Here is a 57671-nt window from a genome sequence, read left to right on the forward strand (position 1 = left end):
AGCATGGGCTGCTGCGCGATGATGTACCTAGCCTACTACGTGAGGCTTTACGCAACGGTGCAACGATGCTTGGTGGGTTAGACCCTGGCGGCATTGACCGTGATATTGAAAAATCGCTCCAAACAACAATGGATATTGCACAGGAATTTAACGTTGATGTCGATTTCCATTTACATGACAATGGGCATTTAGGCTATTATACGATTGATAAATGGCTTGATTTGGTGGAGGAAAACGGTTTTACAAGAAAAACAGATTTCAGCCATTCGTTCTCCTTAGGTGATGTCACAGTACCAGAGCAAATTGCTATGGCAAAGCGCTTAAAGGAGCATAATGTTGCGATTATGTCGACAGTACCATTCAATTTAGGTCGCAATATCCCACCAATTGATTTATTAACAGAGCATGGTGTTAACGTTCACTTTGGCTGTGATGGCTTCTACGATTCATGGAGCCCATACGGCTCAGGCGATATTTTACAAAAAGCCTGTACATTTGCGGATGTAACACGTAAAATTACAGAGCGTGAACTGCGTCAAAGCTTATGCTATATTACAAATGGTGTGACACCACTGAACAATGAAGGTCAAATGCAATGGCCGAAAGCAGGCGATGAGGCAAGCTTTGTTTTTGTCACATCGAGCTGTAGTGCAGAGGCTGTTGCACGTCCACCGAAAAAACGTACACTGATGAACAAAGGAAAGTTTTTTAACTAATTATTTATGAAATTAAAAGTTTATGTCATTCTTATTTTTTGTGTTAGCCTGTGGGCTTCCAATTTTATTATTGGCGCACTGCTCGTCAATTATTGGTCAGCCTTGCACGTAACCGTTTATCGCTTACTGTGCATTTGCTTATTTTTAGGCATACTTGGCTTTCCAACAATCCGCAAAGCACGCATTCGACCAAAGCAATGGCTGCTGCTTTGCATAGCAGCAATACTCGGTGTTAGCATCAATCACTTTAGCTTCTTTAAAAGCTTAGAAACGACTAGCCCTATTACTGCTGCCTATATTTTAGCTTTGACACCAATTATGACCGGAATCATTAATCGCGTTGTACGAGGAGAAAAGAAAGGCTGGCTATTTTGGCTTGGCTCTATTATTTCTTTTACAGGTGTAGGCTTAATTATTTCTGCAAAGCAAGGTGCTAGCGCTTCGTTTGGTGTTGGGGAAATTTTTAGCTTCTGTACAATGCTTAGCTTCGCCATTTTCCTTGTATTACTGGATGTATTAAGAAAAGAATTAGACAGCTTCAGCGTTACTTTTTTCACAAGTTTTATCGGTTGCCTTGCCTTACTCCCTTTTTTGAGCTTTGCACCAATTGTACCAAGACAAAGCGCTGACCTACCGATCATTCTTTTATTAATCATTTCAGCTATACTCGTGCATGGCGTCAGCAATCTCGTATGGAATGCCAACCAGCATAAAGTTGGCTCAACCAATGCGGCAATTTTATTAAACTTAGAGCCTATCATTACGATGGTGCTAAGTGCGGTAATTTTGCATGCCTTGATTCACTCTAGCCAAATTATTGGCGGGACGCTCGTATTAATAGGAATACTGATTTCTGTTGTGCTGAGTGACAAAATAAAACACTCGGACTCTTTATGAGTTCGAGTGTTTATCCTTCTATCAAGGCTATATAAGGAATTTGTTTGCCATCTACCTCCGCAATCATATACTGCGTATTTGTTGAAAAAAGCTCTGTTCCCACTGCTAATTGTGTTGCATAAAGATTTTTAAAACCTAGCCAACGAGTGGTCGTTTTCTTAATTTCCCCTAGTTTCTCGCCTTTAGTAAAGGTTATATCCAAGTCAGACGCCTGCTGATAAATTAAACCTTCATACTGTAAAATATCCGCTTGTGCATCATCTTTTAAAACCGATTTAGCTGTTGGATTTGTAGGACTTCCCGTTGAACAGCCTGCTAGTGCTAGACAAAATAATAAACTAAGCAGCAGCGTTTTTTTCATTAACTACAAATGTAAGCTCATAATTAAGAGCTCGCCCTTCTTCCCCATTGTTCTAACGCCTTCATCTACAAACCCACATTTTTTATATAAATGCTGTGCTGCACCATTTGTAGCATTAACAGCCAACACAATCTCATTAACATTTGGAAAATGTGCTTTTACAAATGTCGGCAATAGGTTTAAAGATTTTTGTGCATATCCTTGACCAACATGTCGAAAATCTGTCGAAAAAGCTCTTAACAAAATAGCAGCCGAATTTTTCGAATAAGGTTTGACCCCATCCTTCTCATGTAAAGTAAAAAAGGTAACTAACTGATTGTTCTCCATAGCTAAAATAGAATGTCGAGTTGAATCCATTTTTTGCTTTTCCACACATGCTTGCGGCGTGTCTGTATAATTTAATTGTTCCTCTGTTAACACATAATCTGCTACTAACTCTAAAAATTTTTCCTCATAAAATACTAATTCCATCGTTCCCACCTCACAAAAAATATACTAGCAATCATAGTACAAAGTAAAACATAGTTTGTACTAAAAGTGCTAGTATATTTTTAATGTAATAAATAAACATTATCATCAAATAAGCTTTCAAATTCATAAGAATAAATATTTATATTAGCGTTAATCGCAGCAGCAAAATTGCACACCTTTGGCTCTAATATCAGGCTTAACATACGCCCTTCATCAACCCCCATGACAATAGCCATTTCCGCAGTCAAAGAATATTTGCGAATTAATTGTCTAATTTGATTAATCTTCGGCTCAAGCACCTCAACTAATGGCAACAACAATTGATTCGTGTCATACGTCTCATAGTATTCCTTCCCATATTGCCAAGTGGTAAAATTACAAAACGTCGAGTTAGACAAAGGTTCTTCTTGATGTTCATTAACAAATGTCGGAAATAAACCCAAAACCTCTGTCACTTCTTCAACTGGAAAGCTCTCCTGCTTATTCAGCAAGTGAAAATAAGCCTGTATCCTCATTTTGTAACCACCTTTTAGAAATTAGTTATTAATAAAATATGTATCCCATTTACAAGTAAGCTACAATGACTATTTTATTTCCCCTTTTAGCTTAAATAAAATAGTCATTGTATTTTATAAATAAATATTGCTTTAGTTTCATCGTAATTTAAAATTAATTAACCTCCTCCAACAATAATCCAAACATCTTGAAATAATTGAACTACCCCTATTACTTGAACTACTACCATATTTATCCCCCCTTTATTTATTATCATAAAGGAGAATAGATACATCCTGACGAAATATTCCATATGAAATATTTTAGAGGTGATTGTATGGTTAATAGAGGAACAACTTTAAAAGGGATTCGGAAAAATAAGAATTATACACAAATAGAGGTTTCAAAAGGAATTACTTCACAAGGAACTTATTCAAAATATGAGGCTAATATTAGAGATGTTGATACTGAGGTTTATATTCAATTACTTGATAAATTAAGTATTTCTCTAGAGGAATTCGAATACATTCACAATAATTATTCCTATGGAAGGAAAAAAGAGATTATCCAGCTATTTTTTAAACTGAATTATAATAATCCTGACAAGTTACGAAATTTAGAAAAACAAGCTTCAAATTATTTATTATTAGACAACGATATAGATATTAAAGAGATCAAACTAATATGCCAAGCTTTTTTAAAATTATCTGAAGGGAATATAAATCAAGCAAAGGAAATTATAAAGCCCATTTGGGAGCGTTTATCTAAATTTGATCAATTATACATCCATGATATTGGTTTAATTAATACTATTTTATTCTTATTTCCAGTAAATATTGCTATAGATTTCACTAACAATGTTTTAAAACGTTTAGACACTTATACTGGATATAGAGAAGTAGAATTATTAAAAAGTGCTTTTAATATCAACCTTACATTATTGTTGATAAAAAATAGAGATTTTGCTACAGCCCTATCTATTTTAGAAAAATCATTACAAAAATATAGACAAATTATGAATTACTCCATACTAGCACTACATTTTTCAAGAAAAGCTATCTGTCTTTTCCATCTAGAAAATAAAGATTCGCAATTTTTATTGAAGCAAGCAGAACAACTACTGTCTTTATATGAAGACGAACAATATTATAAACAAATAAAATCAGAATACGAGTATTACACATCTAGCCAATTTCTCTAAAATACTAATTAACAAATGATATTAGCTTTCTTCACCTATTAATCCAAATTATCATACTACGCTTATAACAAAATAATAGAAAATAAGCGTATAAGCTTATTAGGAGGAATTTGTATGATTGGCTCAACAATAAAAAAAATACGAACTAGTAAAAATTATTCCCAAGCACAAATTACCCAAGATATTCTTCATCAAACTAGCTATTCAAAATTTGAATTAGGTAAAATTCATTTAACAACAGAACATTTCCATAAAATTTTACAAAGGTTAGATATTAGTTATGAAGAATTCGAGTACATTAACAATAATTATCAATTCTCAGAACGAGACTGTATTATTCAATCATTTTTAAAGCTTCGATTCATAGATATTAATGTATTAGAAGAAATAACTAATAAAGCAGAAATATTATTACAAAAAGGCGAAGATTTATATATTCAAGATATTTATTTTATCAGTAAAGGCTTTATTTCACTAAAACAGGATGGCAATTTTGATATTGCTAGTACCTATGCTTATCAAATATGGGAACGTCTACAGAAGTTTGATACATGGTATTTATCTGATATTTATTTAATAAATAATATTTTGTTTTTATTCCCTATAGAAACAGCTATTTCAATTAGTGAATTAGCAATAACTCAACTAGAACGATATCATAATTTAGATATGAAATATCACCTTTTGACTGCTACATTTCAATATAACTTAGTTCATTTATTAATACGTGAAGGGTATTATCAAAAAGCTTTTGAATTAAATGAACAAGTAATAGCAAATTTTAAGAAGAGAAAAAATTATTTCCAAACAGCTTTATCTATGTTACGTAAACAATTATTAATAGCAAAAATAAACAAAGATATACACATTGAAGAGAATATTAAGGGTGTATTCGATTTAGCCGCGCTGATTGATGATACAGAATTAATAAGAAAACTAGAAGAAGAACAGGCTTATTTAATTCAAATTCTCCAGTTATAAATAAAAGCCCTTTGGTAGTTCCTACTACTCGTATATTATTCTTTTCTTTTTATTTTAAATGATATGTTTAATGAAGAAACAAAATATTCAAATTTAGATATATTAGAAAGGGTATGTATCATGACATATGGAGAAACTTTAAAAATCATTCGTCAAAATAAAGGATATAGTCAACAATACTTAGCAAAAGATATTTTGTCTCAAAGCTCTTTTTCAAAATTTGAACATAATCAATCTGATATTAATTTTATTGCCTTTCATCAATTATTAGAAAGATTAAATATGACATACAATGAATTTTCTTTTATTCACGAAAATTTCCAAAGGCAACCCAAAGTACAATTAATAAAAGATTTCTTTTCACTACCATATAATTCAAAGTCCGACTTACAAAAAACACTAACTACAATTGAAGATTATTTACAGCATAATGAAGACTTATTAATAGAGGATTTGCATATAATCTGCAAGGCATTATTGGCACTTTGGAAAGAACAAGGGATGGAAGAGGCTAGAAAACTTGTCACTCCTATTTGGGAGCGTATGTCAGTATTACATAACTGGTATGCCATAGATTTTCTCATATTAAATTCTATTTTATATGTTTTCCCTATAGAAACAGCGATTGAAATATCAAAAAACATGATTCAACGTTTAGAAAGATATAAACAATTTGAAGAGGTGTATTATTTAAAATCAAGTGTACAAATTAACATCTCATTATTATTAATTAAAAATAAGCATTATAATGAAGCACTAGAAGTTTTAAATCAATTATTAAATCAACAGCAGAAATCCTTATCTTATGTATTGCTCGCTATTTGTCTATATAGAAAAGAAATATGCCTACAAAAATTAAACCCAACTACTGATAAACCTTATTTAACTAAAGCTTTGGAATTAGCTAAAATATACGAAGATGATTCTTTACTAAATGCAATCACTTTAGAATTCGAGAAATATACAAATATATAGTTTGACCCTAACTATCCTTAAAGACCATTAAAAAATTGATGGTCTTTTTTATTTCATCAGTTCATCCCCAGTTCAGATTCACCTTTTATAGTAAAGCTATCAACAAATGGAGGTGCTTCAGATGAATTTAGCTTTAAAGGAAATGAAGCGGAATAAAGGGCGATTTATCATTATCGGCTCGATTGTTTTTTTGATTAGTTTTTTAACATTGATTATTTCTGGGTTGGCAAATGGTTTGTCGCAGGATAATGCAGCATTGATTAAAAATTTGCCGAATGGGCAGTTTTATATGACAGAAAAGGCAGATGGGACATTTACTATGTCTCAAATTCCTCAACATTTACAGGATGAAGTGCTTGAGCAGCAAAAGGATGCTGTCGCCCTATCTATCCAAATGGGCTTTGTCAATGATACAGAGGAACTGCAGCATGGTGTTGCCTTTGTTACATCGACAGCTTCAAATCTATTTCCATCTATCCAACAGGGCGAGGTGATGCTCGACGAATCACTTCAAGAAAAAGGAATCAAAATTGGGGATCGCTTAGTGAACAATCAGTTAAATGGCGAGCTAATTGTCAAAGGCTTTGTACAGGAGCAAAAGTATAGCCATGCGCCCGTTGCCTTTATTAGCCAACAGGATTATCAAGAAATGTATCGGAGTAATGCGATGCAATTAATTTTCATAGCAAATCCAGAGGTGCAAGCTATTGATGAATTGCAAGCATTTTCAGCAAAGGCGTTGCTTGAAAGTATCCCAAGCTATAAAGCCGAACAACTGTCATTAAATTTAATCGTTGGCTTTTTAATTGTTATTAGTGGCATGTTATTCGCTATTTTCTTCTATATGATGAATGTGCAAAAGATTGGTTTGTATGGTATTTTGAAGGCAATCGGCTTAAAAACGATGAAGCTATTTCAGCTTATTTGGATACAAATGCTTGTCATTACAGCAATCGCACTGATACTAGCTGCTGGATTAAGCCAAGTGTTTGCGCTATTGGCCCCTGGCGGCATGCCATTTCATTTATCCCTTATGACAACACTACAGTTTGCAGGCATTTTCCTAGTCATTGGTTTTATTGGAGCAACGCTTTCAGGCTTACAAATTAAACAAATTGAACCTTTACAAGCAATTCAACGAGGAGATGGGTAAAATGGCGTTATTTACAATAGAAGATGTATATAAAACCTTTCAAAATGGGGATGTGCAGGAGGAAATATTAAAAGGAGTCAGCCTCACTTTACATGCAGGTGAAATGACCGCTTTAGTCGGTGCTTCTGGCTCTGGTAAAAGTACATTGCTAACAATTGCAGCAGGGCTTCAGTCGGCTTCATCAGGAAACATCATCTTTGAGGAAAAAAATTTAACAGCAATGAATGCTGAACAAATTCGTCAAATCCGTGCTAGTCAATTTGGCTTCGTTTTTCAATTTGCGCATCTCGTGCCATTTTTAACGGTGGCGGAACAGCTTACTCTAATGTTAAATGTAGCAGCAAAGCATGAGCAAAAGCAGCAAATTGACCGTATTTTATCATTAATTGGTATGGAGCATCGCAAAAATATGTATCCTGCCTCATTATCAGGCGGAGAAAAGCAGCGAGTTGCCATTGCCCGGGCAATTATTCACCAGCCAAAAATTTTATTTGCAGATGAACCAACAGCTAGCTTAGATTCTACACGCTCTAAAGAGGTGATGGAACTATTACAAAGCATCACAAAAGAATTAAATATCGCTACATTGATTGTTACACATGATGAGGAGATGCTAACATATGTTGATCGCACTGTGAAGATGGTTGATGGGGTTATACAATAGTATTGGCTTCTTATTTTAGCAAGAGTAGCCACTATACATTTTTAGTTTTTTATCATAGGAATTTCTTATTACTACTTCTGCAAATAGTTAGAAAATAGAAACCGTAACGACAATTCATCTAAATGGTTGATTCTATCATAAAAGAGCAGAACCCCCGCAAGTGCATTTGCGGAGGGTTCGTTTGTGTACTAGTTTGTACTATACTCTTTTTTGCTGATGCCAGCGTATCATTGGTTATCAGCTTTTTAAAGTATGCTTCACTACAATACAATATAATACATGTAGCCTTAATTAATAATTTTGTAATTTTTTAAAGCTTAATCCAGTCATAATCCCAACTATCAAATACATCAACATAAGCATAATTGTTAGTAGGTAGCCCATTTGCATATACTCTCTGTGTCACTCTGTAAGTATAGTATTTAGCTTTAAATATAATTTGTTTCCTTTCGTTAGCAGCAAGGGTAATTGTATAGCTAGTTCCATGAGTTTGTGCAACACCAATTGTTATCCCTAATGAAGCTGCAATGTTTCCCTGACCTATTGGATATTCTCCCGATATTGTATTTGTAAATTCACGATTAAGTGTTGTTGATTCATTAATACTTAACGTTCCTGGTCCTCTGCCTGAAGGACCACTTCTCTCAGGATAAGAATAACCTACACCCCAAATTTCTTTATTAGTAATTTTATAAGTAAAATGTATAGGACCATACGCTGGTTTAATCTCTACAGCTTTCGATTCGATTTCCTCATTAGTAGCCTCGTACATTGTATTATCTTCAGATAAATCTACTGTAGGCGCATCTCCAGCCCCATAATCTACATTAGGTTGATATATTTCGGAAGATTCCGCTAAAATAGGTAATGAAATCAAAAATGTTAGCAACATTCTAAAATAAAGTAATCTAATTCTTTTCATTCTAATAACCACTATTATTTAATTTTTATTACAAAAATATAATAACATAGATTTTATAGCGAGGAGACATTTTTATGAAATTAAGTAATTTTAATCATTTTTCATTGTTAATTTGTAGTATTATATCTTTTTTTGTATTCTGCTTTTTAGTTATACTAAATAGAATTGTTTTTATATTGGAAAACCCAAATTTTGTTTTTAGGCAAGAAGAACCTATTCGCAAATGGTTTCAACTAAGCAATGAGTTAATTAACTTTGTGACATTTGCTCCATTATTTCTTTCTATAATCTTTCTAATAATTTTTATCTATTTAAAACTAGGTAGTAGAAAAACTAGGTAACAGCGTGTGCTGTTACCTTTAGAGATGCCAAAAATAAAATTTTTTAATATTATATAAGTATACTATTATTGTAAATTACTCAACTGTACCCGCTTATCCCATTCTGTTATTTCATGCCAAATATCCAAGTCCACTATCCCTAACAATTGTCGGCAGTGTAATACAATAATATTGAACTAATTTCCTTTATAATAAAACAACTACTCATCCATATATTTGTATAGCTAGCCCTCTTATCAAAAGGACTAGACTAGCTTTATTTCACTCCAAACAAACGCATCGCCACCGTTGCAAATTGCTGAAGCATCTCTTCTGGTAAATTATCAATATAAATTAATCGTAAACCAAATAAGAAGCTTACATAAGAAATTGCAATAGTTGAAGGATTGCCATCTAACAGTTGATTTTCCTTTTGTCCATTCGTAATTAGCTGTATCAGTGATTGATTCAATACTTCTGTTTCTTCATTCAATTGTTTAAAGATATCTGGAAATTTTTCATATTGTGCATTTGCTTGCACAATCAAATGCATGTAAATTTTTTGCTCATTGACAAGCTTAACATGCCTCTTCGTCATCTCCTCGATTTCTTGTCTATAAGATTGAGGGTTCTTATCAAATGCTAGCAGCTCATCCACTAAAGGCTTCCATGGCTGTATCACACATGTATAAAATAGCTCCTCTTTACTGCCGAAGTGCGTTGCTACAGTACCAAAGCCCACCTCTGCTTTTTTCGCAATATCTCCCATCGTCGTGCTATCATAGCCTTTTTCAGCAAAAAGAGCTGTTGCTGCCTCTAAAATTCGCGCTTTTTTTAGCTCCATATTTCTTATTACTTTATCGCTTGCCATTTCCATACCCCCTAAAGATTGATTAATCAATCTTATATTAAAATAAATAAAACGTTGCCTAAAAGATATAATCTTTCAGGCAACATTCATTTTAAACACGATGTTTCTTAGACGTCCTCTGCGATTTTACTTCACTGGCGCCACAATCACCGTTTTACCACCCATATAAGGAACAAGCACCTCTGGAATTTTCACGCTGCCATCTGCTTGCTGGTAATTTTCTAAAATTGCAGCTACTGTACGCCCAATCGCTAAGCCTGAGCCGTTTAATGTGTGCACATATTCTGGTTTTGCACCTGACTCACGACGGAAGCGAATGTTGGCACGACGCGCTTGGAAATCTTCAAAGTTTGAAATAGAAGAAATTTCACGGTACATATCTTGCGTTGGGAACCATACTTCTAAATCGTATTTTTTCGCTGCTGTAAAGCCTAAATCAGATGTGTTCATTAATAGCTTGCGGTATGGTAACTCTAATAATTGCAATACTTTTTCCGCATGCCCTACTAATAATTCTAATTGCTCGTAAGATTCCTCTGGCTTCACAAAACGCACAAGCTCCACTTTATTAAATTGGTGCTGGCGAATTAAGCCACGTGTATCGCGACCTGCTGAACCTGCCTCAGAACGGAAGCAAGTGCTATAAGCAGCAAAGCCTTTTGGCAGCATTTCTCCGTCTAAAATTTCATCGCGATAGAAGTTCGTTACAGGTACTTCCGCTGTCGGTGCTAAGAAGTAATCTAAATCCTTTAATTTAAATACATCCTCTTCAAATTTTGGTAAATTCCCTGTACCAGTTAATGAATCACGGTTAATAATCACAGGCGGAAGCATTTCCTCATAGCCATGCTCCTCAGCATGTAAATCCATCATAAAGCTCATTAATGCACGCTCTAAACGTGCACCTAACCCACGATAAAACAAGAAACGGCTGCCTGTTACTTTACCCGCACGCTCAAAATCAACTACTTGTAAATCTGTCGCTACATCCCAATGTGGCTTTGGCTCGAAATCGAATGCTGTTTTTTCTCCCCAAGTATATACTTCCTTATTGTCATCCTCTGTTTCTCCTACAGGAACAGATTCGTGTGGAATATTTGGTAAACGCATCATCATATCTTCGAATTTTTCTTCTACAGCTCGTAATACCTCATCAAGCGTTTTAATTTCATCGCCTACTTCGCGCATACGTGCAATAACATCATCCGCATTTTCCTTATTGCGCTTCATCACCGCAATTTGCTCAGACACTTTGTTGCGCTCCGCCTTTAATACCTCTGTTTTTGCAATTAAATCACGACGCTCTACATCCAATGCCTCAAAATCATCGAAAGTTCCTAAATCCTCATTGCGTGTAAGCAAAACGCGCTTTACTTCCTCATAATTGTCTCGAATACGTTTAATATCTAACATATTTCTTCCTCCATTCTTTAGTATACTAATGTAAACGACAAAAAAGCCCTCATCCCCATAGAAAGGGACGAGAGCTACCCGCGTTGCCACCCTAATTGAATAGACAGAGCATGCCTATTCCACTTCATTCATAACGGCTTTAGTTACCGGTCTTTGCCTACTAATGTTTCAGCAAGACAACTCAAGGACGGATTCACAAGTGTTTTTATTAGCTTGCACCAACCGCTAACTCTCTACAAAAAACGGGCTTGTTACTATTTCCTATCATCGCATTATCGTATCAATTTGGATTCATTGTACTATAGCTTATTTTTTTTCGCAAGCATCTAAAATTCAGTATAATAACATTAGAAAGGATGACGAACGATGGACATGCTGCTATTCTCATTAAATCGCGATACAAATATGCCGTTGTACGAGCAACTATACGAAGGCATTAAAGAGGCAATTATTCATCAAAAAATTGCTGTAGGTGAAAAATTACCTTCTAAAAGAAGACTCAGTGATTTTTTAAATATTAGTCAAACGACGATTGAATTAGCATATGCACAGCTTTTAGCGGAGGGTTATATCGCTTCTAAGCCACGCGTAGGCTATTTTGTCGAGGATATTGCTGAGCTACCCTTTATTGAAAAAACAATTACTCATACACCTGACACGCCTAAAAAACACACATATAAAATTGATTTTTCACCAGGTAAAATTGATGAGGATTCCTTCCCCTTCACTATTTGGAGAAAATATGCGAAAGACCTTATCGATTTACATTCAAAAGAGCTATTGCAAATCGGTGACCGCCAAGGAGAATACGAATTACGAAGCCAAATTGCAAGCTATTTATACCAATCGCGCGGCATTCACTGTACCGCTGAGCAAATTGTTATCGGCTCAGGGACAGAGCAGCTAATGCCATTTATTTTGCGCTTATTTAATCAGGCTAGCATTGCTTTAGAAAACCCTGGCTATTCTGCGATTCCCCGCAATCAGTTAGACCATGCTGTTATCCCTGTTGATGTGGATGCAGATGGTTTATTAGTGGACCAATTAGAAAAAACAGAGGCGAATTTAGTTTATATTACTCCCTCTCATCAATTCCCGACTGGTGCTGTTTTATCCGCTGCGCGTCGTGCACAATTATTAAAATGGGCAGCTGGGAAGGTATCTCGATATATTATTGAAGATGACTACGATAGTGAATTTCGTTATATTGGAAAACCAATTCCCGCACTGCATAGCCTAGATCAAAATGAAAAAGTAATTTATATGAGCACATTTACAAAATCGCTAATGCCATCTTTGCGTGTTGCCTATTTCGTATTACCACCAGCATTACTTGCGCGCTACAACGAAATTTTCAGCTATTATTCCGCTACTGTGCCACGCTTTGATCAGCATATTTTAGCGCATTTTATGAAGGATGGCCATTTTTCAAAGCATTTAAATCGCATGCGTAAAATTTACCGCAAAAAACACGATAAGCTGCTATCTATATTGACAAAGCACTATCCAACAATCGGAGTATCAGGAGACGTTGCGGGCATGCATATCTTAATACAAGTTCCTCACAGCAAAGATGAACAGGAACTACAAAAAATTGCCAAAGAAAACGATATTTCGATTTTACCCCTTTCAAATTATTTATTAACTCCTGTCCAAGCGGAGTTCCCAACATTTTTATTAGGCTTCGGCGGTATCCCAATCGAAGAAATCGAAGCATATGTTGATGCATTAATGATGGCTTGGAGCATTCGTAAAAACTAAAAGGTGAGGCTCCTTTTAGTTTTGGATTAATACAGAGTTAAGCATCATAATATTCACAATTACATTCATTTCAACTTCCCTTGAAATAGGTGTATTTTTTTGAAAACTTAATATTTCTTCTTCTTCGATATTCGTTATTCTAGAAATATTCTCTATCGATAAACCAAATTGTTTTACAAGGCTATCTATTATCAATTGTACACGCTCTTTTGCTGTTAGATCTAAAGAAAAACCATGATTTAACATTGTTAATTTGTATTTTAAAATTCTTTCTTGATTAGCTGTTAATTTTACATTTTGGTTGAGTAAATCATCCAATTCTTTCGGTAAAATTGTAAGTAGATTAGGGAGTTGTTCAAACGTTAAATTGAATTTATCCGTTAAATCCTGAAGCTCCTGTTTATATGTTTTGTTGAAATTTGTGTTTATCGATAATATATCTTTTATATCCATTTTAACCCTCCGGTTAATAATTTAAGGCTGTCTTCATATTCCCTATTATATTAACAGATTTTAGGGTATTCCCTATAATAAAAGGACAAAAGATTGCTGTAGCTTGACTACCCTACTCAAAATTCCAAAAATAAGAGCATTAGCAAAGGCTAATGCTCTACAAGCTCAATGTTATATTCCTCAAACCACATATCTATTTGAACCAAAAAGGCGAGCAGTTGTGGCCCTGCCATTAATTGCCCAAACCAAGGAACCTTGAAAGATGAGCCACTTGATTGAATTAGCTCCTGTAATTTTTGTGCATCAAACAACTCATGCAAAATAGAGTTTTGATTTTCTAGTCGTTGTTGCAATATTTTTTTGACGCCGTTTGTATATTTAGGATGGTAAGTTTTAGGGTACGGATTCTTTTTTCGATATAATACTTCTTGAGGTAAAATACCTTCAAAAGATTTTCTTAATATACCTTTTTCTAATCCACCAATTGTTTTCATTTCCCAAGGTATGTTCCACACATAGTCAACAAGGCGATGATCTGCAAAAGGTACTCGCACCTCTAAGCCTGCTGCCATCGTCATTCGATCTTTACGCTCTAATAAAGTTTGCATAAAGTATTGGCGATTCAAGTAAAAGAGCTGCTGCCTTTTATCCGTTACAGGTATTTTCTTAATTTCATCATCGTATGTTTGCTGCAAATAATCCTTTAATGGCAATTTTTTTTGCCAATGCTCTTGCAGCAGCTGTGCTCGCTCATCACTTGAACGAATCCAAGGGAAGTATGGCGTAGCATTGTAAAACCAAGGATACCCTCCAAACAACTCATCTGCACATTCCCCAGATAAGGCAACAGTGAAATCCTTTTTAATTTCTTGCCCAAACAATACAAGCGAGCTATCAATATCGACCATACTCGGATAATCCTTACCTTGCAATGCCTGCCTTAAATAAGCAACTAACTGCTCCTGTTTAACAATAACTTCATGATGCACCGTATTAAATTGCTGACTCATAATATTAATCCAATAGCCATCACGCGTCGTTTGAAAATCATTTTTCGCAAAAAACTGCTCATTATCCTCATAATCGATTGAGTACGTATGAAGTTGGTCCTTTAATGTTTGCGCTGCAACTGCCGTAATAATACTTGAATCGAGTCCACCGGATAAGAGCGTACAAAGGGGCACATCGCTCACTAATTGACGTTGAATTGCGTCTGTAGTTAGCTCTCGTACATGCTCAATTGTCTGCTCCAGCGTATCCGTATGCTCCTTGCTCGTTACATCCCAATAACACCAACTTGCAATACCATTTTGATTGAATCGCAATGCATGGGCAGGTGGTAATTCCATGATATTTTTAAATACTGTTGTACCAGGCTTCCTCGAAGGACCGATACTTAAAAATGCTGTTAATCCTTCATACGTTACAATTGGGCGAACTGCTTGATGTGCTAATAATGCTTTTATTTCAGAGCCAAATAATAAGCCTTCCATACTTTCTGTATAAAATAAAGGCTTTACCCCTAATCGGTCGCGGAATAAATAAATAGATTGCTCATTTGCATCCCACACCGCAAAGGCAAAAATGCCATTGAGATGCTCTACACAGTGCTCTTTCCATTCGATAAATGCGCATAGTAAAACTTCAGTATCTGATGTCGTTGTAAATGTGTAGCCTCGTGCAATTAATGTTTGACGCAGCTCCTCGGTATTATAAAGCTCACCATTATAAACAATTGTGTAATGCATTTTTGTCATAGGCTGCGCACCGCCTGCTACGTCAATGACCGCTAAGCGCCTGTGACCAAGCTGCACATGCTGCTCCGTCCAAATTGCCTGTGCATCAGGACCTCGATGTGCTAAAACATCCGTCATATGCTGTATTTGCTGCGTATCCTTCAGCACTTGCTGAAAGTTAACGATACCCGCAATTCCACACATTTTTCACACTCCTTCACGTATGTATATGTGAAATTTTGCGTTAGTAGAACAAAAAAAGAGCTACCCGTTTGGATAACTCTTTTGAAAGTTAACTAAATAACCCTGTCACGCTTCCCCATAAATTGCTGAAGAATTTGCCGATACCTTGGAAGAACAGTGAAATGCCGCTAGCACGCTCTACAGAGGCCGTTGTCACAACATCTACTGTTAGTTCCTCTCCATCGATAAAGCCATAATCTGTGCCTTCTGAGCGCTCTAATGTTGCTTTACCGACAACTGTACCTTGTTCCACTGCTGCCTCTAGCTCTTTTTTGGATAAATCTAGAACAGGTTTGTATAAATCCTTATCGCTTGTTTTAATCATGAAAGAAATTGGCTCTTTTGTAGCAATTGCTACATCGTCTGCCTTTCCTTTCGTCACTTTCACTGTTTTCTGCTCATCAAATGCATAATTAGCAGGTAATAGCTCTTGTTTTGTAAATTGACCGAAGCCATAATCAAATAGCTTTGCTGTTGCATCAAAGCGTGCTTTATAAGAGCCTACGCCGTTTGCGTCAACAGCTTTCATGACAACAGCAATAAGACGCGTACCATTACGCTCTGCTGTTCCTGTAAAGCAATGACCAGCAAATGTTGTAGTACCTGTTTTTAAGCCATCTACGCCTTCATAGGCATATACAAGCTCTGGCAACATGAAGTTCCAGTTTTCCATGTTAATTGCATCGCTTGTCCCTTCACGGAATGTCTTTTTTGCAATTTTAGATGTTTCTAAAACCTCCGGATGATCTTTTAACAAATGATAGGCTAATTTCGCTGTCGATTTAGCTGACATAACGTTTTCATCCTCTGCACCTGTACCAGATGGATGCATGCCGAATAAATCTGTATTATTTAAACCTGTAGAGTTAACGAATTTATAGCCTTCGAGCCCAAGCTCTTCTGCCTTTGCATTCATTAATTTTAAAAATTCCGTTTCTGTACCTGCAATTGTTTCAGCAATCGCCACTGTTGCTGCATTTGCTGAATAAATTGCCATCGCTTCATACAATTCACGAATTGTATAAGTACCATCTGCTCGTAGTGGTACATTACTTAATGCACGGTTTTGTGACATTTTATATGTGTAGTCTGTTACACGATATTCTTGCTCCCATGTCACTGTTCCTGCATTAATTGCATCCAACAATAAATACTCTGTCATCATCTTCGTCATACTTGCAATTCCTAATGATGTGTCTGCATTTTGCTCATATAAAATTTTTCCCGAATCTGCGTCAATTAAAATCGCTGCGTCTACCGTTAAACCTAAATCAGTTTCTGCCTTTGCTACGGGTACAGTTATTAGCATGCTAAATAACAAAACCGCCAGCGTAAGCACACTGATACTTTTCATACTTGCCTTTTTCACAAAGCTACCTCCACTAAATAGTTTCTCGTTCATAATTTTATCATAGAACATCAGTAAATGCGGTAAATATACAAAGAAAACACTCTGTTAACCTCAATTATTGACGTTAACAGAGTGAATTAGTTGCATTTTTTATTGATAGGAATAATTTGGCGCTTCTTTTGTAATTTGTACGTTATGTGGATGTGATTCACGAAGACCTGCTCCTGTCATGCGAACAAACTGTGCTTCCTCACGTAACGCTTGTAAATTAGCTGAGCCACAGTAGCCCATACCTGCGCGAATACCACCGATTAACTGGTGAATTGTATCTGCAAGTGGCCCCTTGTATGGAAGACGTCCTTCAATACCTTCTGGCACTAATTTTTTCGCATCCTCTTGGAAGTAACGATCTTTTGAACCTTTTTCCATTGCTCCAAGTGAGCCCATACCACGGTATACTTTAAAGCGGCGTCCTTGGAAGATTTCTGTTTCTCCTGGTGATTCTGAAGTACCTGCTAATAAAGAGCCTAACATTACGACATGTCCACCAGCAGCTAACGCTTTTACGATATCGCCAGAGTACTTAATACCACCATCAGCAATAATCGCTTTGCCGTATTCACGTGCTACTGAAGCAGCATCATATACCGCTGTAATTTGTGGTACACCTACACCTGCAACAACACGTGTTGTACAAATTGAACCTGGTCCAATCCCTACTTTGACAACATCAGCACCAGCTTCAAATAATGCGCGTGTACCTTCTGCTGTAGCAACATTTCCAGCAATAATTTCTAGCGCTGGGTAAGCCTCGCGAATCGATTTAATTGTATTCAATACACCTTGTGAATGACCGTGTGCTGTATCAATAACAATAATATCAACCTGTGCTTCCACAAGCTTTGCAATACGAGCCATTGTGTCGCTTGAAACACCTACTGCGGCTCCTACTAATAAACGTCCATGAACGTCTTTCGCAGCATTAGGGAATTCAATCACTTTTTCAATATCTTTAATTGTAATTAACCCCGTTAGCTTACCGCTCTCATCAACGATTGGTAATTTTTCAATTTTATATTGCTGTAAAATCTTCTCTGCATCCTCTAATGTTGTACCTTCAGAAGCTGTAATTAAGTCTTCCTTTGTCATTACATCGTCAATTTTTAAAGCATAATCCGAAATAAAACGTAAATCACGGTTTGTGATAATCCCTACTAATTTTTGGTCGTCCATATTGTTTACAATTGGAACACCCGAAATGCGGTATTTACCCATTAAATGCTCAGCATCAAAAACTTGGTGCTCTGGTGTTAAGAAGAATGGATTTGTAATAACGCCATTTTCAGAACGCTTTACTTTCTCTACTTCTTCAGCTTGTTCATCAATCGTCATATTTTTATGAATAATACCAATACCACCTTGGCGTGCCATTGCAATCGCCATTTTCGCTTCTGTTACTGTATCCATACCAGCGCTTATTAAAGGAATATTTAATTTGATTTTTGGTGTTAATTGTACTGATAAATCCACGTCTTTTGGTAATACTTCAGAATGTGCTGGGACTAATAGTACATCATCAAATGTTAATCCTTCTTTAGCAAATTTTGTTTCCCACATTTCGAAAATTCCTCCTAGGTAAAAGAATATTATTGTAAGGTTATCAACGTGCACTTATGGTGTCAAGGTATTAATAAAAGAAAAATAATTCAGACTATTAATTAACTGTCATTAGTGTAGGTTAAGGCTCTATCAAACAACAGTTAAAATTACGTAGCTATGTGAACTTTTATAACGGCTTTCCACCACCTGATAGGAGTATTAGCTATGGAATATAACTTTAATGGAGACTATCAGGAGTTTGCTTAGGAAAATGGACGCTAGTTTTCATTTTTTCCATACAACGACACCCTACTCTCACAGGGGCACTCTCAACGTAGCACAGCAGCATGAAGAAAATTATTTTACCTTTTAAAAATAATTAATAAGACCTTACTTCATAATTTGCAATATGAAATACTTGAACATTTAGTGTTTATGGCAAAGTCTATCGGCAAGTTTTTGTATTCTATCAGTAACTTTGATACTTCTATCGGCAAATAGTATCGCTTATACGAAGCGTCGTTCTACTCTCATAAGATTTTTCAACCATATTTTGTATTATGAGAGCTATCAAAAATAACTCGCCCATTTTAGGCAGAAATCCGCCCGATTATATATTGAACTCGCCCGTAAAACAACTTATTTGGCCCAATTTTATTAGCGAAGGGATGATTTTATATGCACAAAAAAACCACTGAATATTCAGTGGTCTCATTGTTGCGAAGCGATGTCCTACTCTCACAGGGGGAAACCCCCAACTACCATCGGCGCTAAAGAGCTTAACTTCCGTATTCGGTATGGGAACGGGTGTGACCTCTTTGCCATCATCACTTCACCGTATTAAATTGGAAAGAAATTATTCTTTCAAAACTGGATAAACGGTCATTGAAACAAGTTTAGAATGTGGTTAAGTCCTCGATCGATTAGTATTCGTCAGCTCCATGTGTCGCCACACTTCCACCTCGAACCTATCTACCTCATCGTCTTTGAGGGATCTTACTTACTTGCGTAATGGGAAATCTCATCTTGAGGGGGGCTTCATGCTTAGATGCTTTCAGCACTTATCCCGTCCATACATAGCTACCCAGCGATGCCGTTGGCACGACAACTGGTACACCAGCGGTATGTCCATCCCGGTCCTCTCGTACTAAGGACAGCTCCTCTCAAATTTCCTACGCCCACGACGGATAGGGACCGAACTGTCTCACGACGTTCTGAACCCAGCTCGCGTACCGCTTTAATGGGCGAACAGCCCAACCCTTGGGACCGACTACAGCCCCAGGATGCGATGAGCCGACATCGAGGTGCCAAACCTCCCCGTCGATGTGGACTCTTGGGGGAGATAAGCCTGTTATCCCCGGGGTAGCTTTTATCCGTTGAGCGATGGCCCTTCCATGCGGAACCACCGGATCACTAAGCCCGTCTTTCGACCCTGCTCGACTTGTAGGTCTCGCAGTCAAGCTCCCTTGTGCCTTTACACTCTACGAATGATTTCCAACCATTCTGAGGGAACCTTTGGGCGCCTCCGTTACCTTTTAGGAGGCGACCGCCCCAGTCAAACTGTCCGCCTGACACTGTCTCCTGCCCCGCTAAGGGGCATGGGTTAGAATTTCAATACAACCAGGGTAGTATCCCACCGACGCCTCCTTCGAAGCTGGCGCTCCGAGATCTCTGGCTCCTACCTATCCTGTACAAGTTGTACCAAAATTCAATATCAAGCTACAGTAAAGCTCCACGGGGTCTTTCCGTCCTGTCGCGGGTAACCTGCATCTTCACAGGTACTATAATTTCACCGAGTCTCTCGTTGAGACAGTGCCCAGATCGTTACGCCTTTCGTGCGGGTCGGAACTTACCCGACAAGGAATTTCGCTACCTTAGGACCGTTATAGTTACGGCCGCCGTTTACTGGGGCTTCAATTCATAGCTTCGCTTGCGCTAACCACTCCTCTTAACCTTCCAGCACCGGGCAGGCGTCAGCCCCTATACGTCACCTTACGGTTTTGCAGAGACCTGTGTTTTTGCTAAACAGTCGCCTGGGCCTATTCACTGCGGCTCTCATGCGCTTGCACGCTCAAGAGCACCCCTTCTCCCGAAGTTACGGGGTCATTTTGCCGAGTTCCTTAACGAGAGTTCTCTCGCACACCTTAGGATTCTCTCCTCGACTACCTGTGTCGGTTTGCGGTACGGGTACCTCCCACCTCGTTAGAGGCTTTTCTTGGCAGTGTGAGATCAGGAACTTCGTCCATACGGACTCGTCATCACAGCTCAACGTATCAGTGTGCGGATTTGCCTACACACACGCCTTACTGCTTGAACAGAGACAACCAACGCTCTGCTTACCCTACCCTCCTGCGTCCCCCCATTACTCAAACGGTGGGGAGGTAGTACAGGAATATCAACCTGTTGTCCATCGCCTACGCCTGTCGGCCTCGGCTTAGGTCCCGACTAACCCTGAGCGGACGAGCCTTCCTCAGGAAACCTTAGTCATACGGTGGACGGGATTCTCACCCGTCTTTCGCTACTCATACCGGCATTCTCACTTCTAAGCGCTCCACCAGTCCTTCCGGTCTGACTTCAACGCACTTAGAACGCTCTCCTACCACTGACATCGTAGATGTCAATCCACAGCTTCGGTGAATCGTTTAGCCCCGATACATTTTCGGCGCAGTGTCACTCGACCAGTGAGCTATTACGCACTCTTTAAATGATGGCTGCTTCTAAGCCAACATCCTGGTTGTCTAAGCAACGCCACATCCTTTTCCACTTAACGATTACTTTGGGACCTTAGCTGGTGGTCTGGGCTGTTTCCCTCTTGACTACGGATCTTATCACTCGCAGTCTGACTCCCGTGCATAAATATCCGGCATTCGGAGTTTGTCTGAATTCGGTAAAGCGAGATGCCCCCCTAGTCCAAACAGTGCTCTACCTCCGGTATTCTCTATCACGAGGCTAGCCCTAAAGCTATTTCGGAGAGAACCAGCTATCTCCAGGTTCGATTGGAATTTCTCCGCTACCCACAGCTCATCCCCGCACTTTTCAACGTGCGTGGGTTCGGGCCTCCAGTAAGTGTTACCTTACCTTCACCCTGGCCATGGGTAGATCACCTGGTTTCGGGTCTACGACAACGTACTCACTCGCCCTATTCAGACTCGCTTTCGCTGCGGCTCCGCTTTCTCAGCTTAACCTTGCACGTTATCGTAACTCGCCGGTTCATTCTACAAAAGGCACGCTATCACCCATTAACGGGCTCTAACTACTTGTAGGCACACGGTTTCAGGATCTCTTTCACTCCCCTTCCGGGGTGCTTTTCACCTTTCCCTCACGGTACTGGTTCACTATCGGTCACTAGGGAGTATTTAGCCTTGGGAGATGGTCCTCCCGGATTCCGACGGAATTTCACGTGTTCCGCCGTACTCAGGATCCACTCTGGAGGGAATGAACTTTCGATTACAGGGCTTTTACCTGCTCTGGCGGACCTTTCCAAGTCGCTTCATCTACTTCATTCCTTTGTAACTCCGTATAGAGTGTCCTACAACCCCAAAGAGCAAGCTCTTTGGTTTGGGCTTTTCCCGTTTCGCTCGCCGCTACTCAGGGAATCGAATTTTCTTTCTCTTCCTGCAGGTACTTAGATGTTTCAGTTCCCTGCGTCTGTCTTCCATACGCTATGAATTCACGTAAGGATACTATGCCATTAAACATAGTGGGTTTCCCCATTCGGAAATCCCCGGATCAAAGCTTACTTACAGCTCCCCGAGGCATATCGGTGTTAGTGCCGTCCTTCATCGACTCCTAGTGCCAAGGCATCCACCGTGCGCCCTTAATAACTTAACCTACAGCTTTCGATCTACATCGCAATACGGCGTCAACTACTTTCGCTCATTCAGTCACGTACAAAGGTACGCTCCTTCATTCTCTCAAGCAGTTTCCTTGTCTTGCTCGTATCTCGAAACCTTCTATTCGGCTTCCAATACACATCGTATGACGGCGTCAGCTTCATTCACTCCGTCAGTCACGTACTGAAGTACGCTCCTTCCATCGTTCAATCGCTTCCTTGTCCTACTCGTGTCTTGAAACCCTCATTGTTGTTAGTTACAACTTATTTCAGTAAAGAAATAAGATTTCAGAACTTACACGATCAATTACTTGATCTATTTTAAACTTGTTGCTTTCAATGTCGTTTTATCCAGTTTTCAAAGAACAATGGTTTGAAGTATTCATCAGTAGATGAACCTTCAAAACTGAACAGCAAGCCGTGAATGGTATCTCCTGTAGGAGATATTCCGAAAATATCCTTAGAAAGGAGGTGATCCAGCCGCACCTTCCGATACGGCTACCTTGTTACGACTTCACCCCAATCATCTATCCCACCTTCGGCGGCTGGCTCCAAAAGGTTACCTCACCGACTTCGGGTGTTACAAACTCTCGTGGTGTGACGGGCGGTGTGTACAAGGCCCGGGAACGTATTCACCGCGGCATGCTGATCCGCGATTACTAGCGATTCCGGCTTCATGTAGGCGAGTTGCAGCCTACAATCCGAACTGAGAACGGTTTTATCGGATTAGCTCCCCCTCGCGGGTTGGCAACCGTTTGTACCGTCCATTGTAGCACGTGTGTAGCCCAGGTCATAAGGGGCATGATGATTTGACGTCATCCCCACCTTCCTCCGGTTTATCACCGGCAGTCACCTTAGAGTGCCCAACTAAATGATGGCAACTAAGATCAAGGGTTGCGCTCGTTGCGGGACTTAACCCAACATCTCACGACACGAGCTGACGACAACCATGCACCACCTGTCACCATTGTCCCCGAAGGGAAAACCATGTCTCCATAGTGGTCAACGGGATGTCAAGACCTGGTAAGGTTCTTCGCGTTGCTTCGAATTAAACCACATGCTCCACCGCTTGTGCGGGCCCCCGTCAATTCCTTTGAGTTTCAGTCTTGCGACCGTACTCCCCAGGCGGAGTGCTTAATGCGTTAGCTGCAGCACTAAGGGGCGGAAACCCCCTAACACTTAGCACTCATCGTTTACGGCGTGGACTACCAGGGTATCTAATCCTGTTTGCTCCCCACGCTTTCGCGCCTCAGCGTCAGTTACAGACCAGAAAGTCGCCTTCGCCACTGGTGTTCCTCCAAATCTCTACGCATTTCACCGCTACACTTGGAATTCCACTTTCCTCTTCTGCACTCAAGTTCCCCAGTTTCCAATGACCCTCCCCGGTTGAGCCGGGGGCTTTCACATCAGACTTAAAGAACCGCCTGCGCGCGCTTTACGCCCAATAATTCCGGACAACGCTTGCCACCTACGTATTACCGCGGCTGCTGGCACGTAGTTAGCCGTGGCTTTCTAATAAGGTACCGTCAAGGTACAGCCAGTTACTACTGTACTTGTTCTTCCCTTACAACAGAGTTTTACGATCCGAAAACCTTCTTCACTCACGCGGCGTTGCTCCATCAGGCTTTCGCCCATTGTGGAAGATTCCCTACTGCTGCCTCCCGTAGGAGTCTGGGCCGTGTCTCAGTCCCAGTGTGGCCGATCACCCTCTCAGGTCGGCTACGCATCGTCGCCTTGGTGAGCCATTACCTCACCAACTAGCTAATGCGCCGCGGGCCCATCCTGTAGCGATAGCAGAACCATCTTTCAACTTTCAAACATGTGTTCAAAAGTATCATTCGGTATTAGCACCGGTTTCCCGGAGTTATCCCCATCTACAAGGTAGGTTGCCCACGTGTTACTCACCCGTCCGCCGCTAGCGTTACTTCGGTGCAAGCACCAAAGTAACGCCCGCTCGACTTGCATGTATTAGGCACGCCGCCAGCGTTCGTCCTGAGCCAGGATCAAACTCTCCATAAAAAGAATTTGAGTTAAGCTCAAATTGTATCTGCCGCTTTCGCTTTCGATACAGTAAAACATTTGCTGGCATCTTAATGATGTCCAAAATTGTGTTTCATCTATTAAATGAAACGTTTTATTCATTCACGTCTTGCTTGTTCAGTTTTCAAGGTTCATTTTTATATTTCAAGTGCTTCTCGCAGAAGCAACTTTTATATAATAACATGTCACATTTTTTAAGTCAACTACTTTTTGAAAATACTTTTTAGAAATGTTTTTCAAAAATTACTTATGCATTACTTGCGACTTCATAAATATTATCAGATATAAAATGAAAGGTCAATACTTTTTGAAAATAATTTTTCATCAAAGACTTTATTCGAAATTTCATTTATCGAAGATTACTTTTATCGCTTAACCTGACTAATCATACCCTTTCTTTTTCTCTCCCCTACATATGCTTAGCCGAATATTATTAACCAATCGGTTTCTAAAAATAAAGTTGCATTTGCTCTGACCTTTATCCCATTTATAAAAATAAGTTGTACGACAATATTAATAATGTTGTCGTACAACTAATAATCTAGTCTTCATTTTTTGTAATAACACGTGATATATAGAAGGAACGCACTGTTGCTAAATCAATAATTTCATCTGTTCTTGTAATTTTCACTAAAGGCCTTGTTGGTGCATACTTATTAATAAACATTACTTCTGCACGCTCTTTATTTGATAATTCAACCTTAGTACCGATTGGCAAATCAGCAACAATTGCAATTAATGCGTTGACAACCTTTATATCAAACTTTCCAAACTCAGACTCTTTAATCATCTCTATTACTTGGAATGTAGCTTTTTTCTCACTATAAAGTCGTTCACTTGTCATTGCATGATAAACATCGGCTACAGCGATAATTTGAGAGTAAATCGAAATATCTTCATTCTTAACTCCCTTTGGATAACCACTGCCATTTAATCTTTCATGATGTTGGAAGATAGCCTTCTTCATTTCTCCCTTTAATGCAGCTAAATCTTTTACCAAAACAAAGCTATGAACAGGATGTTGACGAATTTCTTTAAATTCCTGTGGTGTCAATTTGCTTGTTTTATCACGAATTTTAGCAGGTATTTTAGCCATTCCACAATCAGCTAATGTCCCAGCTATCGCCATTTGAATACAAATTCCTTTCTCATACCCTAGCTTTTGCGCCATGATTGAAGCAATCAATCCTGTCGCTATACAATGATGATATAAATAATCTTGGGGATTTGAGTAACTATTTAAATCAAATATATAGGAACGATCCTCAAGCACTTGTTCAATTAATGGAATGACCATGCCACGTATTTTCGTCATATCAATTTTTGCACCAGATTCCCAGTTGAAAAATTCCTTTTTGAATTGTTGAATAGCATCTGCATAAGCTTTTTCAAAGGATGCTACTCGCTCTATAAACTGTATAGAATTATTTTCAACAGTATCTACTGCTTTAATTTTTCCTGAAGTCTCCTGATATACAGGAACTAATTTGATATTAAATACATCTAGTATATGTAGATGTTCATATGTAATCTTTGTATCTTTAGAAATAATTGGATATTGCGTGTTTGCAAATATGTTATCTGCTATCATCTGTCCTACATTTAATTCTTTGACATTTATGTGAGTAGTCTCCAATTTAAAAACCACCTTTATGATGTGTACTTTCTCTCCATTGTAGCGTAACAATTTTTAGAAATATAGTAATAATTATATCCTAACTAATTTTTCTTTTGATTCGGTAAATAATTAATACCTTACTATATGAATAACAAATAAATTTATAATCAAAAAGCTGTAGAAAAGGTCAACATTTGTTTTCCTTTCTACAGCTCTGAAGGCTTATTCGTTTTCTGCTAGATTATCGTCCTCTGCTGCTTCATCACTGTCTTTTTCTACCTTTGCAACAGTTGCAACATATTCCTCTTCTGCCAGACGAATTAAACGGACACCTTGCGTGCTACGGCCAATAACTGAGATATCTTGTACGTCCATTCGTATTAACATGCCATTAATTGTAATTAACATAATATCCTCTGTACCATCTACAGCTTTAACCGCACACATTTTCCCGTTTTTTTCTGTAATTTGCATTGTTTTCAAGCCAACGCCACCGCGGCTTTGTAAACGATATTCTTGCTCTGGTGTACGCTTGCCATAACCTTTTTCTGTGACAACTAATATTTCCTGCCCTGGCTCAATAATTTCCATGCCCACTACATAGTCACCATCACGTAATTTAATACCACGCACACCCGCTGCTGAACGTCCCATTGATCGAATGTCTTCCTCTTGGAAGCGTACAAGCATACCGTCCTGTGTTCCAATAATAATTTGCTTTTTGCCGTCAGTTAAACGTACAGAAATTAAATCATCATCATCTCGTAGGCTAATGGCAATTAAACCGTTAGTACGAATATTAGAGAATTGTGATACCGGTGTACGCTTTGTAATACCTGTTTTCGTTGTAAAGATAAAGTAAGCATCATCTTCAAATGACTCTACGCGAATCATTGCTGTAACTTTCTCATCCTTTTCGATGTTTAGCAGGTTCACAATTGGTAAACCTTTTGCTGTACGCCCGAATTCAGGGATCTCATAGCCTTTAGCTCGGAATACTTTTCCTTTTGATGTAAAGAATAAAATTGTATCATGTGTTGATGTGAACAATAGATGCTCAACAAAATCATCTTCATTTGTGCCCATACCTTGCACACCTCGGCCACCGCGTTTTTGTGAACGGTATGTATTCGCAGCTAGACGCTTAATATAGCCGTTATGCGTTAATGTCACAACTGAGTTTTCACGTGGAATTAAATCCTCATCCTCAATCATTTCAAGGCCGCCTGCAGTAATTTCAGTACGACGCTTATCGTTGTAACGCTCTTTAATTTCAAGCATTTCAGTTCGAATAATTTCAAGAACCTTTGTTTCATCCGCTAAAATTGCTTTCAATTCGCTAATTAATCTTTGCAGCTCTTGATATTCAGCTTCAATCTTTTCACGTTCTAAGCCGCTTAAGCGAACAAGACGCATATCCAGAATCGCTTGTGCTTGGCGTTCGCTTAATGTAAAGCGTTCCATTAAAACAGGCTTTGCTTCATCCCCACTACGTGAACCACGAATAATAGCGATAATTTCATCAATATGATCAAGTGCGATACGCAAACCTTCTAAAATATGCGCGCGTTCCTCCGCTTTGCGTAATTCAAACGCTGTACGACGAGTAATTACTATTTTTTGATGCTCTAAATAATGATGTAAAGCTTCTTTTAAGCTTAAAATTTTCGGCTGCCCATCTACTAATGCAAGCATATTCACACCGAAGCTTGATTGCATCGCTGTTTGTTTATATAGGTTATTTAATACAACATTCGCATTTGCATCACGGCGCACTTCAATCACAACGCGCATTCCGTTACGATCCGACTCATCACGTAAATTTGTAATACCATCGATTTTTTTATCGCGTACAAGCTCGGCAATTTTTTCAATGAGCTTTGCTTTATTTACTTGATAAGGCAGCTCATGGATTAAAATTGTTTCTTTCCCATTGCTGCTCTGTTCAATTTCTACCTTAGCTCGGATAATAATAGAGCCACGACCTGTTTCATAAGCTCGGCGAATACCTGAGCGACCCATAATTAAGCCGCCTGTTGGGAAATCTGGTCCCGGTATAATTTCCATTAGCTCCTCTGTCGTAATCGCAGGGTTTTCTGATAAAGCAAGAACTGCGTCAATTGTTTCACCTAATTGATGTGGTGGAATATTTGTTGCCATCCCTACTGCGATACCAGAGGCACCATTGACAAGTAAGTTTGGGTAACGTGATGGCAATACTTTTGGCTCTTGTTCACTGCCATCATAGTTTGGCTCATAATCAATTGTGTCTTTGTTAATATCACGTAGCATTTCCATTGCAATTTTGGACATACGCGATTCTGTATAACGCATTGCTGCAGCACCATCGCCATCAACAGAGCCGAAGTTTCCATGACCGTCGACTAGCATATAACGATAGCTGAAATCCTGTGCCATACGCACCATTGCATCGTAAATAGAGGAGTCACCATGTGGGTGATACTTACCCATTACGTCCCCTACAATACGGGCACTCTTCTTATATGGCTTATCTGATGTGTTGCCTAGCTCCTGCATTCCATATAAAATACGGCGGTGTACAGGCTTTAATCCATCGCGTACATCTGGTAAAGCACGCGCTACAATCACGCTCATTGCGTAACTTAAAAATGATGTTTTAATTTCATTTGTAATATTTCTTCCTTGAATATTCCCATGTTCAATCTCAGACAAAATATAGACCTCCCTTCCAAACGATTAAATATCTAATTCAGCGTAGACAGCATTTTCCTCAATGAAATGACGACGTGGTTCAACATCATCGCCCATCAATTGATCAAAGATTCGATCTGCTTCAATCGCATCATCTAATTCAATACGAATTAATGTACGATGCTCTGGGTCCATTGTTGTATCCCATAATTGATCTGCATTCATTTCACCTAAACCTTTGTAACGCTGAACGTTTGGTTTCGGCACGCTTGATAAACGATTTAAAATTTCATCTAGTTCTTCATCTGAATAGCAATATTCAACATGCTTCCCTTGCTTCACTTGATATAACGGTGGCTTTGCCGCATAAACATAGCCTGCCTCGATTAATGGACGCATAAAGCGGAATAAAAATGTTAATAACAGCACACGTATATGTGCGCCATCGACATCGGCATCCGTCATAATAATAATTTTGTGATAACGCGCTTTTTCTAAATTAAACTCTTCTCCAATACCAGTTCCGAAAGCTGTAATCATTGCACGAATCTCAGCATTTGAAAGAATGCGGTCTAAGCGTGCTTTTTCTACGTTTAAAATTTTCCCGCGCAATGGCAAAATTGCTTGGAAGTGACGATCGCGTCCACTTTTCGCAGAACCACCAGCAGAGTCACCCTCAACGATATAAATTTCAGATTCAGCAGGGTTTGTTGAAGAACAATCTGCAAGCTTCCCTGGTAAACTTGATACTTCTAAAGCTGACTTACGGCGTGTAAATTCGCGCGCTTTTTTCGCTGCTACACGTGCACGAGCCGCCATTAAGCCCTTTTCCACTACTTGACGTGCAACAGTTGGATTTTCTAGCATAAAACGCTCAAAGCCCTCTGAGAACAATGAATTTGTAATTTGGCTTACTTCTGAGTTGCCTAATTTTGTTTTCGTTTGTCCTTCAAATTGTGGATCTGGGTGTTTCACAGATACGATAGCAATTAAGCCTTCACGTACATCTTCCCCTGTTAAATTAGCATCCGCCTCTTTTAACAAGCCGTTTTTACGTGCATAATCATTAATCACACGTGTTAAAGCTGTTTTAAAGCCTGATTCATGTGTACCACCCTCATACGTATTAATATTATTGGCAAATGACATAATTGTTGAAGAAAAGCCTGCATTATATTGCATCGCTATTTCAACAGAAATACCGTCCTTTTCCCCATTTACATCAATTGGTTCGTGAAGTGGTTCTTTATTTGCATTTAAATGCTCTACATATGAGCGTATACCACCTTCATAATGGTATGTAACAGAGCGTACCTCTTCCTCGCGTTCATCCGCAATCGTGATGCGAATACCACGATTTAAATAAGCTAATTCACGTACACGTGTAGCTAAAATATCATATTCATAAACAGTTGTTTCCGTAAATATTTCTGCATCTGCTTTGAAGCGTGTAGTTGTACCTGTTTCATCCGTATCACCAATTACAGTAAGAGGCTGTATCGTTTGTCCACGCTCGAATTTAATACTGTGTACATGTCCATCACGCTTTACATAAACCTCTGTCTCAATTGATAATGCATTTACAACCGAAGCACCTACACCATGTAGACCACCTGACACTTTATAGCCGCCACCGCCGAATTTACCACCAGCGTGTAGCACTGTCATAATAACTTCAACAGCAGGTAAGCCCATTTTCTCTTGCGTGCTAACAGGAATACCGCGTCCATTATCTTCAACACGAATCCAGTTATCCTTTTCAATAGCAACAGTAATGTCTGTACAAAAACCAGCAAGTGCCTCATCAATACTGTTATCTACAATTTCCCATACTAAATGGTGTAGACCTTTAGAACTTGTAGAACCGATATACATACCTGGACGTTTACGAACTGCCTCCAAGCCCTCTAATACTTGTATTTGATCAGCATCATAAGCTTGCTGCTGAACGTCTTTTTCTTCTAAAGACACTATGTTCACCCACTCTTTCTTCACACTGTATAAATCCATTGTTCCACAAAGGCTTTGTTATTTTACAATATCGCCTTGTTTCACATGGAACAATCTAGCCTGTTCAATCGTTTCATGATGAATGCCCTCAACACTTGTTGTTGTAACAAATGTCTGCACCTCACCTTGAATTGTATTTAATAAATGTGATTGTCTATAATCATCTAACTCTGATAACACGTCATCTAATAACAAGATAGGTGTTTCTTTCGTCTCTTGTTTAATTAATTCAATTTCAGCGAGCTTTAAAGATAAAGCTGTCGTACGCTGCTGTCCTTGCGAGCCATATGTTTGAACATCATAATCATTGACAAAAAATTGCAAATCATCTCGGTGTGGTCCTACTAATGTAACACCGCGCTCCAGCTCTCTTTTTCTTGCTTCTAATAGCTTTTGCTCTAAATGTGCCGCCATCTGCTCTACGCTTTGATCAGCAGTTAGACCTGAAATCGGTCGATATTTGATAACAAGCTTTTCTAAGCCACGCGAAATCCCAGCATGAATTGGCTCAGCCCATGCCTGCAATAGCTCCATAAATTGGAATCTTTTACGAATGATTTGAACAGCTGCTTGAATGTACTGTTCTGTATAAACATCAAACATGACATCATTTAATGCGTGGCGACCTTGATTGCTTTTTAAAATATGGTTTCGCTGTTTTAATATTTTTTGGAATGTTAATAAATCATGTAAATATACAGGAGATATTTGACCAATTTCCATATCAATAAAGCGTCGTCGTAATTGGGGACTTCCTTTCACAACGTGTAAATCCTCTGGTGCAAACATCACGACATTCATTTGCCCGATATAATCACTAAGGCGCGTTTGTTCAAGGTGATTTATTTTACCTTTTTTACCTTTTTTAGATATCATTAATTCAATCGGAAAACTGCCATAACGCTTTTGTACAACACCTTCTATTTTACCATAGTCTGCTTGCCAGCGTATCAATTCTTTATCATTTGATGTACGATGGGATTTAGCCATAGCTAAAACGTAAATAGACTCCATAACATTTGTTTTCCCTTGTGCATTTTCCCCGATGAAAACATTAATTTTAGGAGAAAAATCGAGCATTAATGACTCATAATTCCGATAGTTTATCAGCTTTAATTGCTCGATATTCATTCATTTGCACCGTTCTCAACAATACGAAAGCGTCCAACACCAGGAATATTCACGACATCGCCATTGCGAATTTTTCGTCCTCGGCGATCGTCTGCTTCTCCATTGACATAAACAACATGCTCACTTAAAAACCACTTAGCCATGCCGCCCGAGCTAATTGCATCTGTCATCTTTAACACTTGCCCTAAAGTTATAAACTCTGTATCAATCAAAATATCCTGCATGATTGCTCATCCTCCGCTACACAAAATCTGTCTCTCTATCATACCAAAAAAACAGCTTCTGCGTAAGGGAAGCAAATTGAGAAAGAAAAAGTTTAATCTCTATACGTTTAATATCATTTTTGCATGTCAAAATGATGGTGACCAATTCATTGGCTGTATAATTTGCTTCTTTATATGGACATGGTCTAATAATATTCCTATGAGAAGCACTTGGATTTCTGCTTCTTTTTATTTAAAAGTTTATAAATATGATGGGTTGGTGTTTTTTATGCAATGGATTCAAATCCATGATAACAATGATATATCCAATCTTTTGAATATATTCAATCATTTCCATGACAGCTGTTTAACAGAGTTATATATGTGGACTGAAAGTTATGTTGATGAGGATTTTTCGATGAAATTATCTATTGACCTTGACACAAATGTACGCATACTATTTCAAAGACAACTGCCTAACCCTTCTGCTATTGAATTATTATTCGAAGCTGTAACTGATTTCCATATAGTCCCTAGCCCTATAGGCTATGTTTCAACGATATTCGAAGGGAAAATTGAGAAAATTGATGATAACTTTATTTGGTCTGAGGATAGCGGATGGAAACCAAATAGCAACGATTTCACCAACAGCTGGATTTCATCAAAAAGATTAAAATGGCGAGATGTAAGTTCTTGGATAGGTAATAGCAAACGCTATGGTTTATTACATGATTAATAATTATATTTCACTAAACTATTCCAGTAATTAAAAATTGTAAAACAGGTACGGTTGAAAATCCAACTGTACCTGTTTTTTTATATAATTAAAAAGATAAATGACCTGATTAGTAAGTACGAACAGGTAAAATGAGCTGTAAAATCGCATCATCATGGATTGAACGTAAAATAAACGGACGCATTGTGCCTGTAAATTGAATAACGACATCTTGTCCATCGATTGCACGTAATGCTTCCATCATGTATTTTGCGCTGAAGGAAATTTTCAGTGCTTCTCCTTCAAGGTTCTCTACTGAAATTTGCTCCTCTACTTTCCCGATTTCTGGTGAGTTCGAAGAAATTTCTACTGTACGATCTTCCAATGTCTCGAAGCGTACAACATTATTGCGATCTTCACGTGCTAATAACGAAGCGCGATCAATTGCTTGCAATAACGCTTTACCGTTAATTGTCACATTTGTTTTATACTCTTCTGGAATTAAACGTGATGTATCAGGATAGTTCCCCTCTAGTAAGCGTGAGAAAAATAATACATCCTCTGTTTTAAATAATACATGGTAATTTGTTAATGCAATTTGTACAGGATTTGTTGAATCCTCCAAAATTTTATTTAATTCATTTAAACTTTTCCCTGGTATAACAACACTGTTGATTTCAGCTGGTAATTGTTCGAGCTGAATTTTACGTCGAGCTAAACGGTGACTATCCGTTGCGACGCATATTAATTCATTTTCCGATACTTTCCAGTTTACACCTGTCAACACGGGTCTGCTTTCTGATGTTGCAACAGCAAATACTGTTTCACGTATAACAGATTTTAATAAATCTGCTGGCATTGAGAATTGGCGATCTTCTGCAACTTCTGGTAATAAAGGATATTCCGAAGCATCTAAGCCAATTAGGTGGAATTCGGATTTACCAGAGCGAATATTTGTTGCAAAGCCAGCTGATACTTCAATTTCCACATCATTTGTTGGCAGCTTTCTTACAATTTCATTAAACATGCGGGCCTGTAATACAATTGAGCCTGTTGTACTAACATTCATCAATTGTTCTCCGTCTTCCTCTACTGGAATGAATGTTTGAATTGTAATATCTGCATCGCTACCAGTTAAACGTAAACCTTCATGTGTTACATCAATTTTTATACCAGTTAAAATTGGCATTGTTGTTTTTGAACTAACAGCTTTCATGACGTCATTTAGTCCAGCTAAAAGCCGGTCTCGCATAATATCAAATTTCATGTCGTACCCCCATATATAATGTTATTAAAATAATAAAAGAATAAATAGATATAGTAATAGGCGCTGTGGATTTGTGGATAAGTACCTTTTTGACAAGTAAAATCAGTCTATCCACATGTAGATAGACTGTGCATAAGTTTGTCCAAAAAATAATAAGTTATCCACATGCGAAATGTAGCGTTATTTGCCTAGCATGCTACGAATTTGCTTAATATCCTGTTGAAGCCCTTGATCATTTTTAAGCTGAGTTGTAATTTTTTCATGGGCATGAATCACTGTTGTGTGATCGCGCCCTCCAAACTCCTCACCAATTTTCGGCAATGAAAAATCAGTTAACTCACGTGATAAATACATTGCAACCTGTCTAGGAAAAGCAATTGATTTTGTACGCTTCTTAGCAGAGAAATCTTCCAAGCGAATATTAAAGTGCTCTCCTACTGCATTTTGAATATCTAAAATAGAAATCATGCGCGGCTTCGCATTTGGAATAATATCCTTTAACGCCGCGGCAGCAAGCTCTGGTGTTACATCCTCCTTGACAAGAGAAGAATAAGCAACGACGCGGATTAAAGCGCCCTCTAATTCACGAATATTGGAATCAATTTGGTTTGCAATATAGAGCATAACCTCATTTGGTATGTCTAAATGGTCCGCCTTTGCTTTTTTGCGTAAAATGGCAATCCTTGTTTCTAAATCTGGTGGTGCAATATCTGTAATTAAGCCCCATTCAAAGCGTGAGCGTAAACGATCCTCCAGCGTTGGAATTTCCTTTGGAGGCCTATCACTCGAAATAACGATTTGCTTTGATTCCTCATGCAGCGTGTTAAACGTATGGAAAAATTCCTCTTGTGTAGACTCTTTTCCAGCTAAAAATTGAATATCATCAATTAATAAAACATCTACATTGCGATATTTATTGCGAAAATCAATCGCTTTATTATCACGGATCGAGTTAATGAATTCATTTGTAAACTTTTCAGATGATAAATAGACAACCTTCGCTGAAGGATTGTGCTCCAATACATAGTGTCCAATTGCATGCATTAAGTGTGTTTTACCAAGCCCAACACCTCCATAAATAAAGAAGGGGTTGTATGCCTTAGCAGGTGCTTCAGCCACTGCAAGAGAGGCAGCATGTGCAAAGCGGTTACCAGAGCCGATAACGAACGTATCAAATGTGTACTTTGGATTTAACATCCCTGGTGAAATTTCTTGGTGATCGTGATTATGCCCATTAATTCTAGGTGCAGGCAGCTCAAAATCATCCTCATCGTCCTCATTTTGAACTTCAAATTTTATAACCAAATCTTCTCCGACTAATTCATTTAAACTACCCGTTAAAAGGTGCATGTAATGCTTTTCTAGCCACTCGCTAGCAAAAGTATTTGGCGCAGACAGCGTAATCGTTGTGCCATCAAAAGCTAAAATTTTTGTAGGTTTTAGCCATGTATCGAAGCTTGGTTTGGCAATTTTTCGTTCTACTTGAGCAAGGACATTACTCCATAATTCTTCTAAATGCTCCAAGCGAATTCGTCCTTTCATTAAAATTTTATTGCAAAAAACTATCAATGCTCTCTTCAAAACCAGAGCTAAAATATTAGCTTGGGTGTAAAAAAATTTATTTTATTTCAGCAAATATATTAGACATACACATAATCACAGCTTGTGGATAAATGATATCCAAAGCCTATGTATAATATTGTCCACAGATTATCAACAACTGTGGATAAAATATTTCCCAAAAAAATCGTCCACAAAAGAAAACATGTTTATCGTATCAAAAAAAATGAGCAATTACAATACTTTAACAAACTTATCCACATAGTGCAAACTGTTCACAAAATAGTTGTCCACATGCTCTGAGTTTGTGAAAAAGCTGTCAATAACTGATGTGGATAATTTTAAAAGGCAAAAAAATTATACACAGCGTTATTTTCAAAAAACTATATAGAGTTGTGGATAAGTAAAGGGGACATTGAAATGTAGATTAAGGATTGACAAACGATAGTATTTATATATATAATGTTCAGGTCTGTATGTCGAAAAAGATAAATAGCAAACTCTCATTATAGGAGGTGTAATATAAATGAAACGTACGTACCAACCAAAGAAACGTAAGCACAGCAAAGTACACGGTTTCCGCGCACGCATGAGCACGAAAAACGGTCGTAAAGTATTAGCTGCTCGCCGTCGTAAAGGAAGAAAAGTATTATCAGCATAAGTCCACTGAGCCACATCAGTGGTCTTTTTTTTCTATATAAAGGTGAAATGAGTAGATGGAGATGTTGAAGGAATGAATAAACGCCAAAGAATTAAAAAAAATGAAGACTTTCAAAAGGTGTTTAAGAAAGGAAGATCCTTTGCAAATCGCCAATTTGTCGTTTATTGCTTGACAAAGGAGGCGCAAGAGGAGTTTCGTATTGGCTTATCTGTGAGCAAGAAGGTAGGGAAAGCCGTAACACGTAACCAAATTAAGCGCTATATCCGTCAAACATTTCTTGAATTAAAGGATGAAGTAAGACAGGATATGGATTATGTTATTATCGCCCGACATCAGGCGGCCACTTTAAATTTCCATGAAACGAAAAAAAGTTTACAGCATGTATTAAAAATTGCAAAAGTTTTAAAGCAGTCGAAGTGATTCGATAAAATAGTGGAGCATGAATGCGTTCACATGTTAAGATGTCTTCATAAACAAATGAATAAATAGAGTAGTTGGTCTAGGGGGAAGAAAGTTGAAAAAAAGACTTTGGATCGTTCTAACACTTGTTGCTACTGTAGTATTGCTATCAGGGTGTTCAGAATTTAACCAACCGATCTCAGCTGAAAGCAAAGGCTTTTGGAATGAGTTCATCGTTTGGCCGTTAGTTTCGGTCATTCAATATTTCGCTGACTTGTTTGGTACGTATGGTTTAGGTATTATCGTAACAACGATTATTATTAGAACTGCTATTTTACCACTAACAGTTAAGCAAATTAAAAGCTCTAAAAAGATGCAGGAATTACAGCCAAAATTAAAGGAGCTACAACAAAAATATAGCTCTAAAGATGCGGCGACACAGCAGCAATATCAAAAAGAAATGATGGCATTAATGCAAACATCAGGCGCGAATCCTTTAATGGGATGTTTACCTGTATTAATTCAAATGCCAATTTTAATCGGTTTCTATCATGCAATTAGCCGTATGAATGCAACACCTGAAGCATTTCATTTAGGTACATTTTTGATTTTCCCGCTAGCTGAGCCTAGCGTAGTATTAGCAATTGTTGCAGGTTTATTCCAATTTGTCGTATTAATGACAGGTCCTGCGATTGATAATCCACAAATGAAAATGATGATGTACATCATGCCTGTAATGATCATGGGCTTCGGTATGTTTTTACCAGCAGCATTATCATTATATTGGGTAATCGGGAATATTTTCTCTGTTTCTCAAAACCTTGTTATTTATAAGCCTTGGAATAAAAATAAACCAGAAGCTACTACTACAGGAGGAGCGAAAAAGTGAAACAAATTACGCAAATAGGCGCAAACGTACAAGAAGCGATCTCATTAGCGTTACAACAGCTTGGCAAAACCCGTGAACAAGTAGATGTTGAAGTTTTACAAGAAGGTAAAAAAGGATTTTTAGGCTTTGGTGCACGCCCTGCTGAGGTGCGTGTAACGATAAAAGAAGAAGTGCAGGAAGTTGAACAAGTCGTTGTAGAAGAAGAACAAATTCAAGAATCACTGGTGGAAGCACCAGCTGAGGAAGTTTTCGGGGAGCAGGTTCAAACTGATAACGCAATTGAAGAGCTGATTCAAGCAGCAGAAGAGCAACTGGATGTGAATCCTATACAGGAAGCGAAAGCTTATATTGAAAGCGTAGCAGAAAGTATGGGGATTAATGATTTACACATAGCACATGAAACAGAAGGCAAATACACAACATTCAAGCTAGAAAGTGAGAAGGCTGCACTTTTAATTGGAAAGCGTGGACAAACATTAAATGCTTTACAGCAGCTAACACAGCTTGTGTTAAATAAAAGTGCAAAATCCTTTATGCTCGTAAAGATTGATGTGGAGGATTATCGTGAACGCCGCCGTATCGCATTAGAGCAATTAGCTGAGCGCATGGCGGATAAGGCGATTCGCACAGGCAAAAAGGTCGTGTTAGAGCCGATGCCGTCATATGAACGGAAAATAATCCATCATGCATTAACAAATCGTTTGGATATTGAAACATATTCAGAGGGTGTAGAGCCAAATCGCTATTTAGTCATTGAATCATTAGTTTGATTCAAAATGCATACAGATATATAATGACTGTCCGAAAAGCAGGTAACATGCCGCTTTTCGGACAGCTTTTTTTCGGCTTAAAAATTCCTTCTCACTTTAGATTTTGCTGAAAATATGTTAATCTAAGTTGTTAGGAAATATTGTTCGGTTACGTTATCCACATGTGGATAATTTTCATTTTATAAAAAGTTATAAACAAGATGAAGTCAGGAGGCATTTTGATGGATTTTGATACAATTGCTGCGATATCCACACCGATGGGTGAAGGCGCTATTGCTATCGTTCGCTTAAGTGGGGATGAAGCGATCGCAATCGCAGATCATATATTTCAAGCACCAAATCGAAAAAAATTAGCAGAGCAAGCAACACATACGATTCATTATGGGCATTTAATCGATCCAGCGACAGAGGAAGTAGTGGAGGAGGTCATGCTATCATTAATGCGTGGTCCGAAAACATTTACACGCGAGGATGTTGTAGAAATTAACTGTCACGGTGGTTTAGTATCAGTGAATCGCGTTTTACAGTTAGCGTTACGCTATGGCGCTCGCTTAGCCGAGCCAGGTGAATTTACGAAACGCGCCTTTTTAAATGGGCGTATCGACTTGTCACAGGCAGAGGCAGTGATGGACTTAATTCGTGCGAAAACAGACCGTGCGATGAATGTCGCTTTAACACAAATGGATGGCAAGCTATCGCGTTTAATTGGGCAGCTAAGACAAGCATTGCTTGAAACGTTAGCGCAAGTAGAAGTGAATATCGATTATCCAGAATACGATGATGTAGAAGAGATGACTGTACCTGTATTGCTTGAAAAATGCAGCTGGGTACGTGATGAAATCGATAAATTACTAACGACATCTTCACAAGGGAAAATTTTACGTGAAGGTTTATCAACGGTTATTTTAGGGAGACCAAATGTAGGTAAATCCTCGTTATTAAATAGCTTAGTACATGAAAATAAAGCAATCGTTACGAATATTGCAGGGACGACACGTGATATTATTGAGGAATATGTCAATGTGCGCGGCGTACCGCTACGTTTAGTCGATACGGCAGGCATTCGCGAAACCGAGGATATCGTTGAGCGTATAGGAGTAGAAAGATCAAGAGAGGCTTTAAAAGGAGCCGATTTAATTTTGCTCGTATTAAACGGTGCAGAAAGCTTATCGCCTGAGGATGAGCGCTTATTCGAAACGATTGAGCATATGGACTATATTGTCGTTGTTAATAAAACGGATTTACCGCAGCAAATTGATTTACAGTATGTTCAAAAATTAGCAGGAACACGTCGCATCGTTACAACTTCGTTATTACAGGAAGAGGGAGTAGCTGAGCTAGAGGAAGCAATTTCTGCATTGTTCTTTGAAGGACAAGTAGAGGGTGGAGATATGACGTATGTTTCCAACGCACGCCATATCGCACTATTGCATCAGGCAAGAAAGACGGTAGAGGATGCATTAAATGCTGCTGAAGCGGGTGTACCAGTTGATATGGTACAAATAGATGTTACACGTACATGGGAAATTCTTGGTGAAATTGTCGGTGATACAGTACAAGAAAGCTTAATCAATCAACTTTTTTCACAGTTCTGTTTAGGAAAATAAAAATTGAAAGGAAGTTACAGCATGCCTACACAATATGAAGCAGGTACATTTGACGTTATTGTTATCGGTGCGGGACACGCAGGAGTAGAAGCAGCTTATTCTGCTGCAAAAATGGGTGCAAAAACGTTAATGCTAACGATTAATCTTGATATGATTGCCTTTATGCCATGTAACCCATCAATTGGTGGACCTGCAAAGGGAATCGTCGTACGAGAAATTGACGCATTAGGCGGTTTAATGGGGAAGGTTATTGATAAAACACATATTCAAATGCGTATGTTGAATACAGGGAAAGGACCTGCTGTTCGTGCATTGCGTGCACAAGCAGATAAAGTACTTTACCAGCAAGAAATGAAGCGCCTATTAGAGGAGCAAGAAAATCTTCAAATTCATCAAGCAATGGTGGATGAGTTAATTGTAGAAGACGGTGAAGTAAAGGGTGTTATTACGCAAATCGGCGGTATTTATCGCGCGAAATCGGTTATTATCACGACAGGTACATTCCTACGTGGAGAAATTATTCTTGGTGATTTAAAATATTCAAGCGGTCCAAACAATCAACAGCCATCAATCAAGCTTGCTGATAATTTAAAGGAATTAGGCTTTGATATTATTCGCTTTAAAACAGGAACACCACCACGTGTTAATAACCGCACGATTGATTATTCAAAAACGGAAATTCAACCAGGTGATGATGTACCACGTGCTTTTAGCTTTGAAACGACAGAATTTATTATGGACCAATTACCTTGCTGGCTAACATATACAAGCCCAATAACACACCAAATTATCGAGGAAAATTTACATTTATCTCCGATGTATTCTGGTATGATTAAAGGAACAGGACCTCGCTATTGTCCTTCAATTGAAGATAAGGTAGTACGCTTTAATGATAAGCCACGCCACCAAATTTTCTTAGAGCCTGAAGGGCGCAATACACGTGAAGTATATGTGCAAGGTTTATCAACGAGCTTGCCAGAGCATGTACAGCAAAAGTTACTTGCATCAATACCAGGACTAGAGCAGGCAGAAATGATGCGTGCAGGCTACGCTATTGAGTATGATGCGGTTGTGCCAACACAGCTATGGCCAACACTTGAAACAAAGCATATTAAACATTTATATACAGCTGGTCAAATTAACGGTACTTCAGGTTATGAGGAAGCAGCTGCGCAAGGCTTAATGGCAGGGATTAATGCTGCTGCTAAAGTGCTTGGTAAAGAAGAAATCATTTTAAGTCGCTCAGATGCGTATATCGGTGTATTAATTGATGATTTAGTAACGAAAGGTACAAATGAGCCATACCGTTTACTGACATCACGTGCGGAATATCGCCTATTATTACGTCATGATAATGCGGATTTACGTTTACTAGATATCGGCTACAAAGTAGGGATGATTTCACAGGAGCGTTATGCTCAATTTACAGCGAAACGTCAGCAAATCGAACAAGAAATTGCACGTTTACGTGAAGTAATTGTCAAGCCAAATGCAGAAACACAAGCAGCTATTCGTTCCGTTGGTGGAGCAGAATTAAAGGATGGCATTCGCGGAGCAGACTTATTAAAGCGTCCTGAAATGCATTATGACTTAGTCGCTTCTTTAACACCTTCAGAAATAGAGCTTTCAGAGGAAGTAAAGGAGCAAATTGAAATCCAGCTGAAATATGAAGGCTATATCCAAAAAGCTTTACAACAAGTAGAGCGTTTGCGCAAAATGGAAGATAAAAAAATTCCAGATAACATCGATTATGATGCAATTTCAGGCTTAGCGACAGAAGCGCGTCAAAAATTAAAATCAGTTCGACCTTTATCAATTGCACAAGCATCACGTATTTCAGGTGTTAACCCAGCTGATATTTCAATTTTACTCGTTTATATTGAACAAGGGAAAATTGCCCGTGTCGCCAATGACTAATATAAGAAAAAGCGCTCCATAGCGAGCGCTTTTTAACTAAAGGAGAATTTTAGTGAACGAGCAACAATTTATTGAAGCATTGAGAGAAAAGGGCATTGAGCTGACAGCTACGCAAATTGCCCAATTTAAAAAGTATTTTGAATTGTTAGTAGAGTGGAATGAAAAAATGAATTTAACGGCAATTACCGATTTAGAGGGTGTTTATTTAAAGCATTTTTATGATTCTATTAGCACAAGCTTTTATTTCGATTTTACAAAGGTGACAACGATTTGTGATGTAGGTGCAGGTGCAGGGTTCCCAAGTCTACCGATTAAAATCTGTTTTCCACATTTACACATTACAATTGTCGATTCCTTAAATAAGCGCATTACTTTTTTAAATCATTTAAGCGAGGAGCTAGGCTTAGAAAATGTAGCGTTTGTTCATGCACGTGCAGAGGAATTTGGACAAAATGCGAAATATCGCGAAAAATTTGATGTTGTAACAGCGCGTGCTGTAGCAAGATTATCTGTTTTATCAGAGCTATGTGTACCGATTGCTAAAGTAGGTGGCCAGTTCGTCGCATTAAAAGCTGCGGCTGGCAAGCAGGAGCTAGCAGAGGCGAAAAAAGCAGTCTCCACGCTTGGCATCGAGCTACAAGAGGAATTTGTCTTTGAACTACCAGTTGAACAGAGCGAGCGTACTTTATATGTATTTAATAAAATAAAAGCAACGCCTAAAAAATATCCTCGTAAACCAGGCGTGCCAAATAAAACACCTATTCAATAATTATCTCGCAAGTAATTTGTATGTTTGATAGATATTTTTCTCTTTTCAAGCATACATAATGATAGTAGGCATTAATTAATGATAAAATATGTAGATATGTAATTGATTCTAAACTATGTACATTTTAACTTGGATAATCAATAATATTAATAGTGAGTAAGAAGTTTCTTAAAGGTGGTGCCACTCGGATGAAAAGTCCTTTTTCACGTTTTTTCGGAGGCGGAAAAGAGTCTGAAGTAAAAAGTGAAGTAGCAGCTATAGAAGAAAAAAAGGCTACAGAAGAAGTAGTGAAAATTCCTATTGGAAAAATCATACCGAATCGATTTCAACCTCGTACTGTATTTGACGATGAAAAAATTGAAGAATTATCAAGAACGATTCATATACATGGTGTTATCCAGCCAATCGTAGTACGCAGACGCGATGGTGAGGATGAATATGAAATTATTGCAGGTGAGCGACGCTATCGTGCAATGAAAAAGCTACAATGGGCGGAAGTACCAGCAATTGTACGACAAATTAATGATAAAGAAACAGCATCTATTGCATTAATTGAAAACCTACAACGTGAAGAATTAACGGCAGTTGAAGAGGCGCTTGCTTATCAGCAACTACTTGAATTGCATTCATTAACGCAGGAAGCACTTGCACAACGTTTAGGAAAGAGCCAATCAACAGTAGCAAATAAGCTACGTTTATTAAAGCTGCCTCAATTTGTTCAAGAGGCTATTTTAAAGCGTGAAATTACAGAGCGTCATGCACGAGCCCTTATTGCTGTAAAAGATGAGCAGCTACAGCAACAGCTCATTGAAGCAGCTAAGGAATATGATTGGAATGTCCGTCAGCTTGAAGATCAGATTCAACAGCTGTTATCACCGCCTACTGAGGAAGAGCAACCAGTAAAGAAGGAAAAGCCGAAGCGTAAAGCAATTAGCAAAGACGTGCGCATCGCCTTAAATACAATAAAGCAATCATTAACAATGGTAACGAAAAGCGGAATTCAAGTAAAAACAGAGGAAGAAGATACAGAGGAATATTATCAAATCACTGTCAAAATTCCAAAGAAAAAATAAAATAAATAGAGCTGTCTGGAAAAGAATTCCCTTTTCAGACAGTTTTTTTTGTGAAAAATAGTAGAATAACTTTAGGAACTAAGCGTAAATTTTGATAGAATACTTTTAAAGACTATAGGAAAAGCCCGATTGTAGTTTTTTCGAGCATACTTGAAAAGATTTGGATACAATGACGTTAAGATATATTGAATTGTAGGAAGTAGGTGGAATTATGGGAAAGGTTATAGCAATCGCCAATCAAAAGGGGGGCGTTGGTAAAACGACAACCTCTGTTAACTTAAGTGCCTGTTTAGCCTATTTAGGCAAAAAGGTATTGTTAATTGATACAGATCCACAAGGAAATGCAACGAGTGGCGTAGGTGTCAACAAAGCTGATGTGCATGGCTGTATTTATGATGTCATTATTGATGACGAAAATATTGCGACAACAATATTACAAACAAAAGTGGAAAATTTATCTGTTGTCCCTGCAACAATTTCATTAGCAGGTGCGGAAATTGAGCTAGTATCTGCTATTTCACGTGAAGGAAAGCTGAAAAATGCACTACGACCAATACGACAAGACTATGATTACATAATTATTGATTGTCCACCATCACTTGGTTTATTAACGATTAATGCACTGACAGCATCGGATTCAATTATTATTCCTGTTCAATGCGAATATTACGCATTAGAGGGACTGAGTCAGCTACTATCAACTGTTCGACTTGTACAAAAGCATTTAAATCCCGAGCTGATGATTGAAGGTGTTCTTTTAACAATGCTTGATGCACGAACAAATTTAGGACTACAAGTAATCGAGGAAGTAAAAAAATATTTCCAAGATAAAGTCTATAAAACAATTATTCCACGTAATATCCGCTTAGGAGAGGCACCTAGCCATGGCAAGCCAATTATTACTTATGACGCGAAGTCGAGAGGTGCAGAAATGTATGTAGAGCTAGCAAGGGAAGTGATTAAAAATGGTTAAAGGTTTAGGGAAAGGTATTGGAGCGCTATTTCCAGAGGAAGCGGTACAGCAAGAGGGAAATGTACAGCAAATTGCTGTCGATAAGCTTGTAGCAAACCCATTTCAGCCACGTAAGCTTTTTCAAGATGAGGCATTAGAAGAGCTTGCGCAATCAATTAAAGAGCATGGTATAATCCAGCCTATTATTGCACGTAAAAAAGGCCGTAAATATGAAATTATTGCAGGAGAACGTCGCTGGCGTGCAGCAAAGCTAGCAGGCTTAGAGGAAATAGCTGTGCTAGTTAAAGAGATGACTGAACAACAAATGATGGAGGTTGCAATTTTAGAAAACCTACAGCGTGAAGATTTAACACCAATTGAAGAAGCGGAAGCATATAGCAGCTTAATTGAGCAATTGAACTTCACTCAAGAGGACTTAGCAAATCGTCTTGGAAAAAGTAGACCACATATTGCCAACCATATTCGTTTGCTACAGCTACCAGAAGAGGTACGTGCATTAGTAAATGATGGTTCCTTAACGATGGGGCATGGGCGTACATTACTTGGTCTGAAAAATAAACGACAAATTGCAGAAGTCGCAAAGAGAGTGATTGCACAGAACTTAAATGTCCGCCAATTAGAAGCGCTCGTTCAAGCATTAAATGAAAATGTTTCACGTGAAACAAAAGCACCACCACGTGATATTTTTGTACAAGCTACAGAGGCACAGCTTAGAGATTATTTTGGCACAAGTGTACAAATTAAAAAACAAAAAGATAAAGGCAAAATTGAAATTGAATTTTACTCAGAAGAGGATTTAGAGCGTATTTTAGAAATATTACAATTAGAGCGCACTGAATAGAGAGAAGGTAAAGATGATTTTACTCGGTTCATTAATCAATGTGTTGCTTATTGTAATTGGAGCGTTTATTGGAAGACTGTTTCACAATATTCCTGAAAAAATGAAGGAAACAGTAATGCTGATTATTGGTTTAGCTGTAGCTGTTCTCGGTATTCAAATGGGCTTTGCAAGCAGTAATTTTGTCATTGTCCTCGTTAGCCTAGTTATTGGTACGATGATTGGTGAGTGGATTGATTTAGAAAAGTGGTTTAATCGTTTTGGCAAATGGGTAGAATCGCTATTTGGTAAAAATAGTAATGGTACGATTGCGGAAGGTTTTGTCACAGCATCACTCATTTTTGTTATCGGTTCTATGGGTATATTAGGTGCACTTGATAGTGGGCTACGCAATGATCATAGTATTTTAATGACAAAAGGTATTATTGATGGCTTTATGGCGACGATTTTAGCTTCGACGTTAGGAATTGGTGTTATGCTATCTGCGGTACCTGTCTTTATTTATCAAGGGTTGATTGCTATTTGTGCCGGCGCAATTAGCAATTATATTCCACAGGAAGCACTTGATTTATTTATTCAGGAAATGACCGCAACAGGTGGCATTATGATTTTAGCAATTGGTTTAAATATTACGGGCTTAACGAAAATTCGAGTAGCCAATTTGCTTCCAGGTATTTTGTGTGTGATGTTGATTGTAGCGGGTATGTTTATTTTGCGTTAAATGACGCTGCCAAGCGAGCTGCAAAGAGCGAGCAATTTTTTCACTCATAGTATATGTTAAATGAAGACGAGTGTTTTGTAATACTTGTGCTTCCATAAAGCCTCCAATGTTGACGACACCTTTAATGGAAATGTCACCAATTGGGGGTAATTGTTTTTTTACAGCTTTTCCTGGGAATAATGGGCCATTTTCTACTATAATATTGCCGATGCGATTTTTCTCGCTTAAGCAGGCATCGATTGCGATGATAAATGGTGGCTCCTCCTGTGCCTGCAAGTCATTAAATGTATCCATTAAATTTAATGCGTGCAACGGCTCCTCCAGCGTTCCGATAACGTCAAAGGGGAATGCATAGCTTTTTACTAGCTGACTACCAATCAAAGGACCAAGGGCATCACCTGTTGAACGATCTGTCCCAATACAACAAAAGACAAGTCGATTATGCTCAAAGGGGATCATTTGTAAAAAGATATCACTTAGTTTCCATACTGCGCTTGATGCTTCATAATGAATAGAATGGTTATCCATTTGTTTCACTCACTTTCTATGTTATATGTGTGAAGTATAATCAGTTTATGAGTTTGTTATACAAGGAGTGAAAAAATGCAATTAAATTATTTAACAGCAACAGTAGATTTACATGGAATGGCACGTATTACAAAAAAAGCTTGGGAGTACATCACAAGTGAGGCATTGTGGGATTATATTTTAGTCGCTTCTATAAAAGTGATTGTCATTATGGCAGCTTCCTACATTGCTGTTCGTGTTGGACAAAAGGTAATAGAGAAAGTATTCCTTGTACGTATGCGCTCACCAATTAATCATTCAGAGCGTCGCCAAAAAACAATATTAAAATTGCTGCAAAGTGTTTTATCTTATTTAGTGTACTTTTCAGCTATAATGGGGATTTTATCTGCGCTTGATATTCAAATTGCAGGTTTACTAGCAGGGGCAGGGATTGCAGGTTTAGCAATCGGCTTCGGTGCACAAAGCTTAGTAAAGGATGTCATCACTGGCTTCTTTATCATTTTTGAGGATCAATTTGGCGTAGGTGACTATATTCAAATTAGTGGAGCAGAGGGAACGGTTTTAGAAATTGGCTTGCGTACAACGAAAGTAAAGGGCAATGCAGGTGAGCAATTTATTATTCCAAATGGCTCGATTACAAATGTGAAAAACTATTCTATTAACCATTCGAAGTTTATGATTGATATGCAGCTCAATATAGATGCTGATATTGAAAAGGCAGAAAAGCTGATTACTGCTTATTTAGAGCAATTACCACAACAGCACCCAACATTGACAAACACACCTGTCTTTTTAGGCGTTCAAAATATAGCTGACGGTGAAGTAACAGTTCGCATTATTGCAGAAACGTTGCCATTAAAGCAATGGGAGATTGCTCGAACAATTCGTCAAGAGGTGAAGGAGCTTTTACAAAATAATGGAATAGCTACTGAATTCCCAAAAATGATGCTATATGACCGAGTAATGGGACGAGAAATTGAAGGGAGAGAATAAGGTTGGAAGGTAAAGTATTTGAATTAAATGATATTGTGGAAATGAAAAAGCAGCATCCATGTGGAACAAATGCATGGAAAATTATTCGCTTAGGTGCGGATATTCGCATTAAATGTGAGGGCTGTGGTCATAGTGTTATGATTCCTAGACGAGAATTCGAAAAAAAGATGAAAAAAGTAATTAAAAGGGTAAATGAACAATAATGCAGTTAGACTTTTAAACGCATTATCAATATAATAGAAAAGGCTATCAAAATAAAAACGAATTGACTATAGAAAGGTTGTGTCTTATATGGCATTAACAGCTGGCATCGTCGGTTTACCAAACGTAGGGAAATCTACATTGTTTAATGCGATTACAAAGGCTGGTGCACTTGCTGCGAACTACCCATTCGCAACAATCGATCCGAACGTAGGAATCGTAGAAGTACCAGATGCACGTTTAAATAAATTAACAGAATTAGTAGAACCGAAAAAAACTGTACCAACAGCATTCGAATTTACGGACATTGCAGGGATCGTAAAAGGTGCTTCCAAAGGTGAAGGGCTTGGTAATAAATTTTTAGCGCATATTCGCGAAGTAGATGCGATTTGCCAAGTAGTCCGCTGCTTTGAGGATGAGAACATCACACACGTATCAGGTACAGTAAATCCAATCGATGATATCGAAGTCATCAATTTAGAGCTAATTTTAGCTGACATGGAATCTGTAGAAAAACGCCTACAACGTGTTGCAAAAATGGCGAAGCAAAAAGATAAAGAGGCACTTATCGAGGAGCCTATTTTAGTGAAGGTGAAGGATGCGCTAGAAGCAGAAAAACCTGCGCGTGCAGCAGACCTTTCCGAGGACGAGCTAAAAGTTATTAAAGGCCTTCATTTATTAACGATCAAGCCAATGCTATATGTGGCTAACGTATCTGAGGACGAAGTAGCAGATGCAGATAGCAATAAATATGTGCAAATGGTCCGCGAATTTGCCACAGCAGAAGGCGCACAGGTTATTACAATTTGTGCAAAAATTGAAGAGGAAATTTCAGGCTTTGAGGACGAAGAAAAAGCAATGTTTTTAGAGGAGCTAGGCATTCAAGAGTCAGGCTTAGACCAATTGATTCGCGCTTCCTATGACCTATTAGGACTTGCAACATACTTCACAGCTGGCGTACAAGAGGTACGTGCATGGACGTTCCGCAAAGGTATGAAAGCACCGCAATGCGCAGGTGTCATCCACTCTGACTTCGAGCGTGGCTTCATTCGTGCAGAAACAGTTGCCTACGACGATTTAGTACAATTTGGCTCAATGGCAGCAGCAAAAGAAGCAGGTAAAGTACGTTTAGAAGGTAAAGAATATATCGTGCAAGATGGCGATATTATGCTGTTTAGATTTAATGTTTAATTGAAAAGGCATAGGAAAAGTGCAATCTCACTTTTCCTATGCCTTTTTACTTTAATGACCTTTTCTAAAATATTAAAGAATTCGTCTGGATTCTCAATGTTGAAATCCCTATCTTCAACTACAACTGTCCAAAACTATCTTTTTGTTCTTTACTCATAGAAACTATTTTCGACTATATAAAGCTTTGGCAACTGAGGATCATCCTTAACAAGCACATTATTTGGAAATTTCCGTAGTTCCTTATACATCGCAAAATCCCCAACAGCACCAGCAATTAACAATGCCCCTGTAAGGACGAACGCAAAGCTTTCGATATAAAAACCTAGAATTGTTGGAAAAACGCCTGTTGTCCAAAATGGTAATAGCAAAGCTTTCTTCATTGCACTGTTCGTTAGCGGTTTTACGGTTGTCGCATAGGCAATACCAAGCTTTAAATTGATACCATAATCGAGCTCCTTAAATTTTGCACCACCAAACATCATAAAGCCTATTAAATGAAAAGCTTCATGTAAAACGATGAAAATAATATACAGCACTGCTACCACTAGCATTGTTAAAAAGGAAAAATTAGTTTGTCCATACATGATTTTATAAACGATAGTAAAGGTAATTACTAAAATAATTGTTAGCCAAATATTTAGTTTGGCTATCTTTGGCATATTTAACTCAACTATTTTGGGTTGTTGCATTTTCAAAAAGAGAACCTCCTAAATATATTAATAAAATAGTGGAAATTTATCACTTTATATTTGCAAAATTAAGAGAAATGAAACGTGAAAAAGGATTGCTTTTAGTTTAATGTGAGAACATATATTCTTTTTTTGATAAAATTGACTTAATTCAATTTTATCAAAAAGTAGAACACTAAAGTGAATTTTTAAATATATTGCATATACATCTAAAGCATGCTATAATTCACAGTTGTGAGTAATACAAGTTACTTACTCCTTGCTCCCTATTTTAGTAGGAGAGCCAAGTCCATAAGGAGGTGCAAAACGAAGATGAGAAAGTATGAATTAATGTACATCATTCGCCCGAACATTGAAGACGAAGCGAAGAAAGCTGTAGTAGAGCGTTTCAACGAAATCTTAACTTCAAACGGTGCTGAAATCGTTGAAGCAAAAGACTGGGGTAAACGCCGTCTAGCTTATGAAATCAACGACTTCCGCGAAGGTTTCTACCAAATCGTGAAAGTAAACGCTGGTACAGAAGCAATCAACGAATATACTCGTTTAGCTAACATTAGCGAAGACATTATCCGTCACATCGCTGTTCGCGAAGAAGAAAAATAATTTTTAACCATAATGCTGAAAAGGAGGCTGTATACCGATGATTAACCGTGTCGTACTCGTAGGAAGACTGACAAAAGATCCAGAGCTTCGCTATACGCCAAGTGGAGTTCCTATGGCTCGCTTTACAGTTGCTGTAAACCGAACATTTTCGAACCAACAAGGCGAGCGTGAAGCTGACTTCATAGGCTGTATTGCTTGGCGAAAACAAGCCGAAAATTTAGCAAACTTTATGCGTAAAGGAAGCTTAATTGGCGTTGAAGGACGCATTCAAACAGGTAGCTATGAAGGACAAGATGGAAAACGTGTGTATACAACAGATGTTGTAGCAGATGCAGTACAGTTCTTAGAACCACGTAGCGGTGGCGCGTCACAAGGTATGCAAAACCAACAACCATATGGTGGTAACAATTATGGCGGGGGACAACCAAGCTATAATAACCAAAATAACCAGCAATATGGCGGTGGTGCACCTGCGCAGGATCCATTCGATTCTTATCAGCAGCCACCACAAAATCAGCAAAATTATACACGTATGGATGAGGATCCATTTGCAAATAGCAAAGGCCCAATCGAAGTATCAGAGGACGATTTACCGTTCTAATACCTCACATCCACTAGAAAAATAAACTAAAGGAGGACAACGCTAATGGCAGGACAACGTCGCGGAGGCCGCAAACGCCGTAAAGTTTGTTACTTCACTGCAAATAACATTACGCACATCGACTACAAAGATGTAGATCTTTTAAAGAAATTCATCTCTGAGCGCGGTAAAATTTTACCACGTCGCGTAACTGGTACAAGTGCAAAGTATCAACGTAAATTAACTTCAGCTATCAAAGTATCTCGTATTATGGGATTACTTCCATTCGTAGCAGAAGATAAATAAGAATGTTAAAAGTACAACAATGGTTGCAAAACCTTTGTTGTACTTTTTTATTTATTGCTTAAAAAATTCCTTCATGCCTGATATAACGAAATATTATTTGCTCCACCTTCATAGTATGGGTTATCAAATTGAATATTATCATCTTCCCAATCACAAATAGAGCAAATTTCAAAAGAGCCACGTGATTTAGATGATAAGGTCTCATAGTTACAACATGGACATGGATGAAGTGTATTTTGATTATTCATTGAAAGCCCTCCAATATGAAAAATCCAGCATCGATTGAATGACTATTGTTGTACTTTTATAGAACTACCCTCTATACCAACTTTTTTCAAAGTCTAATTTTAGCGCTTTTCCAAATTGAGCACCAAATGTTATAAAAGCTGATCCCCAAGCAGTAATCAAATTTCCATCTGTTACAACTAACTCAGAGACGTAGTTTTCCTCCTCAAAATAAGGAGATTCTTTTCTTAATTTCTCTGCAAGCCCAACAGTGTATTTTTTACCTTTCAAGACACCAGCCTTTGCTAATAAATAGGGAGAGCTAGAAATAGCTGCGATTATAAAATCCCTTTGAGCTGAAATATTTTCAATAAAGCTTGTATACTCAGAAATATCGATTATTTTATCAATATACATACATCCTGATAGCAATAGACTATCATATTGCTCAAAGTCAACTTCATCAATAGTTAAGTCGGGTAAACAGGTGAGACCAGACTCTCCTCTAATAGGCTCTTTCGTTAAGCCAATGAAAGATACAGGTTTTCTACCTTGCATTAAAATAGATAGAGCTGTTGTTAATTCGTATTCACTGAAATCTGGATATAGAAGTATAGCTGTTTTTTTAGTCAATTGCTTATTCCCCTTAAAATATAAATTTCTATCATATAATAATAGATAGTTTCTCCTTAGATTATTATATATAGAAATAAATGTTATTTCAATTTTCCTAATATTTATTACTTTCTAGCCATATACTCAAAATTCCACATATAAATAATAAAATGACACCACCCAAAGTAATAAAGGAAACCTCGATACGTGTATCGAATAGCTGAAATATAAATGTGAAAACAGGTATGAAGCAAAGAGACATCATGACTAAAAAGGTATTCGTATATTGAATCCCTTTTTGTAATAAATACATTGGCAGCATGACCCCGACAATAGTTATTGCTAAAATCCATATAATATTGTCCTTAAAGTATGGAATTATAATGTCATAAGTAAAAAGAAATGAGATGAGGATAATGCCAATGTAGCGTTTAGCTAAAACCATTGAGCTTGTCCAGCCAAGCTCGTTGAGTTGCTTTGAATAGACTGAACAAAATACGGCTCCAATGCCACAAATCATGCTAGCAAATATCCCTAAAATCACTTCCATAGAAAGCTGCATTGCAACACCAGATTGTCCTAATAACACCGCAGTGATTAGAATTCCACATGCCATAAATGTAGCGACAGCAATGGCCCATTGGCTCTTTTGTACAGCCTTCCGTTGAAAAAATGTTAATAATAAAATAAAAAGTGGACCTATTGCCATTTCAAGTGAGCTTACAATGGCTGGTTCGATATATTTTAATGCAAAATAAAAGCCCATAAAGGTGATAACAGAAGCGATATTTAATTTGAATAAAGGCTTCCATGCATACCGCCACTGAGGGGTAGCCTTTTGCTGAAGGGCAAAGCATTGAAAGTATATGGCTGTTATAAAAAAACTGATGCCCGTAAAGAGAAAAGGATGGATTACTTGTACGCGATTTGCGTAAAATACTTGACTAACCGCTGTTAAGATGGCTGATACTAATAAAGCCAGTATTCCAATTTTGTACATATTTTTTTCTACTTTCATCTGATGCTACCCCCTCTATATAAAAATAAAAAAACCTCGCCTCAAAAAGAGACGAAGTTTTTCGCGGTTCCACTCTACTTGGTTAATTGTTAACCCACCTTATACTATAACGGTAGCTGCCGTTCATACATACTTTTGTTTCTGTATAAAATCTCCTAGACGAGTTCAAATAGGCTTTCTTATTGCTTCGCACCAACCAGCAATTCTCTGAAAGAACCCCTTATTTTACTACTTCTAATCATGGACTTTGATATTTCTGTTTAGTATATATAAGTTAGAATGTTCAGTCAATATTTTTTGTCAGACCAATCACTTGTTCGCTTTTGTACTTTGTTTGTAGCATAAAAAAATGATACAATAGAATAATGAGAAAGTAAGGTGCTAAAACGTAGCATTTTGACTTCCATATTTGCAAAAGTTTTAAATGATAAAAGGAAGGTTCTTCATGCCGAATAATCAAACAAGAAAATTAGTACACAGTAGTGTTGTAATTGTTCTGTTTACAATTATTATGCTTATCACTTTTTATGTACCATTAGTAAGTATTGTGGCAATGGGATTTGCGCTGTTGCCGATTGCATGGCTTGCAGCAACATATGATCGAGCAAATGCGATTGTTGTTGCGATAATTGCAAGCAGCATTACATTTATCTATGGTGGTATTATTATGTTACTGACATCGATAGTGTTTGCGGTAGCAGGTTTAGTCATAGGTGATGCAATACGCAATAAGAAAAGTAAAATTTATTTGTTCATGTCCACAGGTTTGGCATTGTTATTTACATTTTCAATTTTGTATATAGCGCTTGCGAAATTTTTTAATTTAGATTTTGTGAAGATTAGTCAAGAAATTGCTAAAACAAGTTATGAGCAATCGATTAAAATGGCGGAGCAGTTTCCGTTGCAACAACCTGTTACACGAGAAAGCTTAGATGAAGCGTTCCGACTAATGGAGGCTGCATTACCATCTACAATTATTATATCTGCCTTTCTTTTAGCGTTTGTATTGATATCGATTAACTTACCATTATTAAAGCGTTTCAAAATCGATGTACCGAAATTCGCGCCATTTAAAAAGATGCGCTTACCTAGAGCGGTGCTTTGGTATTATTTAATTGCACTTTCGATTAGCTTATTTGTTCAGCCAGAAATAGGCACTCTTTTATATGTAGCCACACTTAATGCATCGCTCATATTATGGCTACTGCTTGTATTACAAGGTTTATCATTTATCTTCTTCTTATTAGATGAATACAAATCGCCAAGCTTTTTAAAGGGCTTAGTTGTCATTATTGCAATACCGCTTTACTCATTTATCATTTTGCTCGGTATTATTGATTTAGGCTTTAATATGCGTGAATATGTAAAGGGTAAAATCCATAAAAAATAAGGAGCTGTTACGATGGATATGTTTAGAAAGAGATTAATTCGCTATCCGCTTTTTCTGATATCTTTGTTATTGCTAGTGGCGGCTATCTTCTTATTTTTATGGAATATATGGATTGCAATCGGCTATGTACTAGTAGCGAGTGGCGGATTATTTTACGTTTGGAAAATGGAGCAAATAGCATATGCTGAAACGGAAAAGCATATTGAAAAGCTTTCTTTTCGAATGAAAAAGGTTGGAGAAGAAGCCTTTTTAGAATTGCCAATAGGGATTATCTTAATTAATAAAGACTACAATATTGAATGGGCTAATCCATTTATTTTGAATATTTTAGAAAAAGATTCCCTCATTGGAGAAGAGCTGTTTACGATTTCAGAGGATTTATATAGCGTCATGCATCCAGAGGAAAAGCGAGAGCTGACTGTCACGATTGGTGAGCGTAAATATCGAACGTACTACAAGGAAACAGAAAAGCTATTATATTTCTTTGATGTGACGGAGCAAGTAGAAATTGAAACACAGTATTTTGCTGATCGTACCGTCTTGGCAGTATTATTTATTGATAATTACGATGAGCTGACACAGGCAATGGATGACCAAACGCGCAGTTTAACGAATACGATGGTTACATCTATTGTTAATGAATGGGCTGCACATTATGGAATTTACGTGAAGCGTGTGTCCTCAGATCGCTTTTTAGCTGTGTTAAATGAATCCATTTTAGCTGAGCTTGAATTAAAGAAATTCGAAATTTTAGATACGATCAGAGAACGCACTTTGCAAAAAAACATGTCCCTAACCTTAAGTATCGGCGTCGGGGCAGGCTCATCCTCATTAGTTGAGCTAGGCGAGCTTGCTCAATCTAGCTTAGACTTAGTATTAGGGCGTGGTGGAGATCAAGTTGCGATTAAGCAGCCGAGTGGAAAATTACGCTTTTATGGAGGAAAAACAAATCCTGTTGAAAAGCGTACTCGCGTAAGGGCGCGTGTTATTTCCCATGCGTTAAGAGATTTAATACAAGAAAGCGATCAAGTATTTGTGATGGGACATAAACAGCCTGATATGGATGCTATTGGTGCAGCTATCGGTGTTCGCAAAATGGCACAAATGAATAAAGTTGATGGCTATATCGTCGTTAATTTTGATGATTTACATGGTAGCGTACAAAGGCTGATGAATGAAATTAAAGGGAAGTCCGACTTTTATCAACGCTTTATTTCACCAGAGGAAGCATTATCAAAAATGACACCCAAATCACTATTAATCATTGTTGATACACATAAGCCAAGCATGACGATTGATGACCGTTTGTTTAATAAGATTGATAAAATTGTTGTCATTGACCATCATCGTCGAGGTGAGGAATTTGTGACCAATCCGACACTTGTTTATATGGAGCCGTATGCATCTTCAACAGCCGAGCTTGTAACAGAGCTGCTAGAATATCAGCCAAAAAGTGAAAAAATAACGCCATTAGAGGCAACGGCGTTACTATCGGGCATTATCGTTGATACGAAAAGCTTTACATTACGTACAGGTGCACGTACATTTGAAGCAGCCTCATACTTAAGGACACATGGTGCTGATACAATATTAGTACAACAACTATTAAAAGAGGATGTTGATACGTATATTGAGCGCTCGAAAATCGTACAAACGGTTGAATTTGCCTTTCCAGGAATTGCGATTGCGCATGGAGAAGATAGGCGCAATTATGATTCAGTTATTATCGCACAAACAGCTGATATTTTATTAACGATGAAGGACGTATCTGCATCATTTGTGATTGCACATCGAGCAGATGGTTTAATCGGCATTAGCGCAAGATCGTTAGGTGAAACAAATGTCCAGCTTGTAATGGAAAAACTTGGAGGCGGTGGGCATTTAACAAATGCAGCAGCACAAGTAGAGGCACATTCAATAGATGAAGCAAAAAAATATTTAATTGATGCAATTGCACAAGTAATTGAAGGGAGTAATGAATAATGAAAGTTGTATTTTTAAAGGATGTTAAAGGAAAAGGTAAAAAAGGTGAAATTAAAAATGTAGCAGATGGCTATGCGCAAAACTTTTTAATTAAAAATGGCTATGCAGTGGAAGCGAATAATCAAGCATTAAGCCAGCTGGAAGGACAAAAAAAGCTAGAAGAGAAAAATGCAGCAGCTGAGCTACAAGCAGCTAAAGATTTAAAAGACAAAATTGAAGCATTAGAAGTAACGGTTAAAGCAAAATCAGGAGAGGGCGGCCGCTTATTCGGCTCTGTCTCAACAAAGCAAATTGCAGATGAGTTACAAAAAATACATGGCATTAAAATTGATAAACGTAAAATGGAGTGCAACGACGGTATTCGTTCTTTAGGTTATACAAATGTACCAGTAAAACTTCATCAAGAAGTAAAGGCTACATTAAAAGTACATGTTATTGCTGAATAAGGGGAGCATATAGATGAATGACTCTATGATAGACCGCGTGCCGCCGCATAATCATGAAGCAGAGCAATCGGTTATTGGTGCGATATTTCTTGAGCCACAGGCACTGATTACAGCATCCGAAATTTTAATACCGGAAGATTTTTATCGTCGCGCACATCAAATTATTTTCCAAACGATGCTCACATTAAGCGACCAAGGAAAAGCAATAGATGTCGTTACTGTTACAGAGGAGCTTTCCGTAAAAAAAGAGCTAGAGGATGTCGGTGGTCTATCGTATATTTCTGAGCTAGCGAACGCGGTCCCAACTGCTGCTAATATTGCACACTATGCAAAGATTGTAGAAGAAAAGGCGTTACTACGCCGCTTAATTAGTGTTGCAACGAAAATTGTGCAGGATGGCTATACACGTGAAGATGAAGTAGAGGCATTATTATCAGAAGCCGAGAAAAAAATGATGGAGGTAGCCAACCGTAAAAACGCTGGTGACTTCAAGCATGTGAAAGATGTTCTCGTTGATACTTTTGATAATATTGAGAAGCTACAATCAAGACAAGGTGATGTTACAGGGATTCCGACAGGCTTCCGTGACCTAGATAATATTACAGCAGGCTTTCAACGCAATGACTTAATTATCGTAGCAGCTCGTCCATCTGT

Annotated in this window: 52 protein-coding genes, 3 rRNA genes and 2 other annotated features (2 of these 57 only partly in view); of the genes, 30 read left to right on the plus strand and 25 right to left on the minus strand. The window is 38.0% G+C overall.

Annotated features, from left to right (window positions below):
- Positions 1-716, plus strand: the 3' portion of a protein-coding gene (locus R6U77_RS04770; RefSeq protein ID WP_293929239.1) for an amidohydrolase. Its footprint begins 496 nt before the window's first position; 716 of the gene's 1212 nt are visible here — the last part of the coding sequence; its start codon lies off the left edge, out of view; its stop codon occupies positions 714-716.
- A 6-nt stretch (positions 717-722) separates the two neighbouring features.
- Entirely contained in the window at positions 723-1613 is an 891-nt protein-coding gene (locus tag R6U77_RS04775; RefSeq protein WP_319837630.1) for a DMT family transporter, read from the plus strand.
- 10 nt (positions 1614-1623) lie between these two features.
- Here the strand turns inward: R6U77_RS04775 and R6U77_RS04780 are convergent, their stop codons facing one another.
- The 3 genes from R6U77_RS04780 to R6U77_RS04790 all read right to left on the minus strand — a co-directional run bounded on the left by R6U77_RS04780 (position 1624) and on the right by R6U77_RS04790 (position 2960).
- Positions 1624-1974, minus strand: coding sequence for a hypothetical protein (locus R6U77_RS04780; protein ID WP_319837631.1), 351 nt, complete (start codon positions 1972-1974; stop codon positions 1624-1626).
- Between the two features lie 3 nt (positions 1975-1977).
- Positions 1978-2445 carry a GNAT family N-acetyltransferase gene (locus R6U77_RS04785; protein ID WP_319837632.1) on the minus strand — a complete coding sequence of 156 codons (468 nt, stop codon included), beginning with the start codon at positions 2443-2445 and terminating at the stop codon, positions 1978-1980.
- Between the two features lie 80 nt (positions 2446-2525).
- A complete protein-coding gene (locus tag R6U77_RS04790) occupies positions 2526-2960 on the minus strand; it encodes a DUF4279 domain-containing protein (protein ID WP_319837633.1) in 435 nt (144 codons plus the stop codon).
- A gap of 317 nt (positions 2961-3277) precedes the next feature.
- Between R6U77_RS04790 and R6U77_RS04795 the strand changes: the two genes are divergently transcribed.
- The 5 genes from R6U77_RS04795 to R6U77_RS04815 all read left to right on the plus strand — a co-directional run bounded on the left by R6U77_RS04795 (position 3278) and on the right by R6U77_RS04815 (position 7914).
- Positions 3278-4141, plus strand: a complete 864-nt coding sequence (locus R6U77_RS04795; protein ID WP_319837634.1) for a helix-turn-helix domain-containing protein — start codon at positions 3278-3280, stop codon at positions 4139-4141.
- A 114-nt stretch (positions 4142-4255) separates the two neighbouring features.
- Positions 4256-5122, plus strand: coding sequence for a helix-turn-helix domain-containing protein (locus R6U77_RS04800; protein WP_319837635.1), 867 nt, complete (start codon positions 4256-4258; stop codon positions 5120-5122).
- A 120-nt stretch (positions 5123-5242) separates the two neighbouring features.
- Positions 5243-6097, plus strand: a complete 855-nt coding sequence (locus R6U77_RS04805) for a helix-turn-helix domain-containing protein (RefSeq protein ID WP_319837636.1) — start codon at positions 5243-5245, stop codon at positions 6095-6097.
- 121 nt (positions 6098-6218) lie between these two features.
- On the plus strand, positions 6219-7250 hold the full coding sequence (locus tag R6U77_RS04810) for an ABC transporter permease (RefSeq protein ID WP_319837637.1): 1032 nt from the start codon (positions 6219-6221) through the stop codon (positions 7248-7250).
- Between the two features lies 1 nt (position 7251).
- Positions 7252-7914 (plus strand): ABC transporter ATP-binding protein, encoded by a 663-nt coding sequence (locus tag R6U77_RS04815; protein ID WP_319837638.1) that lies wholly within the window; start codon positions 7252-7254, stop codon positions 7912-7914.
- A gap of 310 nt (positions 7915-8224) precedes the next feature.
- Here the strand turns inward: R6U77_RS04815 and R6U77_RS04820 are convergent, their stop codons facing one another.
- From R6U77_RS04820 to serS, 3 genes are all read right to left on the minus strand, one after another.
- Positions 8225-8836, minus strand: a complete 612-nt coding sequence (locus R6U77_RS04820; RefSeq protein WP_319837639.1) for a hypothetical protein — start codon at positions 8834-8836, stop codon at positions 8225-8227.
- 597 nt (positions 8837-9433) lie between these two features.
- The gene (locus tag R6U77_RS04825; RefSeq protein ID WP_319837640.1) at positions 9434-10027 is read right to left on the minus strand and encodes a TetR/AcrR family transcriptional regulator; all 594 of its coding nucleotides are present in this window, start codon (positions 10025-10027) and stop codon (positions 9434-9436) included.
- A 126-nt stretch (positions 10028-10153) separates the two neighbouring features.
- Entirely contained in the window at positions 10154-11440 is a 1287-nt protein-coding gene (gene serS / locus R6U77_RS04830; RefSeq protein WP_319837641.1) for a serine--tRNA ligase, read from the minus strand.
- 60 nt (positions 11441-11500) lie between these two features.
- Positions 11501-11717: a binding site (T-box leader), on the minus strand.
- 89 nt (positions 11718-11806) lie between these two features.
- Between serS and pdxR the strand changes: the two genes are divergently transcribed.
- Positions 11807-13201: a MocR-like pyridoxine biosynthesis transcription factor PdxR gene (gene pdxR, locus R6U77_RS04835; protein ID WP_319837642.1), complete on the plus strand. Its 1395-nt coding sequence runs from the start codon at positions 11807-11809 to the stop codon at positions 13199-13201.
- A 15-nt stretch (positions 13202-13216) separates the two neighbouring features.
- Here the strand turns inward: pdxR and R6U77_RS04840 are convergent, their stop codons facing one another.
- From R6U77_RS04840 to yaaA, 12 genes are all read right to left on the minus strand, one after another.
- Positions 13217-13654: an HTH domain-containing protein gene (locus tag R6U77_RS04840; protein WP_319837643.1), complete on the minus strand. Its 438-nt coding sequence runs from the start codon at positions 13652-13654 to the stop codon at positions 13217-13219.
- 149 nt (positions 13655-13803) lie between these two features.
- Entirely contained in the window at positions 13804-15594 is a 1791-nt protein-coding gene (gene asnB / locus R6U77_RS04845) for an asparagine synthase (glutamine-hydrolyzing) (RefSeq protein ID WP_319837644.1), read from the minus strand.
- 88 nt (positions 15595-15682) lie between these two features.
- Positions 15683-16987 carry a D-alanyl-D-alanine carboxypeptidase family protein gene (locus tag R6U77_RS04850; protein ID WP_319838340.1) on the minus strand — a complete coding sequence of 435 codons (1305 nt, stop codon included), beginning with the start codon at positions 16985-16987 and terminating at the stop codon, positions 15683-15685.
- Between the two features lie 147 nt (positions 16988-17134).
- Complete coding sequence (gene guaB / locus R6U77_RS04855) at positions 17135-18601, minus strand: IMP dehydrogenase (protein WP_319837645.1); 1467 nt, start codon at positions 18599-18601, stop codon at positions 17135-17137.
- 701 nt (positions 18602-19302) lie between these two features.
- A 5S ribosomal RNA gene (gene rrf, locus R6U77_RS04860) occupies positions 19303-19418 on the minus strand.
- Between the two features lie 68 nt (positions 19419-19486).
- Positions 19487-22414: ribosomal RNA gene (locus R6U77_RS04865) — 23S ribosomal RNA — on the minus strand.
- A gap of 465 nt (positions 22415-22879) precedes the next feature.
- Positions 22880-24434: ribosomal RNA gene (locus tag R6U77_RS04870) — 16S ribosomal RNA — on the minus strand.
- The 16S, 23S and 5S rRNA genes sit together here, the layout of an rRNA operon.
- Positions 24435-24996: 562 nt before the next feature.
- Complete coding sequence (locus tag R6U77_RS04875; RefSeq protein ID WP_293929538.1) at positions 24997-26091, minus strand: HD-GYP domain-containing protein; 1095 nt, start codon at positions 26089-26091, stop codon at positions 24997-24999.
- 204 nt (positions 26092-26295) lie between these two features.
- Positions 26296-28767, minus strand: coding sequence for a DNA gyrase subunit A (gyrA, locus tag R6U77_RS04880; protein WP_319837646.1), 2472 nt, complete (start codon positions 28765-28767; stop codon positions 26296-26298).
- Positions 28768-28791: 24 nt separating this feature from the next.
- The gene (gyrB, locus tag R6U77_RS04885; protein ID WP_293929540.1) at positions 28792-30717 is read right to left on the minus strand and encodes a DNA topoisomerase (ATP-hydrolyzing) subunit B; all 1926 of its coding nucleotides are present in this window, start codon (positions 30715-30717) and stop codon (positions 28792-28794) included.
- Between the two features lie 57 nt (positions 30718-30774).
- The gene (gene recF, locus R6U77_RS04890; RefSeq protein WP_319837647.1) at positions 30775-31887 is read right to left on the minus strand and encodes a DNA replication/repair protein RecF; all 1113 of its coding nucleotides are present in this window, start codon (positions 31885-31887) and stop codon (positions 30775-30777) included.
- On the minus strand, positions 31884-32111 hold the full coding sequence (gene yaaA, locus R6U77_RS04895) for a S4 domain-containing protein YaaA (protein ID WP_293929542.1): 228 nt from the start codon (positions 32109-32111) through the stop codon (positions 31884-31886). Before yaaA ends, recF begins: the two co-directional genes overlap by 4 nt.
- A gap of 76 nt (positions 32112-32187) precedes the next feature.
- Between yaaA and R6U77_RS04900 the strand changes: the two genes are divergently transcribed.
- Complete coding sequence (locus R6U77_RS04900) at positions 32188-32826, plus strand: hypothetical protein (RefSeq protein ID WP_319837648.1); 639 nt, start codon at positions 32188-32190, stop codon at positions 32824-32826.
- A 109-nt stretch (positions 32827-32935) separates the two neighbouring features.
- Here R6U77_RS04900 and dnaN read toward each other — a convergent pair whose 3' ends face one another.
- Positions 32936-34072 (minus strand): DNA polymerase III subunit beta, encoded by a 1137-nt coding sequence (gene dnaN, locus R6U77_RS04905; RefSeq protein ID WP_319837649.1) that lies wholly within the window; start codon positions 34070-34072, stop codon positions 32936-32938.
- Between the two features lie 180 nt (positions 34073-34252).
- Positions 34253-35596: a chromosomal replication initiator protein DnaA gene (gene dnaA, locus R6U77_RS04910; protein WP_319837650.1), complete on the minus strand. Its 1344-nt coding sequence runs from the start codon at positions 35594-35596 to the stop codon at positions 34253-34255.
- Positions 35597-36158: 562 nt separating this feature from the next.
- Between dnaA and rpmH the strand changes: the two genes are divergently transcribed.
- The 11 genes from rpmH to R6U77_RS04965 all read left to right on the plus strand — a co-directional run bounded on the left by rpmH (position 36159) and on the right by R6U77_RS04965 (position 46249).
- Positions 36159-36293: a 50S ribosomal protein L34 gene (rpmH, locus tag R6U77_RS04915; protein WP_004233310.1), complete on the plus strand. Its 135-nt coding sequence runs from the start codon at positions 36159-36161 to the stop codon at positions 36291-36293.
- A gap of 72 nt (positions 36294-36365) precedes the next feature.
- Entirely contained in the window at positions 36366-36713 is a 348-nt protein-coding gene (gene rnpA, locus R6U77_RS04920; protein WP_293929547.1) for a ribonuclease P protein component, read from the plus strand.
- A gap of 94 nt (positions 36714-36807) precedes the next feature.
- Positions 36808-37581 carry a membrane protein insertase YidC gene (gene yidC, locus R6U77_RS04925; RefSeq protein WP_293929548.1) on the plus strand — a complete coding sequence of 258 codons (774 nt, stop codon included), beginning with the start codon at positions 36808-36810 and terminating at the stop codon, positions 37579-37581.
- Entirely contained in the window at positions 37578-38351 is a 774-nt protein-coding gene (gene jag / locus R6U77_RS04930; RefSeq protein WP_293929549.1) for an RNA-binding cell elongation regulator Jag/EloR, read from the plus strand. The genes yidC and jag overlap by 4 nt, the downstream gene beginning before the upstream one ends.
- A 221-nt stretch (positions 38352-38572) precedes the next feature.
- Complete coding sequence (mnmE, locus tag R6U77_RS04935) at positions 38573-39958, plus strand: tRNA uridine-5-carboxymethylaminomethyl(34) synthesis GTPase MnmE (RefSeq protein WP_319837651.1); 1386 nt, start codon at positions 38573-38575, stop codon at positions 39956-39958.
- 21 nt (positions 39959-39979) lie between these two features.
- The gene (mnmG, locus tag R6U77_RS04940) at positions 39980-41875 is read left to right on the plus strand and encodes a tRNA uridine-5-carboxymethylaminomethyl(34) synthesis enzyme MnmG (RefSeq protein ID WP_319837652.1); all 1896 of its coding nucleotides are present in this window, start codon (positions 39980-39982) and stop codon (positions 41873-41875) included.
- 52 nt (positions 41876-41927) lie between these two features.
- Positions 41928-42644: a 16S rRNA (guanine(527)-N(7))-methyltransferase RsmG gene (gene rsmG / locus R6U77_RS04945; protein WP_319837653.1), complete on the plus strand. Its 717-nt coding sequence runs from the start codon at positions 41928-41930 to the stop codon at positions 42642-42644.
- A 188-nt stretch (positions 42645-42832) separates the two neighbouring features.
- Positions 42833-43717, plus strand: coding sequence for a nucleoid occlusion protein (gene noc / locus R6U77_RS04950; RefSeq protein WP_319837654.1), 885 nt, complete (start codon positions 42833-42835; stop codon positions 43715-43717).
- 211 nt (positions 43718-43928) lie between these two features.
- Entirely contained in the window at positions 43929-44690 is a 762-nt protein-coding gene (locus R6U77_RS04955; RefSeq protein ID WP_293929554.1) for a ParA family protein, read from the plus strand.
- Positions 44683-45531, plus strand: coding sequence for a ParB/RepB/Spo0J family partition protein (locus R6U77_RS04960; protein ID WP_293929555.1), 849 nt, complete (start codon positions 44683-44685; stop codon positions 45529-45531). Before R6U77_RS04955 ends, R6U77_RS04960 begins: the two co-directional genes overlap by 8 nt.
- Before the next feature lie 13 nt (positions 45532-45544).
- Positions 45545-46249, plus strand: coding sequence for a DUF554 domain-containing protein (locus tag R6U77_RS04965; RefSeq protein ID WP_319837655.1), 705 nt, complete (start codon positions 45545-45547; stop codon positions 46247-46249).
- Here the strand turns inward: R6U77_RS04965 and yyaC are convergent.
- Complete coding sequence (gene yyaC, locus R6U77_RS04970) at positions 46166-46777, minus strand: spore protease YyaC (protein WP_319837656.1); 612 nt, start codon at positions 46775-46777, stop codon at positions 46166-46168. The two genes, R6U77_RS04965 and yyaC, sit on opposite strands and share 84 nt — an antisense overlap.
- 75 nt (positions 46778-46852) lie before the next feature.
- On the opposite strand from yyaC, the gene R6U77_RS04975 reads away from it, so the two are divergent.
- The 3 genes from R6U77_RS04975 (at position 46853) to ychF (ending at position 49162) form a co-directional block, all read left to right on the plus strand.
- On the plus strand, positions 46853-47770 hold the full coding sequence (locus R6U77_RS04975) for a mechanosensitive ion channel family protein (protein ID WP_293929558.1): 918 nt from the start codon (positions 46853-46855) through the stop codon (positions 47768-47770).
- Positions 47771-47772: 2 nt separating this feature from the next.
- A complete protein-coding gene (locus R6U77_RS04980) occupies positions 47773-47973 on the plus strand; it encodes a DUF951 domain-containing protein (protein ID WP_293929559.1) in 201 nt (66 codons plus the stop codon).
- Between the two features lie 88 nt (positions 47974-48061).
- Positions 48062-49162 carry a redox-regulated ATPase YchF gene (ychF, locus tag R6U77_RS04985; RefSeq protein ID WP_293929560.1) on the plus strand — a complete coding sequence of 367 codons (1101 nt, stop codon included), beginning with the start codon at positions 48062-48064 and terminating at the stop codon, positions 49160-49162.
- Positions 49163-49311: 149 nt separating this feature from the next.
- Here the strand turns inward: ychF and R6U77_RS04990 are convergent, their stop codons facing one another.
- Entirely contained in the window at positions 49312-49851 is a 540-nt protein-coding gene (locus R6U77_RS04990; protein ID WP_319838341.1) for a DUF3267 domain-containing protein, read from the minus strand.
- A 312-nt stretch (positions 49852-50163) separates the two neighbouring features.
- On the opposite strand from R6U77_RS04990, the gene rpsF reads away from it, so the two are divergent.
- From rpsF to rpsR, 3 genes are read left to right on the plus strand one after another with little or no spacing between them, the layout of a single operon-like run.
- Positions 50164-50454, plus strand: a complete 291-nt coding sequence (gene rpsF / locus R6U77_RS04995; protein ID WP_293929563.1) for a 30S ribosomal protein S6 — start codon at positions 50164-50166, stop codon at positions 50452-50454.
- Between the two features lie 37 nt (positions 50455-50491).
- Positions 50492-51055: a single-stranded DNA-binding protein gene (gene ssb / locus R6U77_RS05000; RefSeq protein WP_293929564.1), complete on the plus strand. Its 564-nt coding sequence runs from the start codon at positions 50492-50494 to the stop codon at positions 51053-51055.
- Positions 51056-51100: 45 nt separating this feature from the next.
- Complete coding sequence (gene rpsR / locus R6U77_RS05005) at positions 51101-51340, plus strand: 30S ribosomal protein S18 (RefSeq protein ID WP_042478407.1); 240 nt, start codon at positions 51101-51103, stop codon at positions 51338-51340.
- Between the two features lie 71 nt (positions 51341-51411).
- On the opposite strand, the gene R6U77_RS05010 is transcribed toward rpsR, so the two are convergent.
- The 3 genes from R6U77_RS05010 to R6U77_RS05020 all read right to left on the minus strand — a co-directional run bounded on the left by R6U77_RS05010 (position 51412) and on the right by R6U77_RS05020 (position 53198).
- Positions 51412-51588, minus strand: a complete 177-nt coding sequence (locus R6U77_RS05010) for a CPCC family cysteine-rich protein (RefSeq protein ID WP_319837657.1) — start codon at positions 51586-51588, stop codon at positions 51412-51414.
- 64 nt (positions 51589-51652) lie between these two features.
- The gene (locus tag R6U77_RS05015) at positions 51653-52198 is read right to left on the minus strand and encodes a DJ-1/PfpI family protein (RefSeq protein ID WP_319837658.1); all 546 of its coding nucleotides are present in this window, start codon (positions 52196-52198) and stop codon (positions 51653-51655) included.
- A 97-nt stretch (positions 52199-52295) separates the two neighbouring features.
- Positions 52296-53198: a DMT family transporter gene (locus R6U77_RS05020; RefSeq protein WP_319837659.1), complete on the minus strand. Its 903-nt coding sequence runs from the start codon at positions 53196-53198 to the stop codon at positions 52296-52298.
- A gap of 44 nt (positions 53199-53242) precedes the next feature.
- Positions 53243-53449 (minus strand) — a binding site (T-box leader).
- Positions 53450-53643: 194 nt separating this feature from the next.
- Here R6U77_RS05020 and R6U77_RS05025 point away from each other — a divergent pair.
- The 4 genes in view from R6U77_RS05025 to dnaB are tightly spaced (at most 13 nt apart) and all read left to right on the plus strand, a layout consistent with a single transcriptional unit that may run on beyond the window.
- Positions 53644-54588 carry a YybS family protein gene (locus R6U77_RS05025; protein ID WP_319837660.1) on the plus strand — a complete coding sequence of 315 codons (945 nt, stop codon included), beginning with the start codon at positions 53644-53646 and terminating at the stop codon, positions 54586-54588.
- A gap of 12 nt (positions 54589-54600) precedes the next feature.
- A complete protein-coding gene (locus tag R6U77_RS05030) occupies positions 54601-56571 on the plus strand; it encodes a DHH family phosphoesterase (protein ID WP_319837661.1) in 1971 nt (656 codons plus the stop codon).
- Complete coding sequence (gene rplI / locus R6U77_RS05035; RefSeq protein WP_293922516.1) at positions 56571-57017, plus strand: 50S ribosomal protein L9; 447 nt, start codon at positions 56571-56573, stop codon at positions 57015-57017. The genes R6U77_RS05030 and rplI overlap by 1 nt, the downstream gene beginning before the upstream one ends.
- A gap of 13 nt (positions 57018-57030) precedes the next feature.
- On the plus strand, positions 57031-57671 hold the 5' portion of the coding sequence (gene dnaB / locus R6U77_RS05040; protein WP_293922518.1) for a replicative DNA helicase. The gene runs 718 nt beyond the window's last position; 641 of the gene's 1359 nt are visible here — the first part of the coding sequence; the start codon lies at positions 57031-57033; its stop codon lies off the right edge, out of view.

The sequence above is a fragment of the Lysinibacillus louembei genome, from assembly GCF_033880585.1.
GTDB classification, from domain to species: Bacteria; Bacillota; Bacilli; order Bacillales_A; family Planococcaceae; genus Metasolibacillus; species Metasolibacillus louembei.

Bases quoted from the DNA above. Each gene is read 5' to 3' on its own strand.
- R6U77_RS05025 (WP_319837660.1), top strand. From the start codon at position 53,644: ATGCCGAATAATCAAACAAGAAAATTAGTACACAGTAGTGTTGTAATT.
- R6U77_RS04975 (WP_293929558.1), top strand. From the start codon at position 46,853: ATGCAATTAAATTATTTAACAGCAACAGTAGATTTACATGGAATGGCA.
- rpmH (WP_004233310.1), top strand. From the start codon at position 36,159: ATGAAACGTACGTACCAACCAAAGAAACGTAAGCACAGCAAAGTACAC.
- R6U77_RS04960 (WP_293929555.1), top strand. From the start codon at position 44,683: ATGGTTAAAGGTTTAGGGAAAGGTATTGGAGCGCTATTTCCAGAGGAA.
- rpsF (WP_293929563.1), top strand. From the start codon at position 50,164: ATGAGAAAGTATGAATTAATGTACATCATTCGCCCGAACATTGAAGAC.
- ssb (WP_293929564.1), top strand. From the start codon at position 50,492: ATGATTAACCGTGTCGTACTCGTAGGAAGACTGACAAAAGATCCAGAG.
- R6U77_RS04810 (WP_319837637.1), top strand. From the start codon at position 6,219: ATGAATTTAGCTTTAAAGGAAATGAAGCGGAATAAAGGGCGATTTATC.
- R6U77_RS04815 (WP_319837638.1), top strand. From the start codon at position 7,252: ATGGCGTTATTTACAATAGAAGATGTATATAAAACCTTTCAAAATGGG.
- yaaA (WP_293929542.1), bottom strand. From the start codon at position 32,111: ATGCAGGATATTTTGATTGATACAGAGTTTATAACTTTAGGGCAAGTG.
- rnpA (WP_293929547.1), top strand. From the start codon at position 36,366: ATGAATAAACGCCAAAGAATTAAAAAAAATGAAGACTTTCAAAAGGTG.
- R6U77_RS04965 (WP_319837655.1), top strand. From the start codon at position 45,545: ATGATTTTACTCGGTTCATTAATCAATGTGTTGCTTATTGTAATTGGA.
- R6U77_RS04850 (WP_319838340.1), bottom strand. From the start codon at position 16,987: ATGAAAAGTATCAGTGTGCTTACGCTGGCGGTTTTGTTATTTAGCATG.
- serS (WP_319837641.1), bottom strand. From the start codon at position 11,440: ATGTTAGATATTAAACGTATTCGAGACAATTATGAGGAAGTAAAGCGC.
- R6U77_RS04775 (WP_319837630.1), top strand. From the start codon at position 723: ATGAAATTAAAAGTTTATGTCATTCTTATTTTTTGTGTTAGCCTGTGG.
- R6U77_RS04955 (WP_293929554.1), top strand. From the start codon at position 43,929: ATGGGAAAGGTTATAGCAATCGCCAATCAAAAGGGGGGCGTTGGTAAA.
- R6U77_RS04990 (WP_319838341.1), bottom strand. From the start codon at position 49,851: ATGCAACAACCCAAAATAGTTGAGTTAAATATGCCAAAGATAGCCAAA.
- recF (WP_319837647.1), bottom strand. From the start codon at position 31,887: ATGAATATCGAGCAATTAAAGCTGATAAACTATCGGAATTATGAGTCA.
- R6U77_RS04790 (WP_319837633.1), bottom strand. From the start codon at position 2,960: ATGAGGATACAGGCTTATTTTCACTTGCTGAATAAGCAGGAGAGCTTT.
- mnmG (WP_319837652.1), top strand. From the start codon at position 39,980: ATGCCTACACAATATGAAGCAGGTACATTTGACGTTATTGTTATCGGT.
- R6U77_RS04780 (WP_319837631.1), bottom strand. From the start codon at position 1,974: ATGAAAAAAACGCTGCTGCTTAGTTTATTATTTTGTCTAGCACTAGCA.
- R6U77_RS04825 (WP_319837640.1), bottom strand. From the start codon at position 10,027: ATGGCAAGCGATAAAGTAATAAGAAATATGGAGCTAAAAAAAGCGCGA.
- yyaC (WP_319837656.1), bottom strand. From the start codon at position 46,777: ATGGATAACCATTCTATTCATTATGAAGCATCAAGCGCAGTATGGAAA.
- asnB (WP_319837644.1), bottom strand. From the start codon at position 15,594: ATGTGTGGAATTGCGGGTATCGTTAACTTTCAGCAAGTGCTGAAGGAT.
- guaB (WP_319837645.1), bottom strand. From the start codon at position 18,601: ATGTGGGAAACAAAATTTGCTAAAGAAGGATTAACATTTGATGATGTA.
- R6U77_RS04820 (WP_319837639.1), bottom strand. From the start codon at position 8,836: ATGAAAAGAATTAGATTACTTTATTTTAGAATGTTGCTAACATTTTTG.
- R6U77_RS05020 (WP_319837659.1), bottom strand. From the start codon at position 53,198: ATGAAAGTAGAAAAAAATATGTACAAAATTGGAATACTGGCTTTATTA.
- noc (WP_319837654.1), top strand. From the start codon at position 42,833: ATGAAAAGTCCTTTTTCACGTTTTTTCGGAGGCGGAAAAGAGTCTGAA.
- R6U77_RS04785 (WP_319837632.1), bottom strand. From the start codon at position 2,445: ATGGAATTAGTATTTTATGAGGAAAAATTTTTAGAGTTAGTAGCAGAT.
- R6U77_RS05010 (WP_319837657.1), bottom strand. From the start codon at position 51,588: ATGAATAATCAAAATACACTTCATCCATGTCCATGTTGTAACTATGAG.
- mnmE (WP_319837651.1), top strand. From the start codon at position 38,573: ATGGATTTTGATACAATTGCTGCGATATCCACACCGATGGGTGAAGGC.
- R6U77_RS05030 (WP_319837661.1), top strand. From the start codon at position 54,601: ATGGATATGTTTAGAAAGAGATTAATTCGCTATCCGCTTTTTCTGATA.
- R6U77_RS04805 (WP_319837636.1), top strand. From the start codon at position 5,243: ATGACATATGGAGAAACTTTAAAAATCATTCGTCAAAATAAAGGATAT.
- ychF (WP_293929560.1), top strand. From the start codon at position 48,062: ATGGCATTAACAGCTGGCATCGTCGGTTTACCAAACGTAGGGAAATCT.
- dnaN (WP_319837649.1), bottom strand. From the start codon at position 34,072: ATGAAATTTGATATTATGCGAGACCGGCTTTTAGCTGGACTAAATGAC.
- R6U77_RS04800 (WP_319837635.1), top strand. From the start codon at position 4,256: ATGATTGGCTCAACAATAAAAAAAATACGAACTAGTAAAAATTATTCC.
- R6U77_RS04795 (WP_319837634.1), top strand. From the start codon at position 3,278: ATGGTTAATAGAGGAACAACTTTAAAAGGGATTCGGAAAAATAAGAAT.
- rplI (WP_293922516.1), top strand. From the start codon at position 56,571: ATGAAAGTTGTATTTTTAAAGGATGTTAAAGGAAAAGGTAAAAAAGGT.
- pdxR (WP_319837642.1), top strand. From the start codon at position 11,807: ATGGACATGCTGCTATTCTCATTAAATCGCGATACAAATATGCCGTTG.
- rpsR (WP_042478407.1), top strand. From the start codon at position 51,101: ATGGCAGGACAACGTCGCGGAGGCCGCAAACGCCGTAAAGTTTGTTAC.
- R6U77_RS04840 (WP_319837643.1), bottom strand. From the start codon at position 13,654: ATGGATATAAAAGATATATTATCGATAAACACAAATTTCAACAAAACA.